We start from the raw sequence: 54,594 nt of genomic DNA, 5'->3' as shown, positions 1-54,594 counted from the left end.
GGAGTCGTTCAGGCCGACGACGGGCGCGCCGACCTCCATCGCCGTGTCCATCAGCTTGCAGATCTTCTCGGCGAACACCTCGCCGAGCGACCCCCCGAAGACGGTGAAGTCGTGCGCGAAGACGAACGTCTTGCGGCCGTTCACGTCGCCGTAGCCGGTCACGACCCCGTCGCCGGGGATCTTCGTCTCCTCCATCCCGAAGGAGTGGTTGCGGTGGGTGCGGAACCGGTCGAACTCGTGGAAGGTCCCGTCGTCGACGAAGTAGTCGATCCGCTCGCGGGCGGTCATCTTCCCCTTCTCGTGTTGGGACGCGATGCGCTCCTCCCCGCCGCCCTTCCGCGCCCGCTCCCGGCGCTCGCGGAGGTCGTCGATCCGGTCGTCCATCGTCACGGCGGACCACCCTGACTCATTGTGTGTGACTCCGCCAGACGGGGCAAAAGGGTTCTGTTATGCGACGAGCTCCGATACGACGATCGTCGAACTCAGATGCGATCGCCCGTGCGTCGGTGTGCCGTTGGTCGTCCGGGCTGTCCGGTCGCCACCCGCTCGAGACGGCGTGCAAACCGGATGCCGACGACGATCACGCTGATGAACGATGTTCGGACGAGGGCGGCAGGCTCGTCGAAGAGGCGGATTCCAAGCGTGGCCGTCGACGCCCCGATGCCCGTCCGGACGGCGTATGCCGCGCCGGCCGGGAGGTCTTTGACGGCTTGTGCCAGCAGGACTATGCTGATGACGAGAGCGACGACGGCGCCGGCCGTCGGCACCGGTTTCGCGAATCCGTCCGAATGTTCGAGCCGTGCTCCCCGTTTTCGGCCATCGGAACGCCCCTCCCGCCGTTCGGGGAACCACAAGAGACTTTCCGCTCGGGGGATGACCCACGACGAATGACCCTTCGGCAGGCACTCATTCGGGCGGTTGCTGACGCGGAGGGCACGGACCCGTCCGAACTGGAGATCGCCCTCGAGGACCACGTTTCGATGGCCGCCATCCAGCGGTTGGACGAGCACAAAAGCGAGTCGTGGACGCTACGGTTCGAGCTCCCGAACCACACCGTGGAGATCTCCGGTGACGGTACCATCCTCGTCGACGAGGCACGGACACGTGCGTGTCCCTGATCGACGTCGGCGCTCCCATTCCCCTCCGTCTCGTCGGTAGTCATTTAAATACTATATTTGATAATATAAAATATCTTTCGGCGGTATATCATCAATGGATGAATTCGCCAGAATTTATATATTCTATATTAGAATGGTGATGGCTACATAAATCGAACTTCAGCCAGCCGATCGATACTCAAAAGTAGTAAATGATGTCTTATATCTTATCTTATAAATCCATAAAATATTAAATTTATGATATATATGTCAATCATATCTATGGGAACCGATTTAACTCGGTCACCGCAGGGAGAAGCCGGTTCCCAGCGGGTCCGCGGGGTCGACGGTGAACGTGCTCGTTCCGGTCACGTGTGCGCTCCCCTCGATCTCCGGCACCACCGCCTCGCGGCCGTGGTAGTCGACGGTCTCGCGGATCCGGCCGGTGAACGTGGATCCGATCACGCTCTCCACGACGTACGGCTCGTCGGGGGCGAGCGTGCCGCGGGCGTGCCCGAGCGCGAGGTGGCCGCTGACGCCCGTTCCCGTCGGACTCCGGTCGACCTCCCCGTCGGCGAAGATGCACGCGTTGCGCACGTCGCCCTCTCCCCGCGGCTCGTCCGTGAGCACGACCCCGTACAGGAACCCGAGGTCGTCCGCCGCCGGGTGGGTGATCGAGACGTCGGCGGCGACGGCCCGCTTCACCGCCCGGCCGACGTCGATGAGGTCCGCGACCGAATCGCCGTCCACCGAGACGTCGAACTGCGCGGCGTCACAGTAGGCGTAGTACGCGCCGCCGAACGCGAGGTCGTACTCGATCCGGCCGTAGTCGGGGACGTGGACGGACTCGGCAAGCGAGACGACGTAGGCGGGCACGTTCTCGAAGGCAACGCGCTCGACGCGGCCGTCCTCGATCGTCGGGCGGGCGGTGACGCGACCCGCCGGCGTGTCCAGCCGGAGGACGGGGTCCCCGTCCTCACGGTCGCGACCCGGGAGGCCGGTCTCGGGCAGCACCGTTCCGAGCGCGATGACGCCGTGGCCGCACATCGTGCTGTACCCGTCGGTGTGGGTGAAGAGGACGCCCGCGTCGCCGTCCGGGGTCACCGGTTCCGTGAGGACGGCGCCGTACATGTCGGCGTGGCCCCGGGGCTCCAACATCAGCGCCGTTCGGAGGTCGTCGTGGTGCTCGCGGGCGTATCGCCGCTTCTCGAGCATCGTCTCGCCCGGCAGGTCCGGCATCCCGTCGACGACGATGCGGAGGGGCTCGCCGCCGGCGTGTGATTCGATCGTCTCGATCCGCGGCCAGTCGGCCGGCGGCTCCCAGGTCATGTCGGCGTCTGCGGTCGCTCGCCTCCTAAACGTTCTGCTGACCCCAGCAACTCCGGCAGGACGTGGCGAGCGGACTCACTCGACGAGCTCGGGCGGCGGCGACTGCCAGTCCTCCGCGCGGTCCCGCGGCTCGTATCCCAGCACCTCCTTGGTGTGTTCGATGTCGAACCAGCTCCGGTCGTTCTCGCTGGTGCCGAAGAAGGCGCCCCACTCCACCTCGTCGTCCTCGAAGCAGCACTCCAGGATCTGTGCGAAGTCCCGCAGCGAGAGCCAGGTCCCCTTCAGCCGCTTCACCTGCGTGACGTACTCCTCGCTGCCGCGCTCCCAGTCGCCCCGCTCGACCCCGAGCTCGGCGTCGCCGTACGGGTTGTCGTACTTGCCGGCGCGGATGCTCGCGATGCGGATGGCGTAGAACTGCTCGGGGAACTCGCGCTGCTCGACGTAATACCGCCCGATGTCCTCGCCGTACGCCTTCGAGACCCCGTAGTAGGAGTCCGGCCGCTCCTGGTCGTCGACGGTGACGGTGACGTCGTCGTCGATGTCATAAATGTCCGGCTTGTTCTCCTCCTCCCACATCCCGGCCGCGTGTATCGAGGAGGCGAACACGAAGTCGCTGACCCCGGCGTCCGCCGCCGCCTCCAGCACGTTCCGCGTCCCGATGATGTTGCTGTTGAGCACCTGCTCCCAGGTGCCGTCGGTGGTCGGATACGCCGCCAGATGGATGACCGCGTCGACGCCGTCGAACGCGGGCCGGATCGCCTCGTAGTCGGCGACGTCGGCGACGTGGTCGACGTCGGGGCCGTCCTCCCGGTCGAGATAGACGAACTCGTAGGCCGGATCCCCCTCGAGATGGTTCTTGATCCCGTCGGCGACGCGTCCGCTCGCTCCCGTGACGAGTACACGCATACCATACCGATGGAGGAAGGGTGTTAAAAGGATTCGTGTTTCCGCGATCCGGGCCGGCGCGGCAGTCACGGGGTTCCGCACGGCTGCGACACGGTTTCCGCGCGGCGGTCCTTCTGCTCCGGAGAAACCCTTATATAGTTGCTGTCGCAGTACCGTACGAACGATGTTTTGGGAGGCGATCACATGGACGTGACCGTCGTCGGCGGCGGGATCGTCGGCCTGGCCGCGGCGTATTCCCTCGCCGACCGCGGCGCCGACGTGACGGTGCTCGAGAAGTCCGCCGTCGGCGCGGGCAGCACCGACCGCGCGAACGGCGGGATCCGGTCGCAGTTCTCCTCGCCGGTGAACGTCGAGCTCTCGAAGGCGAGCGTTCCGGTGTGGGAGTCGTTCGCGGAGCGGTTCGGCACCGACGTCGAGTACCGGCAGATGGGCTATCTCTTTCTGGCGCGGACGGAGGCGACCGCGACCCAGCTCCGGCGCAACGTACGGACGCAGAACGACCGCGGCGTGCCGAGCGAGTTTCTGGAGCCCGGAACCGTCGCCGACCGGTTCCCGGAGCTCCGGACCGCGGACGTCGTCGGCGCCTCCTTCCTTCACACCGACGGCTGGGCGGACCCTCACCTCGGCCTCCAGGGGTTCTCGCGGGCGGCGACCGAGGCCGGGGCGACGGTCGAGACCGGAGTCGAGGTGACCGACGTGCTCCGAACCGAGGAGGGCGAAGTGACCGGCGTCGAGACCACCGCGGGCCGGTTTCGGTCCGACTTCGTCGTCAACGCCGCGGGCGCGTGGGCAGGCGAGGTCGCGGCGATGGCCGGCGTCGACGTGCCGATCGTCCCGAAACGGCGACAGCTCGTGGTCCTCGACCCGGAGACGGCCGTGCCCGAGGACCACCCGTTCGCGGTCGACGTCGACCGGAGCACCCACTTCCGGCCGGAGCGCGACGGCGGCGTGGTCGCCGGGGGACGCTACGCGGACCACGACCCCGAGATGGATCCGGACGGCTTCCGCACCCGACACGACCTGGACTGGGCCGTCGAGGTGCTCGACCGCCTCACCGACGTCGCGTCGTACTTCGGACCCGAAACGGAGATGCGCCGCGGCTGGGCTGGACTCTACGCGATGACGCCGGACCACCACCCGATCATCGAGGAGACGGTCCCCGGATTCGTCAACGCCTGCGGCTTCTCCGGGCACGGCTTCATGCACTCGCCGGCCACCGGGCAGGTCGTCTCGGAGCTGGTCCTCGACGGGGCGGCCAGCACCGTTGACATCTCCGAACTGACCGCCCACCGGTTCGAGCGCGGGGAGACGCTCGCGGAGACGACAGCGATCGACTGATCGATTGCTCCGCGACCGTTTCTCCGCGACCGCTTTCCCCGCGACCGTTTCTCCGCAACCGTTTCTCCGCGACCGCTTCTCCGCGACCGCTTCTCCGCGACCGTGACCGTCCACGATCGGCGAATCGACTGCGGAATACGTCACCAGCCGTCGAATCCGCCTGGATCGACGGTCGTTCGGCGGATCTCCCGGCAACATCCGCGTCGTTCCCGTGCTTATATCCGTTCGTTTTGTCGCCATCTGACAGCCATATGGGCGTTATCCGCCGTCCACGGTCGCCGAACGCGGCGATCGAGCGCCCACCTTTAATATACCATCCGAACACACCCATCTATGCGCGTCATCGTGGTGGGCGGCGGCATCGTCGGGTTCGCCTGTGCGTATTATCTCGCCGACCGCGGCGCCGACGTGACGGTGCTCGAGAAGTCGTCGATCGGCGCCGGAGCCACCGACCGTGCCGCCGGCGGGATCCGGGCGCAGTTCTCGACTCCGGTGAGCATCCGCCTGTCCCTGGAGAGCATCGACGTCTGGGAGTCCTTCGAGGAGACGTTCGGCGTCGACATCGGCTACCGGCGTCCGGGATACCTCTACCTGGCGCGGGAGGAGGCGACCGCGGACCTGTTTCGGGAGACCATCCCCGTCCAGAACGACCACGGCGTGCCCAGCGAGTTCCTCCCGCCCGAGGACGCGCGCCGGCACGTTCCGGGCTTGCGGACCGAGACGTACGTCGGCGCGGCCTACTGTCCGACGGACGGGTTCGCCGACCCACACCTCGGCCTCCAGGGGTTCTCGCGGGCGGCGACCGCTGCCGGGGCGACGGTCGAAACCGGCGTCGAGGTGACCGACGTGCTCCGGACCGATGACGGCGCCGTAACCGGCGTCGACACGACCGACGGCCGGTACGAGGCGGACGCCGTCGTCAACGCCGCCGGCGCGTGGTCGCCGCGGATCGCCGCGATGGCCGACGTTCGGCTCCCGGTTACCCCGCGTCGCCGGCAGGCGATGGTCGTGGACCCCGAAACGCCCGTCCCGGAGGATACCCCCTTCGTCACCGACCTCGACGACGGCGTCTACTTTCGCCCCGAACGTGATGGAGCCGCCCTCGTCGGGGGCCACTTCGCGCGCGAGGACCCGGAGCGGGACCCCGACGCGTATCGAACGTCACACGACCTCGCGTGGGCGGCCGAGACGCTCGAACACGCCGCGACGGTGACGGACCGGTTCGGCCCCCGGTCGGAGATCGTTCGCGGCTGGGCCGGGCTGTACGCGATGACGCCGGACCACCACCCGATCATCGAGGAGAGCCGTCCGGGGTTCGTCACGGCGACCGGCTTCTCCGGACACGGCTTCATGCAGTCGCCGGCCGCCGGGCAGGTGGTCTCGGAGCTGGTCCTCGACGGGGCAGCCGGCACCGTCGACGTCTCCGAACTGACCGCCGACCGGTTCGAGCGCGACGCGGCGCTTCACGAGACGTATTTCAGCGCGTGAGAACGTCCCGGCGGCCGATTCCGGTCGTCGGTTCCGGCGGTCGTCACGAGTCCCGGCTGCCACAAGTCCGGTCGTTACAGCTCGCCGGCCGAAAGCGCCTCGTCGACGGTCGCGTCATCGTGGACGATGCTGGCCACCGCCCGGGTCATTCCCTCGGGATCCTCGTGCTGGAACACCGACCGGCCCATCGAGACCCCGGCGGCGCCGGCGTCGATGGCGCCGCGGACCTGTTCGAGCTGCGCCCGGTCGCCCTCGGGGCTGCCGCCGGCGACGATGACGGGCTTGGCCGTCGACTCGACGACGTGTTCGAAGCTCTCCGCGTCGCCGCTCCAGGCGGTCTTGACGACGTCGGCGCCGGCCTCCTCGCCCAGCCGGACCGCGTGACCCAGCGCCTCCGGGTCGTGTTCGTCGACGCCGGGGCCGCGCGCGTACGTCATCGCCAGCACGGGCATCCCGTACTCGGCCGCGGTCTCGGTCACCTCGGCGAGGTTGTTGATCTGGTCGCCCTCCTGGAGGCTGCCGACGTTCAGGTGGATCGACACCGCGTCGGCGCCGCGCCGCACGGCCTCCTTGACGGTTCCCGTCATTCGTTTGTCGTTCGGGTCCGCCTCGCCGAGGACGGTGGAGGCGTTGAGGTGGATGATGTAGCCCGCCCCGTTCTTGTTCGGATGGACGCGCGGCGACAGCCCCTTCTGTGTCAGCACGCTGTCAGCTCCGCCGCGTGTCACCGCGTCGATCGTCGATTCGATCTCCTTCAGCCCGTCCGTCGCGCCGATCGTTATCCCGTGGTCCATCGGAATGTTCACGATGCGACCGTCCGTGCCGATGCGTTCGAGCCGAGCCTCGATCCCGTTCATACGCGCACCTATTCGCGGACGACATAAGGTATTCCGTTTTCGGAACGATCGGCCGTCAACTCCCCCTCGGGCGTTCCTCCCGGCGGCCACTTCACTGCGGCTCCGTCCGTCGAACACCGCGGCTCCGTCCGTCGAACACCGCGGCTCCGTCCGCTGAACACCGTGACTGCAGTCGCCGAATACGGGCGGATCCGGCGAGCGACGGGTCGGACCCGCACAACGCTTAAGAGGATGTTCGTCCACCGTCGGATGATGGCTCGCGATCCCGGTCGCCCCGTCAAATCGATACACACCTGCTTCGACGTCGTCGAGTTCCTCCTGGCGGCGGACGGCGGATCGCTGCGCGAGGTCGCCGACGGCGTGGGCATCGCCCGCAGCACCGCCCACAACCACCTGACGACGCTGGTCGACCGCGGCTACGTCCGGAAGGAGGGCGAGACGTACCGCGTCGGGCTGGGGTTTCTGAAGCTGGGGGAACACGCCCGCACCGCGGGCCTCCCGTACGAGGCGATCCGCGAGGCGGTTCGCGACCTCGCGACGGAGACGGGGGAGGAGGCCGACTTCACGGTTCTCGAGAACGGCCGCCTGGTGTCGATCCACCACGAGGTCGACGGCGAGAACGCCGCCGGCCACCTGGCGGGCAGCACCTTCCATCTGCACGCCACCGCGGCCGGGAAGGCGATCCTCGCCGAACTCCCCGACGACCGAGTCGAGTCCATTCTGGACGATCGGGGAATGCCGGCGATCACCGAGCACACGATCACCGACCGGGACGAGCTGTTCGCCGACCTCGAACTGACGCGCGACCGCGGGTTCGCGGTCAACGACCGCGAGTATATGGAGGGCTACCGGTCGGTCGCCGCCGCGGTCCGTACCTCGCACGGGGGCCTTCCGGGTGCCCTCTGCGTCGGCGGGCCGATGTATCGAAACGACCCGGCGGTGCTCACCGGCCCCGTCGCCGACGCCCTCCTCGAGCGCGTCGCGGCGTTCGAGTCGACGGGGCGACCCACCGCGTTCCCGAACCGGGACTGGGAGCACCACTTCACCACGGTCGAATAGTGATGTATTTAATATATTTATTCTTTCGTACCATTTATTTTATATTATTTAACCCGTTTCGATCGATCCCGTTGATAATCGGACGACATTCCGGTTATAAACCCGTTATAAGTCCTTGAAACGGCACTTCCGTCGCGGCGTTCGCTCTCGATCGCTCGTGATCGAATCACCGACGTCTCAGACCAACGTAGACCGATCGTGGAGCGATATCAACTGATTTTAAGGCGGCTTACTGACCTCGTCCGTCGACTTTCACTCGTCCAAGAAAGCGCATATTTATATCTCATAAGGAATACATCGTATATTTATATATCGCGCCGACTTCGGACGGTCCGACGACCGTCGACCGCGAGCGCTTCCGGCCGTCCGTCGAGCTCCGCAGCCGGCCTTATAAGGTGACGGAGGACCAACCGTCAGGGAATGACCCGCAAGCACCGACCGGAGGGCGAATCCGACGCAGGGGCTGCGGACCCTGCCTCCGAGGACGCCGCTTCCGAGGATGCCGCCCGGGGGGACGCCGCTTCCGGAGGAACCGAGTCCGCGGCCATCGTCCCGGAGGTCGAGGAGACCGCGTCGGCGATCGCGTCGATGGAGATCCGGGGGGCCGCGACCATCGCGGGGGCGGCCGCCGAGGCGCTCGCGACGCAGGCCCGGGAAACGGCGGTCGAGGACCCCGCGACGTTCCGGGCGACGATGCGCGCGGCGGCGCGCCGGCTTCACGAGACCCGCCCGACCGCGGTCTCGCTCCCGAACGCGCTCCGGTACGTCCTCCAGCGGATGGAGGGTGACGACGTCGAGACGCTTCGGCGGCGGGTGGTCCGCTCGAGCGCCCGCTTCACGCGCCGGCTCGAGGAGGCCCGCGACCGGCTCGGCGAGGTCGGCGCGAACCGGCTGCAGGACGGCGACGTCGTGATGACCCACTGCCACTCGACGGACGCGCTGGCCTGCATCGAGGCCGCCCTCGACCAGGGGAAGTCGCTGTCGGCGATCGTCAAGGAGACGCGGCCGCGCAACCAGGGGCACATCACCGCCGAGGCGCTCCGGGAGCTGGACGTCCCGGTCACCCTCATCGTCGACTCCGCCGCCCGCCGCTACCTCGACGAGGCCGACCACGTCCTCGTGGGCGCCGACTCGATCGCCGCCGACGGCTCGGTGATAAACAAGATCGGCACCTCGGGGCTGGCGGTCAACGCCCGCGAGCGCGGCGTCCCGATCATGACCGCCGCACAGACGATCAAGCTCCACCCGGAGACGTTGACGGGTCACACCGTCGAGATCGAGACCCGCGACGAGGACGAGGTGATCGACCCCGCAACCCGGTCGGGGATCGGCGACCTCACGGTCGAGAACCCCGCCTTCGACGTCACCCCGCCGCGATACATGGACGCGATCGTCACCGAGAGCGGCCAGTTTCCGCCCGAGAGCATCGTGACGCTGATGCGCGAGCTGTTCGGCGACGGCGCCGAGACGCCGTGGGCCGAGCCGTGACCCGGGAGTCCGACGGACCGGGCTGCGAGTCGCTCGAATCGTCCGAATCGCCCGAATCATCCGACTCACCCGAATCGCTCGAATCGTCCGAATCGCTCGAATCGTCCGACTCACCGCGGGTGTTGTGCGCCGGCCACGTCAACTGGGACGTCACGATGCAGGTCGACCGGCTCCCCGAGCCCGACGGCGAGCGACCGATCGAGCACCTCCGCCAGTCCGGCGGCGGGAGCGCGGCGAACGTGGCGGCGGGACTGTCGGGACTCGCGGTCGAGTCCGTCCTGTTCGGCAGCGTCGGGGACGACGATCCGGGCACGCTGACGCGCCGCGAGCTCGACCGCGCCGGGGTCGACTGCGACCCCGTGTTGGTCGCGTCCGCCCGCTCGACGTCGGTGAAGTACCTCATCGTCGACGCCGCCGGCGAGGTGATGGTGCTCTCGGCGGCGGGCGCCAACGAGGCCTACGCGGCCGCCGACTTCCCCGTCGCCCGGCTCGACGCCCTCGACCACCTCCACCTGACCGGACAGGACCCGACGGTCGCGACCGATCTCGCGCGGACGGCGGCCGACCACGACGTCGCGGTGAGCTTCGATCCCGGACGCCGGATCGGCGACCGGGGATACGCGAGCGCGTTCGATCACGTCGACGTCCTGCTGGTGAACCGACGCGAGGCCGCGACGCTCGAGGAGTCGGGCTTCGACGCGGCGGCGCCGGACGCGCCAGCCCTCGTCGTCAAGCTCGGCAGCGAGGGCGCGGCGGTCCGCCGCCCGAACGCCGACCGCGTCGTCGCGCCCGCGTTTCCGGTTGACCCGGTCGATACGACCGGCGCAGGCGACGCGTTCGCCGCGGGCTTCATCGCCGCGTGTTTCGAGTCGGCGCGGGGGCACGAACCCGAGATCGGGACCGAGATCGCGGCGGACGCGGTCTCCGGCGACGCGTCTTCCCACGACGGGGTTCCGGGAACCACGGCGCCCCATCTCCGGAACGCCGATCTCGCGTACGCGCTCCGGATCGGCAACGCGGCCGGGGCGCTCGCGACCCTGGAGTACGGGGCTCGAACGACGCTCACGTGGGACCGGATCGACGCCTTCATCGACGAGCACGGGACCGCGACCGAAGCCGGGACCGGGACGGATCGAGAGCCGACGGCGTGACTGCGGCGATCCCTTCCTCACCGGCGTCGCTCGGCTTTCCGCTCGATACGCCGGAGCCCCTCCGAAAGCACCTCCTCGGCCGTCACGAACAGGTTATACCAGACGGGGACGGCGATCCCGACGAGGAAGAGAGTGAGCGTCTCGCCGAGATCCATCCGGACGAGGAGGTGCGCCGTCACGATCGGGACCAGCGCGGCGACGTAGTGGATCCCCGCGAGCACGTGGTAGCTCGGGTCGCCGTCGACGTCGATCGACTCGAGTACCCCCTCGAAGGTCCCGACGAGCAGGAGGCCGAAGCCGGTGATCGCTCCGGTCGCGTACGCGAGCACCCCTCCGATCCCGAACACGCCGAAGGCGTCGATGAGGAGCACGCCCGATCCCCAGAAGGCGATCGTGAACCCGTAGGCGAACGCCTCCTCGACGAGGAGCCGCCGGAGGAACTCCCGATTCATCGATCGGGGACCCGTCCGCCGACGGCAAAACCGTTCCCGTTCGAGGCGTGCGTCGCGACCGGTCTCGAATCCCGTTCTCCGGATCGGCCTCGAATCCCGTACTCCGGACCGGTCTCGAACCCCCTTCTCGGACCGACCGTCGAGTCGAATGAGCGGGATTTAAGCGCCCGACGACCTCCCTTTCGGATGCCAATGAAGCTTCACGAGTATCAGGCGAAGGAGATCTTCGCCGACGCCGGGATTCCGGTTCCGGACTCCCGGCTGGCCGAGAGCGTCGAGGAGGTCCTCGACGCGGTCGACGAGATCGGGTACCCGGCAGCCGTCAAGGCGCAGGTGCACGTCGGCGGCCGCGGCAAGGCCGGCGGCATCAAGATCGCCGGCGACCGCGAGGAGGCCGAACAGTACGCCGAGGAGATCCTGGGAATGGACCTGAAGGGCTACACCGTCGACCGGGTCCTCGTCGAGGCCGGCGTGGACTTCGTCGACGAGCTGTACGTCGGCGTGACGATGGACCGCGGCGAGGGTCAGCCCGTGCTGATGGTCTCGACCGAGGGCGGCGTCGACATCGAGGAGGTCGCCGCCGAGTCCCCCGACGCGATCGCCCGCGAGCACGTCGACCCTGCCTTCGGCCTGCACCCCTACCAGGCCCGCAAGGTCGTCTACGAGGCCGGCGTCGACGACGACGTCGCGCTCGACGTCGCCTCGATCCTCTCGACGCTGTACGACCTGTACGAGGACAGCGACGCCTCCGAGATCGAGGTGAACCCGGTGATGATCACGAGCGACCGCGACGTGGTCGCCGCGGACGCCGTGATGAACATCGACGAGGATGCGCTGTTCCGCCAGCCCGAGCTCTCGGAGCTGGCCGAGGAGTCCTACGAGGACGACCTCGAGCGCAAGGCCGGCGAGTACGGCTTCGATTACGTCCGCCTGTCGGGCAACGTCGGCATCATCGGCAACGGCGCCGGGCTCGTGATGACGACGCTCGACCTGGTCGACCACTACGGCGGGTCGCCCGCGAACTTCCTCGACATCGGCGGCGGCGCGAAGGCCGAGCGCGTCGCGAACGCGCTGGACATGGTCTTCTCCGACGAGAACGTCGACGCCGTCGTCTTCAACATCTTTGGCGGGATCACCCGCGGCGACGAGGTCGCCAAGGGGATCAACGAGGCCTTGGAGCAGTTCGACGAGATCCCCAAGAAGGTGGTCGTCCGGCTCGCCGGCACGAACGCCGAGGAAGGTATGGAGATCCTGAACGCCGACCTCGTCGAGGTCGAGGAGACGTTGGAGGACGCCGTCCAGCGTGCGGTCGCCAACGCCCAGGAGGTGGCCCAATGAGTATCTTCGTCGACGACGACACGCGCGTCATCGTCCAGGGCATCACCGGCGGGGAAGGGAAGTTCCACGCCGAACAGATGATCGAGTACGGGACGAACGTCGTCGGTGGCGCGGTCCCCGGCAAGGGCGGCCAGGAGGTCGCCGGCGTTCCCGTCTACGACACCGTCGACGAGGCCGTCGATGCCGAGGACGCCGACGCGTCCGTCATCTTCGTGCCGCCGGCGTTCGCCGCGGACGCGATCTTCGAGGCGCTCGACACCGACCTCGACCTCGCGGTCGCGATCACCGAGGGCGTCCCGACGCAGGACATGGCCAAGGTGAACAAGCGCCTCTCCGAGACCGACACGCGGCTGCTGGGCCCGAACTGTCCGGGGATCATCACGCCCGGCGAATCGAAGCTCGGCATCCTGCCCGGAAACATCTTCACCGACGGCAACGTCGGGCTCGTCTCCCGGTCGGGCACCCTCACCTACCAGGTCGTCGACAGCCTCACCAACCGCGGGATCGGCCAGACGACCGCGGTCGGCATCGGCGGCGACCCGATCATCGGCACCTCCTTCATCGATGCGCTCTCCGCGTTCGAGGACGACGAGGAGACCGACGCCGTCGTGATGTGCGGCGAGATCGGCGGCGAGGACGAGGAGCAGGCCGCGAAGTTCATCGGCGAGCACATGGACACGCCCGTGGCCGGCTTCATCGCCGGCCGGACCGCGCCGCCGGGCAAGCGGATGGGCCACGCCGGCGCCATCGTCTCCGGCTCCGGCACCGGCACCGCCGAGTCAAAGATCAACGCGCTCAACGACGCGGGCGTCCCCGTCGGCGACACCCCCGAGGAGATCGCCGACCACGTCGAGGACTTCCTGTAGCGCCGCCCGCGTCGAGGACGTCCCGCATCGCCGTCCGCGTCCGACCGATCCGCACGGTTTTACGCCGGCGCCGCCTTCGTTCCGGTATGTCAGATCCGACGCCGACGATAACTCGCGATTCGGAGGTCGAGTACGAGGTCGTCGAGGCTGCCGACGGGATGGGCCGCGGCGTGTTGATCGACGAGACGGACGGCGCGCCGAACTTCGCGATGCGCCGGTTCATTCTGGAGCCCGACGCGACCGTCCCGCTGCACACGAACGCGGTCGAACACGTCCAGTACGTTCTCGCCGGCGAGTACACCGTCACCCTCGACGGTGAGGAGCGGACGGTCTCACACGGCGACTCGCTTTTCATTCCGGCCGGCGCCGAACACGCCTACCACAACGACGGCCCCGAGCGCGGGGCGTTCATCTGCGTGGTTCCCCACGGCGACGACGAGATCGAGCTGGTGGAGTAAGTCGAGCTGGTGGAGTAAGTCGCGCTGGTCAAGTGAGGCCATGGCCGACGCCGCCCGGTCTTCGTCGTCGAACGCGGAAAAAACGTGACATTCGGTGGCTCGGGTTCCCCGAGCGCTTACGGCACCGCGATCAGTCGTCCGCGGGCGCCGCGCCGCTGCCGGACTGGTGCTGCTGTTTCGTCCAGGAGAGCTTGCCGCCGGCCGCGAGGATCTCGAGCTCGCGGTCGGAGGCGTCGAGCGTCGCGGTGAACTCCCAGTCGTCGTTCACGCGAACGTCGAACTCCTCCCGGCCCTGGCGGACCGCAGCGTCGACGTCGTCGAGGATCTCGACGTCGTCGCCCTGGTCGATCCGCTCGTAGGTGTCGGCGTCGATCTCCAGCGGGACGATCCCGAAGTTGAAGAGGTTCGCCTTGTGGATGCGGGCGAAGCTCTGCGCGAAGACCGCCTCGATGCCGAGGTACATCGGACACAGGGCCGCGTGCTCGCGCGAGGAGCCCTGGCCGTAGTTCTCGCCGGCCACGAGCACGCCGCCGTCGGCCTCGCGGGCGCGGTCGGCGAACGTGTCGTCGATGCGCGAGAGCGTGAAGTCGGAGAGCTTGTCGATGTTCGAGCGGAACTTGAGGATGTCCGCCGTCGCCGGGATGATGTGGTCGGTCGTGATGTTGTCCTCCATCTTGAGGAGGGCCTCGCCCGCGACGTCGGAGTCGATGCCGTCGCGGAGGGGAACGTCGCCGATGTTGGGGCCCTTGATCAGCTCGTCGTCGATGGCCTCCTCGGGCGTGATGATGTCGGCGTCGTCCTGACCCATCCCGTCGGTGTAGGAATCGCCCATCTCGAGGCCGGGGGCCTCGAGGTCGCCGAGCTCGTCGGCCAGGTCACGCGGGTCGACGATCTCGCCCTTGATGGCGGCCGCGGTGGCCACCTCGGGCGAGCAGAGGTAGACGGAGTCGTCCTCGATTCCCGAGCGACCCTCGAAGTTGCGGTTGAAGGTCCGCAGCGAGACGGAGTCGGAGGCGGGCACGTGGCCGATGCCGATGCAGGCGCCACACGTCGCCTCGGAGAAGTTGACGCCGGCGGCCATCAGCTCGGCCGTCCAGCCCTCACGGGCCAGCATCTCGGAGGCCTGCTTGGAGCCGGGCGCGATGATCATCTCGGTGTGTTTCGCGATCTCGCGACCCTCGAGCATCTTCGCGGCCGGGAGGATGTCCTCGTAGGCGCCGTTCGTACAGGAGCCGATGATCGTCTGCTCGACCTCGGTGCCGGCGACCTCGCTGACCGGAACGACCTTGTCGGGCATCGACGGGCACGCGATGAGCGGCTCGAGCTCGTCGAGGTTCACCGTGATCTCCTCGGCGTACTCGGCGTCCTCGTCGGGCTGCAGCTCGACGTACTCGTCCTCGCGGCCCTGTCGTGCGAGCCAGTTCTTCGTCTTCTCGTCGGTCGGGAAGATGGAGGAGGTGGCGCCGAGCTCGGTTCCGAGGTTGGTGATCGTCGTCCGCTCGGGGATCGTGAGCGACTCCGCGCCGGGGCCGGTGTACTCGAAGACCTTGCCGACGCCGCCCTTGACGGTCAGCTCGCCGAGCAGGTGCAGCGCGATGTCCTTGGCGGTCGCCCACTCGGGCAGCTCGCCCTCGAGGTGCACGTTGACGACCTCGGGCATCTCGACGTAGTAGGCGCCGCCGCCCATCGCGACCGCGATGTCGAGCCCGCCCGCGCCGATCGCGAACTGGCCGAGCCCGCCGGGGGTCGGCGTGTGTGAGTCGGAGCCGAGCAGCGTCTTGCCGGGCGCCGCGAAGTTCTCCTTGTGAACCTGGTGGCAGATGCCGTTGCCGGGGCGGGAGAAGTACGCGCCGTAGGTGCCCGCGGCCGACCGGAGGAAGCGGTGGTCGTCCGTGTTCTTGAAGTCGAACTGGTAGGTCTGGTGGTCACAGTACTGCGCGGCCAGCTCCGTCTGGATCTCGTCCATGTCCAGCGCCTCGAACTGGAGCCAGACCATCGTCCCCGTGGTGTCCTGCGTGAGTACCTGGTCGATCTCGATGCCGATCTCCTCGCCGGGGGTGAGTTCCCCGTCGACGAGATGGTCATCGAGGATCTTCTCGGTTACGGTTTGTCCCATATCGATCGTAAGTCGAGCCGCCTCGGATATAAATCCCGCGAGTTTTCCGCCCGAACGACCGTGTAGAACCCCGCCGTCCGGCAATTTTGGGGCGAACGATACCACGGTACCACGGCACACGACACGCCGGCAGAGAACGACTCCTCGGCGGCGATCCACCGCCGGGACGCCGTCTTCGACACGGTTTTGACGCCGCCCGCGGACCGGTCGGTATGTTCGAATCGGGTGCGGACGTCGCGCGGGCGCTCGAGGCGGCCGGAGCGGACCTCGACCCCGCACAGGTACAACCGAACGGCGTCGACCTGACGCTCGGCGCCGCCTACGAGCAGACGGAACCGGGACGCATCGGTCGTGACGGAAAGACGGTCGGCGACCGGGCGCCTCTCTCCGACGAGGGCGAGGATAGGGACGGTAACGGGGACGAACACGACACCGCCTACCGGTTCGAGCCCGGCGCCTACGTCGTCGAGTACGGCGAGCCCGTCCGGATCCCGGAGGGACACGTCGGATTCGTCTATCCGCGCTCCTCGCTGCTTCGGAACTCCTGTATGCTCAACACCGCGGTCTGGGACGCCGGCTACGAGGGCGTCGGCGAGGGGCTCCTCCAGGTCGGTCGGCCGATCACGATCGAACGCGACGCGCGGATCGCGCAGCTCGTCCTCGCCGAAGCGGCCCACGAGGACACTTACGACGGCGCATACCAGGGTGAGGGGCTCTAGCTCGCCCCGACGGAACCGGGTCGTGAGACTTCCGGAGAGCGTGCGCTCGGCGTGTAGTTCCGTGAAAAATCGAGATCGGCGTCCGTCGCCGGAAGCGACGGGTCCGTCGTCTTACTGCCGGACGACGTTCGTCGCGCGGGGTCCCTTGGGCGAGGACTCGATGTCGAACTCGACCTCAGTATCCTCCTCGAGGTCCGGGCCGCCGACGTCCTCCATGTGGAAGAACACGTCTTCGTCGTCGTCGAGGTCGCCGTCGTCAGTCGAAATGAAACCGTAGCCGCCAGTGTCGTTGAAGAAATCAACCTTACCGTTTGCCATTACAACCAAACCAAAGGCCGAGCGAGGGATAACCCTTCCGAGGGTCGAGGTACCACGACCCCTCCGCGAGGGCCGTCTCGTTGCACGGGCCGGGAGGGATTCGAACCCCACTCACACGTGCTCGCTTCCTGCACGCGTGTTCCCTGGTTCGAATCCTTCCTGCCGGTTCCCTCGCCGGGTCGCGTCGCTCACCGTCTCGTTGCACGGGCCGGGAGGGATTCGAACCCCCGACCGTCCGGTTAAAAGCCGGACGCTCTCCCTAACTGAGCTACCGGCCCGCACTCGCTCCTAGCGGCAGGGTACGCATAAGCGTTTAGGAAACGACCGTCGCCGGCCGATCGCCCGCCCTGCCGCCGGCGACCGTCCGGCTCTCGACGACGTCGATCGGGTCGCGTTGCGCGTGACGTGACGCCGACCGTTTAAGTTACGCGGCGCCTCCCGTGTCAGTATGCTCGACGAGTTGCTCGGCCGGGCCGAACTGAAGTCACGTATCGAGGAGCTGGAGGAGGCGAACCACCGCCTCGAGCAGCAGCTCGAGGCCGAGCAGGAGCGGCGGGCGGCGGCGACGACCGCCAAACAGGACGCCGAGGAGCGGGTCAACCGGCTCGAGGACCGGATCGCCGAGCTCGAGGACCGCGTCGAGCGCGCGAGCGGTGACGGCCCGGACCGGGAATTCCGGCGCGTGAGCGATGCGCGCGGCGCACGAACGCGCGACCTGCTCGGTCGGCTGTCGGCGATCGAGGCCGGCAACGAGGGCGCGCTCACGGCGACGGTCGCGAGCGAGAACGCCGTCCCCGAGGCGGTCGCCGACCACTTCGGCGACGCCACGCCGCTCGTCCGCCGCGCCGCACCCGCGGTCGTCGTCGCCGACGACGCCGGGATGGTCAGCGCGGCGCTGCGGCCCCCGATCGAACCCACCGACTCGGCCGCGAGCTGGGACGCCGGCTTCGATCTCCCCCGCGACCGGTTCCTCCCGACCGGCCGGTTCGGCTTCGCGCTCGTTCGGTCGGACCTGTTCGCCGTCGGGGTGTACGGTGGGGAAACTGATGCCGCCAGGGACGCCGTCGAACACGGTTCGACGAGCCCTCGTTCGCACGCTCACGAGGACGCCGTCGAACGCACCGATTACGAGGGGTTCGAGAGCGACGTCAAGGGCGCCCATTCGAAGGGCGGTTTCTCGCAGGGCCGCTTCGAGCGCCGCCGCGACGACCAGATCGACGAGCACCTCGAGGCGGCGCGGGACGCCCTCGAACCGATCGCGGCCGACGACGACGTCGATCGCCTGATCGTCGTCGGCGAGCGGAGCGTCCTCGGCGAGATCCGCGATCTGGCCGACGTGACCGACGTCTCCGACGCGACCGGCGACCCCGAGCCGGCGCTCGAGGCGGCGTTCGCGGACTTCTGGACCACGCGGGTGTACGCGATTTGAGGCCGCCATCGTCGGTCCGCAGTGCCACCCCGTTGCCGCCGGGCGCCTCGCTCCGATCGCCGCTTGCGAACCCTTTTACCGGGTTCCGGTCCCACGATAGCCACGATGGCCCGCCGAGTTCGCGTGGCGACGCCGGAGGACGCGCAGGCGATCCGCGACATCTACGCGCCGTTCGTCGAGGAGACGGCGATCGCGTTCAGGACCGACCCGCCGACGACGGCGGCGGTCGCCGACGACATCGAGACGACGACCGAGACGTACCCGTGGTTGGTCGTGGAGCGGATCGACGAGGGAAGCGATCCCGGGTCGGGTTCCGGGACCGCCCCCGAACCGGGTTCCGGGACCGCCCTCGAACCGGGTTCCGGGACCGCCCTCGAACCGGGTTCCGGGACCGCCCTCGAACCGGGTTCCGGAACCGTGATCGGCTACGCAGCCGCGAATCGGCTCCGGGGGACGGGAGCGTACCGGTGGACGGTCGAGCCGTCGGTGTACGTCGCCGACGGACATCGCGGATCCGGCGTCGGATCGACGCTGTACGCGGCCCTCCTTCGGGTCCTTCGCGCGCAGGGGTTCGTCAACGTCTACGCCGTCACCACGCTGCCGAACCCGGCGAGCGTCGCCCTCCACGAGCGGTTCGACTTCGACCCAGTTGGGACGTTCCCGGCCGTCGGCTACAAACACGGCGAGTGGCACGACGTCCGGTGGTGGCACCGGACGCTCGGCGACCGACCCGCGGACCCCGATCCGCCGGTGCCGTTCGCCGATCTCGTCGGGACCGCCGAGCTGCGGGCGCGTCTGGATCCCGACGGCGCTACTGGCGCGACCGGGCCGACCGGTTCGGACGACGCGATCGATTCGGACGGTTCAACCGACCAGGACGACAATCCCTAAGTCCGACTCGCCCGGCCGTTCGGTATGGACGTCGACATCGGCAGCGCGCTCGGCACGACCCCGGGCCTCACGACGGAGTACCTCGACCGGCTCGACGAGCGGGTCGCGGACGCACACGAGACCATCGCCGACGGGATGGCGGCCGAGGAGTTCGGATACGCCGCCCTCTCCCTCCCCGAGACCGCGGACCCGGACGCGATCCGCGCGGCGGTGTCGGAGTTCCAGGACCCCGAGGCGGTCGTCACGGTCGGGATCGGCGGCAGCGCGCTCGGCGCCGCGACGCTCGCGAACGCGCTCGAGTCGGACGTGGACGCCCACTTCCTCGACAACGTCGACCCGGACCACACGGCGCGGCTGCTCGCGGAGCTTCCGCTCTCGGAGACGGTCATCAACGTGGTCTCGAACTCCGGGACGACCGCCGAGACGCTCGCGAACTTCCTCGTCGTCCGCGAGGCGATGGACCAGGACGGGGTCGACTGGACCGAGCGCACGCTGGTCACGACCGGTCCGGAAGGCAACCTTCGGCGGCTCGCCGAGCGCCACGACCTTCCCGCGCTCGACGTGCCGGCGGGCGTTCCGGGCCGCTTCTCGGTGCTCTCGACGGTCGGGCTCGCGGTGGCCGCGCTCCAGGGCCACGACGTCGAGGCGATCCTTCGCGGGGGCGCGGACGGCAGGGCAAGTCTTTCCGGGTCGCTGTACGAGTCGCCCGCGTACGCGTACGGCGCGGTCTCGTACGCGCTCGCCGAGCGCGGGGCGCTGACGAACGTGCTGTTGCCCTACGCCGAGTCGCTCGAGACGTTCGCCGAGTGGTTCGCCCAGCTGTGGGCCGAGAGCCTCGGGAAGGACGGCGTGGGACAGACGCCCGCCCGCGCGCTGGGCGCGACCGACCAGCACTCCCAACTGCAGCTCTATCGGGCCGGCCCACGGGACAAGCTCGTCACGCTCGTGCGCCCGCGGGAGCGCGCCGACGTCGCCATTCCCGAGACGGATCTGGAGGGGCTGTCCTACCTCGGCGGCGGATCGCTGGGCGAGCTCCTCGACGCGGAGTTCGAGGCGACCGAGGCGAGCCTGGCGGCCGCCGACCGGCCCACCGTCCGGGTCGAGATCGACCGCGTCGACGAGCGCGCGCTCGGCGAGCTCCTCTACGGGATGGAGGCGGCCTGCGTCCTCTACGGCGAGCTCGCGACCGTCGAGACGTTCACCCAGCCGGCCGTCGAGTGGGGCAAGCGGGCCGCCCGCGGGCTCCTCGGCGGCGGCGAGTTCTCGGAGGCCGACGCCGTCGCGGACAAGCGGGAGCTCGTCGTCTCCGGCGATCGGTGAGATCGCGCTCCCTGATCGCGCTTCCCGATCACGCTCCGACGCCGGAACGCGACGCCCTCCCCGATCACGCTCCGACGCCGGAACGCGACGCCCCTTCCGGTGCGCCTATAGGACGTCCCCTCCTACCGGCGGCCGATGGCACAGCGACCGGCGATCGTCGAGTACGGCGACCACGCGTGGACGCTCGGGCGGGGGCTCGTGGTCGTGCTCGGGGCGCTGCTCGTCTCGAGCGCGATCACCCAGCCCTTCACGGACCTCGTCGTCGGGGCGGGACTGGTCGCCGCCGACGGGTGGATGGAGACCGTCGTCCGGACCGTCTTCCAGTTCGTGGGGTTCGGCGCAGCCGTCGGCGGCTACCTCGCGCTCGCCGACGACTGGGACCTGATCGGGGTCGACCGCCTCGACGTCCGCAGCGCGGCGATCGTGGCCGTCGGGACGGTCGTTCTGCTCGCGATCCAGTTCGCCGCGCTCTTCGTGTTCGCTCGGATCGGCGTCTCGACCGGCGAGAACCAGGCGATCCTGGCGGGACAGTCGGATCCGACCTACTTCCTCTACATGATCGCGGTCTCGATCCTGTTCGTCGGTCCCGGCGAGGAACTGCTGTTCCGCGGCGCCGTCCAGGGGCTGTTCCGCCGGTCGTGGGGGCCGTGGCCCTCGATCATAACCGCGAGCGTGATCTTCGGGGCGATCCACGTGCCCGCGGTCGTGGGTGCGGTCGGCGAGGCGGCGCTGTACGCGGTCGTCGCCGCCGGGCTCGGCTGCGTGCTCGGGTACCTCTATGAACGGACCGGCAACGTGATCGTGCCCTGTCTGGTCCACGGGCTCTACAACGGCGCGATCTACGCGATCCAGTACGTTTCGCAGGCGATGTGAGGACGCCCGCTTCACGGGCGAGGTGGGGATTTCCGGGCCGACGCAGTCTCCGCTCGACTCCGCTCCTGCTCGACTCAGCCCTCGACGTCGGGCCACCGAACGTCGTCGTAGGACCGCAGCTGATCCGTGTCGAACTGCTCCTCGAACTTCCGCCGGATCGAGGCCGTCTCCGCCGACCCGATCCGGGCCAGCGAGTCGGCCTTCGCGACCGCCGTCGGAGGGCCGCGCTCGGCGGCCACCTCGGCGAGGACCTGCGTCGTCAGCGCCCGCCGCGTGTCGGGGTCGCGAGTGAACGCGTACGGCGCCTCGAGCTTGTAGGTGACGTCGGTTCGGGGGTCGTAGATCACGAGGAACGTCGGCTCGTAGAGCTCCGGGTCGAGCCGCCGCTCCACGCCCAGCGCGTCGCCGTCGGCGGCGACGTGGCGGTCGGTCCCGCCGCGGCTCCGGAACCACGTGGTCGCCGTGAGCTCGTCGGTCACGCGTTCGCCGCGTCCGGCGGCACCGGGCGACGTATCGGCCGTCCCGTCCGCGTCGGCGCGCCGCTCGAGCAACCGGGTGAACAGCGCGGCGTCGTCGGGCCAGGGCGCCTCCACGCCCGCGTTCGCGAGCGTCCGCGTGATCGCACGGCTCGAGGGGTTCTTCACGAACCCCGCGATCGGCGTTCCGGACTCGACGAACGTCTCCACCAGCCGGACGTAGTTCTCGACGACCGACCGGGGCTTCGCCTCCCGGGCCAGATCGCCCAGCTCGGGGTCGCGGTCGACCCAGGTGAACAGCTCCTTGGGATAGATGGGACCGTCGAGCACGAGCAGGTCCGTGACCGTGTTGGCGTGGTCGAGCGCGTGCTTGCTCTCGGCGAGGTACAGCGCGAGCGCGTGGACGACCCCCTCGGCGTACCGGTTGATCGGCGGCGCCTGGAGCACGCGCTGTTGGGTGTATCCCTCGTCGCGGCGGCCCCAGTCCGTGTCGTGGTCGACGGTCGTATCCGCCGTGTGGACCGTCGCGACGATCGTCCGCGACCGGTGGAGGTCGAGGTCGGTCGGGTCGGCGGCCATCGCGGCGTGGGCGACGTCGACGACGAGCCCGTTCTTGAACGTCGTGGGGTTGATCGTTCCGGAGTCGAGCCCGTGAACCGTCTCGAATGGGCGGTCCGCGAGCGCGACCGCGTCGACGTCGACGCGGCGACGCGCGTGCTCGGCGACCGGTTCGAGGATCACGCGTCCGTCGCGGCGGAGCTCCGGGAGCCACTCCGTCCAGACCCGCTCGGCGAGCCCCTCCCGATCGGTCGCGTCGACCGTGCCGGCGATGGTCGACGCGAGGCGCGCGATGTTGTCCACGTGGATCGGATCGAGCGTCACGGCTGTCCAGGGGACGGGAGCGCCCAAAAGTGGGTCGGTCACGGATCCGAGCCGGGACCACGTTCCGTGCTACCTCGACACATTACCGTCATCGACCGAAACGGGCTAAACGGCCGGCGGCGTTCGGGTCGATATGCATCCGCTCGACTCCACGGTGGTGATCGGCGTATGACCCGCGACCTCACCGAGATCACGGTCATCGGCGGAGACGAGACCGGACTCATCGCCCGGGTCACCACGGTGCTGTTCGAGCGCGGGGTCAACATCGAGGACCTCGACCAGGCCGTCCGCGATGGCGTCTTCCGGATGACGATGCGGGTCGACGCGACCGGCCTCGAGACCTCCCGCGACGAGCTTCGCCGGACGCTTGCCGACCTCGGCCGCGAGCTCGACGTCGAGGTGCAGGTCCGGTTCCCGAGCGACCGCACCGCCCGCCGGATCGCGCTGCTCGTGACCAGGGAGACCCACGCGCCCGAGGCGCTGCTCGAGGCCGAGGCCAACGGCGAGCTCGTCGAGGGCGACGCCGACGTCGAGATCCCGGTCGTGATCGGGAACCGCGGCGACCTCCGCGGCCTCGCGGAGCGGTACGACAAACCGTTCTACGACGTCGGCGACAGCAACGGATCGCCCGACGAGGACCGGCTGCTCGACCTGCTCGCGGAGTACGACGTCGACCTCGTCGTCCTCGCCCGCTATATGCGCATCCTCTCGCCGGAGGTCGTCTTCCGGTACGAGGGCCGGATCATCAACGTCCATCCCTCCCTGCTACCCGCGTTCCCCGGCGCGCAGGCGTACCGGCAGGCCAAGGAGGCGGGCGTCCGGATCGCCGGCGTCACCGCCCACTACGTGACGACCGACCTCGACCAGGGACCGACGATCGCCCAGCGTGCCTTCGACGTCCCCGACGGCGCGGACGTGGAGACGATCAAGCGCCGCGGACAGCCGCTCGAGGCCGAGGTCCTCCTCGAGGCCGTCCGGCTCCATCTCGCCGATGCAGTCACGATCCACAAGGGCCGCGTTCACCTGCGGTCCGAGTTCGAGTCCGACGGGGAGGCTGACGACGCAGCCGATACGCTCGCCGACGTCCAGCTTGGCCTCCCCGAGTCAGCCCGCGAGGCGAACCCGGACGCGCCGGTTGATGGCGAGCCACTCGCCGGCGACCCCGTCGACGCGCCGACGCCGAGCGACGACGACTGAGACGTCCGCCGCGGACCCGGCGAGTGCGGCGGGGGGCGTCACGGGTCGCGTCCCGATTTCGGTTCGCGTTCGTGCCGCCCGGGTTCGTTCGGCGATCTCACAGATCGCGGACGCCGTCGACCGCCTCGCCGATCGCCGGCGCATCGAACAGGTCGCGTCCCGTGTAGGCGTTCGCGCCCGCGGCGTACATCGCGGACACCGCCTCGAGGACGCGGTCCGGAAGCTGCACCGGATCGTCCGAACAGAGCGTGCGCCAGTCGGCGACGTCCCGTTTCGCGACCGCCTCCTTGGCCTCCGAGACCGCCGCGACCCACTCGGGGTCGTTGCGCTTGTACCACTGGCGGACGACCTCCTTGGAGACCTCCTGTCCGTCGTAGGCGAATCGATTCTCGTCGAACGTGCCGACGACGTCGGCGACCCGGATCTCCCCGTCCGTATACAGACACTCGATCTTTCCGTCCTCGTGGTCGAACCCGACGTCCTCGGCACGCTCGGTCACGACGCGGTTGACCGCGAGCGCGGTCGACTCGAGGTCGTCGATCGACGCGGCGCCGGCGATCCGGTCGGCTTCCTCGCGGGTCAGGTAGCGGTCCTGTTCCTCGTACTTCGTCGAGAACTCCACGACCGGCTCGGGGAGCGCGACCGGCTCGTCGGGCCACTCCGACGCATCGAGCCCGACGTCGGCCGGCTCGCGACGGTCGCGGAGGCTCGACCCGATCGGGACCGTGTTCCGGAAGACGACCTCGAGCGGGATCAGGTAGTTTCCGTCGGCCGCCTCGTGGTAGGTCTCGTAGTCGTACCCATCCCCCCCGCCGAGATACGGCAGATCGGGGACCTGGGTCAACTCGATCGCCATCTCGGTCGGCGGCGTCGAGACCGCCTCCAGGCCGACGATCGAGTCCTCGGGGACGGTGTTCCCCGCGATCGATCCTTCGACGTCCGATCCTCCGGGGTCCGATTTTCCGGCGTCCGATTTCTCGGCGTTCGGCCCCACGACGCCGCGGTAGTGCGTCGGGATCCCCGCCGCCTCGAGGCGCTCGAAGTTGTACGCGCCCATCGTACAGAGGCTCGCTCCCTTCCGCGGGATCGGGTCGGGCATCCGCCCCCAGTCGAAGACGGAGTACGCGTCGGTGAAGACGAACCGCCCGCGCCCGAGGGCGTCGGCCGTCGCCGGCTCGGCGACGCGGAACTCCTTGACACTCGTCATACCTCACAGCGCGGGGGCGGCCCCAATGAATCTTTCAGTGTCCGGCCGTCTTCGCCGCCGAGGAGTGTTCGGCCGAGGAGCGTGCCGCTGAGGAGTGCGCGGACGAGACGAAACCCTCCTTGCTCCCGAGCGTAAGGGACTGGTATGAGCGCCACGCGGACCGTCGAACTCGAGGGCCACATCATCGACTCCGGCCGGATGCAGCAGTGTTTCACCGCCGTGATGGAGCTGGGCGGGTCCTTCGAGGTCGAGGAGTTCGACGTCGGGAAGAACGAGGACGAGGCCTCCTACTGTCGGCTGGCGGTTTCGGCCGACGACCAGGCGACGCTGCAGGGGATCCTCCACGAGCTTCACCAGAACGGCGCGGTGTTGCGGAACCCGCCGAACGTCACCCTCGAGCCCGCGCCCGCGGACCAGGTCGTCCCGCCGGGATTCTACTCGACGACGAATCACCCGACCGAGGTTCGCTACGAGGACGAGTGGATCCCCGTCGAGCACATCGAGATGGACTGCGCGCTGGTCGTCGAGCCCGAGGGCGGCCCCGACGGCGAGCCGCGGGCGTACACGAAGGTTCTCAACGCGATCGACGAGGGCGACCTCGTCGCGACCGACGAGTCCGGAATTCGCGTCAAACCGCCGGAACGCCCCCGCGGATCCGACGGTCCGTTCGGATTTATGCAGGGCGGCATCTCCGCCGAGCGACCCTCCGAATCGACGATCCGGCAGGTCGCCGAGGAGGTCGCGGAGACCAAATCCAACGGCGGCAACGTGCTCGTCGTCGCCGGTCCAGCGGTCATCCACTCCGGAGCCGGCGACGCGCTCGCGGAGCTCGTCAGGGAGGGCTACGTCGACGCGATCTCGGCCGGGAACGGCTTCGCGACCCACGACCTCGAGCGGTCGATCTACGGCACCTCGCTCGGGATGGACGTCGAGACGCTGGAGCACCCGCGGAAGGGACACAAACACCACATCTGGTCGATCTCCGAGGTGATCCGGGCCGGCGGGATCGAGGCCGCCGTCGAATCCGGCGTGATAACCGAGGGCGTGATGTACGAGTGCGTTCGAAACGACGTTCCCTACGTGCTCGCGGGGTCGATCCGTGACGACGGGCCCCTCCCGGACACGATCACCGACGCCGTTGAGGCACAGGACGCCATCCGCGAGCAGGCGCGCGAGGCCGACCTCGTGTTGATGCTCGCGACCCTGTTGCATTCCGTCGCCGTCGGCAACTGTCTGCCCTCGACGACGAAGACCGTCTGCGTCGACATCAACCCCGCGACGGTCACCCAGCTGCTCGACCGCGGCTCCGCGCAGGCCGTCGGGATGGTGACCGACATCGGCACCTTCGTGCCCACGCTGGCCGAGTTCGTGCTGGAGAACGAGGCGTAGCTCACGCAAACGAGCGTCCGCTCGCGAACGAACGTTTATCAGCCAGAGCGACGCAGCCGCCCCGTGACCTGACCGGCTTCCCACGGCGGTCGAGGCGGGCGATCGGGGCGCCGGCCGTGGGGTTCGACCACGCCCTCGACTGTTCGCCATTCTCGCTTCCCACTGGCTCACCTCGAGCCGTCCGCTCATCGGCCCGGACCGAGCCGTATCGGGTCGTTGCTGGACCGGATCGTGACCGTGATTCGATCCCCGATCGAGAGATCGTGGTCCCGTTTGACGACCTTGATCCCGAGATCCGCTCGCCGCGTCACGAACAGCGAGAGCCCGGTGGCCCGCTCGCCGTTCGCGTACACGTCGACGTCCCGCCAGGTGACGTCCGTCCAGCCGGCAGTCGTCCGGCCGTCTCCCCCTTCGACGCACCCTTCCTGGCCGTCGCCCGCCCGGTCGTCGACGGTTCCGATCGGCTGCCCGAGCAGCGACAGCGTTCGTCCGTCCGAGCCAGCGGAGTCACCGTTCCTCCAGGTCTCCGGTGTGAATCCGTCTCCAAGGAACGCCCCGCCGCCAGCGTAGTGTGTGAGCCCGCCGTCAAGCGGCACGCCTCGGTCGCTCCCGAGCGCTCGGAAGGGGCCGTTCGATCCCGAACGCGACGGTCCGTCGAGACGGACGTAGGTCGGTCCCGCCTCGACGACCGTTCCCGTTCCATCCCACGACACCGGTTCGACGGCGGCATCGGCGGCGAGCCGTCGGGAGCCGCTCGCCCGGTACGGATCCGCATCTCGATCACGAAACTCGAGATGGACGTGGTTGTCGACCCACCGTCCGAAGAAGCCGGATCGCACCATCGGTCCAAGCGCGTCTCCCGGCGCGACTCGGTCCCCGGGTTCGACGTCGGGATCCACGTGGAGGATCCGAGCGATAAGTGGCCGCTCACCGCCGATCCCGACCGCAGCAGCCCAGTTACGGTCGACGTCGATCGCGATCACGTGGTCGCGATCGGCGGCGTATTCCCGGTCCGGACAGCCGACCGTTCGAACGCCGCGAACGACGCCCGCAACCGGCGAGATGCCCGCGTTCGAGTCCGGGTACAGGTCGATGCCCGAAGCGTCGTCGTGGGCGGGATACGGCGAATTATACAGCGAGAACCGGGGGTACGGCTCGAGGATCCGTTCCGGAACGGTCACCGCCATCGTACCGGAGTTCACGGCCGGGGCGCTTAGTCGCGTCGACCCGTCGATCGATCGCTCGGAAGCGGTTCCTGACGGGTCCGCCACGAGCCGTACGGTCGCATCCGAAGCGGTTTCGACGTGTTTTTACTCGGCGGGCGGATCGATCGCCGTATGGCAGAATTCAAGGTCGTCGTCGCCGATCCGGACGCCGGCGAGACGTATCAGCGCGACGTGGACGGACAGGACGCGAACCGGTTCCTCGGTCGAAGCCTCGGCGATGAGGTCGACGGCGGCGCCGTCGGTCTCGACGGCTACACCCTCGAGATCACCGGCGGCTCCGACGAGACTGGCCGCCCGATGCGCGCCGACGTGCCCGGAACGAGCCTGAAGGAGATCCTCCTCGACGGCGGCGTCGGCTTCAAGCCGACGACGGACGGCGAGCGCAAGCGCGTCACCGTCCGCGGCGCCGAGATCGCCGACGACGTCGCGCAGGTGAACGTCTCCGTGGTCGACGGCGACGGCGACGTGGCCGCCGCGCTCGGCGAGGGCGACGACGAAGCGGAAGCGGACGACGCGGAGTAGTTTCGTTTCTTCGGGTCGATGGCTCGGATCACGTCCGACGACGAAAGCGTCGCAGCCGTCCGCACCGACGTCGTTCGCAGCGGCGGGACCCGCCGACCCTGCCTTCGGTTGCCCGACGACGACGCCCTCGCCCGTCGCCTCGAGTCCGGCGACGCCGAGGCCCTTGGCGTGAGCGACGGCGACGTGATCCGACTGTCGTTCGACCGCGAGACCCGCTACGCACGCGTCGACGCCGATTCACGGGGACGGCTTCTCCGGGGCGCCTTCGACAATCGACGACTGGCCCGATCGCCGGGTGAGGGCGAGAACCGGCTTCTCGGGTGGCTCCGCGACCACGACCGTGCGGCGGGCGACACGGTGCTTCTCGACGTCGTCGTTTCCGGCGACGCCTACGGTCTCCGGCTGCCGGGCGATCGGTCGGTCTACGACGTGGACGCCGCTCCCCGTGGGTCGCTTGCCGACATCGCCCGCGACCTCGACGGGTGAGGTTCCTTCCACGCCGGCGGCCCGGGCCGGTCGACTCGTTGCTCCGAACGGCTTAATCCGTCCCGTCCCCGAGCGTGTCGTATGGAACGGGTCGATGCGGATCTCTCGAGGTTCGACCGGGCGATCATCAACGCCTTTCAGGGCGGCTTTCCGGTCACGTCGCGACCGTTCGAGCCGGCCGCGGCGGCGCTGTCCGACCGCGGCGTCGAGGTGACTGCGCGGGAGCTGTGTGACCGCGTCCGAGAGCTGGACGCGGAGGGCGTCCTCTCGCGGTTCGGCGCGCTCGTCAATGCCGAGGCGATCGGGGGGGCCGCATCGCTGGTCGCGATGCACGCGCCGCCCGACCGGTACGACGAGGTGGCCGAGACGGTCAACGAGTTCCCCGAGGTCGCCCACAACTACGAGCGCGAGCACCCGCACCTCAACATGTGGTTCGTCGTCAGCGTCGCGGACCATCCGGACCCGGACAAGGACGGCGACGACCGGGTTCGCGAGGTGCTCGATCGAATCGAGGACGCGACGGGTCAGCCGACGTACAACCTCCCGAAACAGCAGGAGTTCCACGTCGGCGCGAAGTTTCTCCTCGACGGACCGGTCCCGGACGGTGACCTCGACCTCTCCGATCTCGGCCCGTCGGTCGACCCCGTCGACCGGGAGACGCTCACGCCGGCCGAGCGAGACCTCGTCGTCGAGATCCAGGGCGGGCTCCCGATCACGGAGACGCCGTACGCCGATGTCGCCGCGGCGATCGATGCGGACGTCGAGTGGGTGATCGAGACGATCGCCCGGTTCAACGCGGCGGGGAAGGTCCGTCGGGTCGGCGTCATTCCCAACCACTACGCGCTCGGGTACACCGAGAACGGAATGACCGTCTGGGACGTCCCCGAGGACGTCCTCTCGGAGGTCGGGCCGGCCGTGGCCGGGATGGACTTCGTCACCCACTGTTACGAGCGCCCGCGCCACGAGGGCGTCTGGGAGTACAACTTCTTCGCGATGACTCACGGCCGCAGCGAGGCCGAAAGCGAGCGCCGGATCGCCGAGGTCAAGGCGACGATGAACGAGTTCTGGGACGTCCAGCCGTCCGACTGGGACACCCTGTTCTCGACGCGCATCCTCAAGAAGACGGGGATCCGGATCGCGGAGCGTGCGGACAGCAACACGGCGAGCCCTGCCCCGTCGTCGGAATGATCCCGCTGGTGCACGACCTCTCCGGGGAGACGGTCCTGGTGGTCGGCGGCGGCGCCGTCGCGACGCGGAAGGCTCGGCGGTTCGCGGCGGAGGCGTCCGTGATCGTCGTGAGTCCGACGTTCACCGAGCGGCTGCGGTCGACGGTCGATCGAACCGTCGGGGACGAGACGGACGACGACGAGACGGGAACCGATGACGGCCGGATCGAGCTGGTTCGCCAGCGTGTCGACGCCGACGACGTCGCGACGTGGATCGATCGCGCCGAGCCGGCGCTCGTCGTCGCGGCGACCGACGACCCGACGATCAACGCCGCGGCGGAGGCGGCGGCCCGCGAGCGGGACGCCCTCGTCAACCGGACCGACGTCTCCGGCGACCGCGATCCGGGAAGCGTCGTCGTTCCGGCCACCGTGGAGGACGGGCCGGTGACGATCGCGATCACGACCGGCGCGACCAGCCCCGCGGTTTCGCGGTACCTCCGTGAACGGATCGAGACGGAGTTCGACGGCATCGGCGATCTCGCGCGGCTCAGCGGGGACGTTCGAACGGAGCTGATCGAGCGGGGCGTCGAACCCGACACGCGCCGCGAGGCGGTGCGGGCCGTCGTCCGGTCGCCGGCCGTTCAGAAGGGTTTACAAACCGGGGAATCAAATCCCCGACAACTGGCGGACGGGATCGTCGAACGCGTTCGGGACCACGAAGACGACCCTGGAGACACGTCGGAGGGACAATGAACCAGACGGGAGTACTCACCGGAATCAGCGTTTCACACGCGAGTGCGAGCATCGACGAGATCGAGTCGGCGGGAACGGAGTCGGTCCGCGGAACGGTCTCCGACCTCCTCGCCCGACCGGGCGTCGAGGAGGCGTTCGCGATACGGACCTGCAACCGGTCGGAGGCGTACGTCGTCACCGACCACGTGACCCGCGGATACGACGCCCTCGAATCGTTCGCGCCCGACGTCCGTGACGGCGCGATCCGGCGGCTCGACCACGAGGGGAGCCTGCGACACCTGATGCGGGTCGCGGCGGGCCTCGAGTCGCTCGTGCTCGGCGAGGACCAGATCATCGGCCAGGTTCGGGAGGCCTTCGAGGCGGCGCGGGCGGCCGGCGGTATCGGGCCGGTTCTCGAGGACGCGGTCACGAAGGCGATCCACGTCGGCGAGCGCGCCCGTACCGAGACGGCGATCAACGAGGGCGTCGTCTCGCTGGGGTCGGCCGCCGTCGATCTGGCCGACCGCAGGCTCGATCTGGCGGACGCGACGGCGCTGGTCGTCGGCGCCGGCGAGATGAGCACCCTCGCCGCGCGGGCGCTCGACGACACCGACGTCTCGCGGATCCACGTCGCCAACCGGACGGTGCCGCACGCGGAACACGTCGCGGCGGAGGTCGACACGGAGGCGACCGCCCTGCCGCTCGCCGATCTCGCCCGCGTGCTCCCGCGGGCAGACCTCCTCGTCACGGCCACCGGGAGCCCGGAGCCGATCGTCGACCCCACGGACCTCGCGGACGCCGGGAAGACGGTCTGTATCGACATCGCCCGGCCGCGGGACGTCGATCCCGCGGCCGAATCCGTCGACGGCGTCACGCTGTATGACATCGACGCGCTGGAGTCGGTCACCAGCCGCACCCGCGAGCAGCGGGAAGCCGAGGCGCAAGCGGTCGAGGGGATGATCGACGAGGAGCTCGACCGGCTGCTCGAGTCGTTCAAGCGCCGCCGCGCCGACGACGCGATCGCGACGATGTACGAGTCCGCGGACCGGGTCAAGGCGCGCGAGCTCGAGGAGGCGTTCGCGAAGCTCGACGCGCAGGGCGGGCTGAACGAGGACCAGCGCGAGACGGTCGAGGCGCTCGCGGACGCGCTCGTGGGCCAGCTGCTGGCAGCGCCGACGAAGTCGCTGCGGGAGGCCGCCGGCGAGGACGACCTGACGACGATCCAGACCGCGATGCGGCTGTTCGATCCGGAGTTCGACGCCCCGGTGCCCCGCGGCGCCGGCGCGGACGAGACTCGGTCGCCGAATACGGGCGGATCCCCCGAGGGACCGTCCGACGGCGTTCCCAACGAGGCTTCCGACTGATCGGTTTCAGTCGCCGTCGAATCCGCTTTCGCCGTCGTCGGTTTTCTCGCCGCCATCACTCACTTCGCGGTTTTTAACCCACGTCCCGCGGATCCCGAACGTATGGAGCTTTCAACGCTCGTCGACCGACTGGACGAGACGCTGTCGACGGCTGCGTACGCCGACGTGGATGCGAGCGCGAACGGCCTTCAGGTCGGACCCGAGACGGCCTCCGTCGAGCACGTCGCGGTTGCCGTCGACGCCGCCGCGGCGACGATCGAGGCGGCCGCCGACGCCGGCGCCGACGTCCTCGTGACTCACCACGGGATCTCCTGGGGCGGGATCGAGCACGTGACCGGGCGCACCTACGGTCGGATCGCGGCGCTGGTCGAGAACGACGTCGCGCTGTACGTCTCCCATCTCCCGCTCGACGGTCATCGGGAACTCGGGAACGCCGCCGGCGTGGCCGACGCGCTCGGCGTGACCGACCGGGAGCCGTTCGGCGAGCTCGGTCCCGTCACGATCGGCACGATCGGCGAGGTCCCCGACCCGGTCGACGTCGGAACGCTGACGGAGCGGCTCGAGGGGTTCGAGGGGCGTGACCGCGACGTCCAGGCGCTCCCGTTCGGTCCCGACGAGATCGGTCGCGTCGCGGTGGTGACGGGATCCGGCGCCGACTGGCTCGACGAGGCGGTCGAGCGCGGCGCGGACGCGCTCGTCACGGGCGAGGGCAAACAGCAGGTCTACCACGAGGCGCGCGAGGCCGGCATATCGGTCCTGCTGGCCGGCCACTACGCCACGGAGACGTTCGGCGTTCGGGCGGTCCAGGACCGGCTCGAGGAGTGGGGGCTCGAGACCACGTACGTCTCCCATCCGACCGGACTCTAGCGTCGTTGGTCGGTACCATCGCCGACCGGACTCCGGCTTGACTGACCGGACTCCGGCGTCGTTGACCGTCGACGCCGTTCCGATCTCGCGCGTTACTCCCCGTCGGCGATCCGGTCGGCGGCCTCGAAGCCGGCGACGATCCCGCCGTTGATCGACCGCTCGGGGTACTGTGCCCGGCTCGCCATCCCGGCGTAGTAGACGCCCGGGACGTCCTCGGCGGCGAGGTCGTACGGGATGACGAGATCGAGGTAGCCGCGCTCGTAGACCGGCGCGGCGCGTGGGTTTCTCGATATCCGGACCTCCCGAACGTCGGACCGAGAGAAGTCGGGAAAGAGGTCGGCGATCCCCTCGAGCCACCGGTCGGTCAGCGTCCCGTCGTCGTCGGTCCAGTTCGGTTCCTCGCGCGATTGGACGTAGCTGGCGACGTACAGGAGGTGGTCGCCGCCGTACCGCGCCGGCGGGACGAAGTTGGTGTGTTCGATCAGCGCGCCGAAGGGCGCCTCCTCGCCGATGTTGAGCCAGTAGGTGTCGGTGAGCGGCTCCTCGAGCGTGAGGAGCGCACAGACCGCGCCCTGGAAGTCGATCCCGCAGCGGTAGCCCGTGAGGTCCTCGAGAACGTTCGGCATCGCCGCGACGACGACGCCGTCGACGTCGGTGGTCGTGGTGCCGGCCGGCGTTTCGACCGTGACCGTCTCGGCGGGCCCGCGAGCTCTATCTTCGGGACGCGTCTCAGCGAGGGCGGCTTCGTCGCCGGCAGCAGATTCGTCGCCGGCAGCAGATTCGTCGCCGGCAGCAGATTCGTCGGGAGCGTGTGTCTCGTCGACCTCCATCGCCGGCGTTCCGCTCGTCTCGGCGAACCCGATCCCCGTGACGCGGGCGTTGGTGGTGACGTTCTCCCGGCCGATCGCGTCGAGCAGGGCCTCGATGAGAACTCCGAACGAGCCGTCGAAGTAGCCGAGGATCTCCCCGCGGAGGAGGTCGCGCTCGCCGCGGAACTTGATCCGACCGAGCAGCCACGCGGCCGAGACGTCCTCGACGCGGTCGCCGAACTTCGCCTCCAGCAGGGGCTCGAAGAACCCCTCGTAGACGCCCCGCGTGGTGTGCTCGAGGAGGAACTCCCGGACCGGTACGTCCTCGAAGTCGGTCAGATCCTCGTAGGTGTCGAAAGCGGGGATCCCGCCGCGGACGTCGACCTCCTGGGTGAGCATCGCGAGCCGGAACGTGTCGTACAGGCTCAGCTCCGGGTACGCGAGGATCTCCCAGGGCGCGTCCAGCGGGTGGACGGTCCCGTCGACGTAGTAGGCGTTCTTGCCCACGCGCCACTCGATCCGGTCCCCGACGCCCAGCTCGTCGGCCAGCTCGACGATCGTCTCCTCCGAGCGGGAGAGGTGGTGGTAGAACCGCTCGATCGGGTCGCCGCCGGTTTCGTAGAGCCCCGCCAGTCCACCGACCTCGTCGGCCGCCTCGTAGACCTGCACGTCGTGACCGTGACGCTGGAGCCGGTAGGCGGCCGCGAGTCCGGCGATCCCGCCGCCGACGACTGCGTACATACGGCACCGTGCGCGCGAGCGGGGTAAGTGCGTTGTGGAGTCGCGGTCTGCGTTGTGGAGTCGCGGTCGGGATGCGGAGCCACGTTCCCGCCGTGGTGACCCGTCCGCCGCCGGTCAGTCCGCGGCTACGGCGAACCGCGAGGCGTCCTCGCCGGGAACGTGGTCGGTGACGGCCGAGACGCCGACGGCGAGGACGCCCGCCAGCACCATCAGTCCGAGCGCGACGTCCCAGCCCGCGTAGGTCAGCGGGAGGTCGATGCGAACGGTCGTGAACGGGATCGGCACGGACTCGACGAGGACGTGCGCGAGGTAGATGACCTGCGGGATCGCGATCGACGTGATCATCCCGGTTCGGGTCGCTCCGTCCCAGTAGAGCGCGACGAGCACGACCGGCGTGAGCAGCGCGAACCCGGAGAAGGCGGTGTCGCCGACCTCGATCAGGGTGCCGGGCCGGGTGAGGCTCGCCAGGAACGCCAGCGTCGCGAAGGCGGCGACGCCGAGGCGGGCGACCCACGCCTCCCGGCGGTCGGTCGCGTCCGGCCGAATGAAGGGACGATACAGGTCGCGGGTGAAGTACGACGACCCCGACAGCAGCATCGAGTCGGAGGAGGACATCATCGCGGCCATCGCGCCGGCGACCACGAGCGCGGCGAACCAGACCGGCGTGTACTCGGTGAGCAACACCGGGAGGACGTTCGCGCCCTGCGGGACGTCGATCGGGAGTCCGGCCGCCCACGATCCGAGCAGGAACGCGGGGACGAAAAGCAGGAGCACGAGCACGGGCCAGAGGGCGAACGACCGCTTGAGCACGCGGTCGGACTCGGCGACGAAGAACCGCTGGTTGATCTGGGGGAACATCGTCACCCCGAAGGCGATGGTCACCGCCGACGAGATGATGAACTGCGGCGTGTAGACGCCTCCGCCCAGCGCGGCGAAGTCGGGGTTCGCCTCGACCATCGCGGTCGTTGCCGCCGGGAGTCCGCCCACCGCCGAGAGCACCCACCCGACGGCGATCCACGTGATCGAGAGCATGAACAGCCCCTGGACCGTGTCCGTCCAGGCGACGCCGCGCATCCCCGCGATGACCACGTAGCCGATCATGAACGCGGTGATGAGCGCCGCCCCGCCCCAGTACGGGACCGTGCCGCCGGTGAGCCCGACGATCGCCTCGCCGGCGCCCATCTGCTGTAACATCACGTACGGGAACAGCCACAGCAGGCTGACGCCCGCGACGAGCGCGCGCAGGCCGGGCGACCCGAACCGGTCGCCGAACATCTCGCCGAGCGTCACGTAGCCGCGTCGCCGCCCGATGAGCCACTGTTTGTAGCCGATGACGTACCAGAGGATCGCGAAGATGACCCCGTCCATAACGCCCATCACGAGGATCCACTCGGGTCCCGCGGCGTACGCGAGGTTCGGGCCGCCGAAGAAGGTGAACGCCGACAGCAGCGTCGCGAAGGTGGTGAACAACAGGACGAGCGTCCCGATCGACCGGCCCGCGAGGTAGTAGTCCTCGGCGCCGGAGCCGGCGGCCCGGTAGGCGACGAGTCCGATGGCGAACGCGACCAGCAGGTAGCCGACCACGATCCCGAGTTCCAGCGTCGCGCTCATCGGTCACCCCCGTTTCGTCGGTCGGCCGCGGTCCCGCCTCGGTCGGTGGAGAGTCCGCTTCGGTCGGTCGTGGTCCGAACCCCATCGCCGGGGTCGAGCCCCATTATCCGGTCCCAGGAACCGCGGGTGAACCGGTGAAACAGCACCGAACACAGCCCCAGCCAGCCGATGTGCCACCACAGCCAGATCGGCAGGCCGGCGACCACCGTGTCGGTTCCCCACAGGAACCAAGGAACCGCAAACGCGACGAGGAGCACGAACGTGGATATCCACAGTACCGTCCGACCCAATCGATCCATATGTGTCGGTGTTCCGTTCGGACTTCTAAAGGTGTCCCTTCCGGCGGCCGTTGCCATTCGCCGTACACCGACCGGCGGCGAGTCACGCGAATACGGCCGTCTGGCCCGCCGTGACCCGGTACGACAGCTATTTCCGCGGGACGACCATATATAAACGTACTGGCGGCAACGCGCCGCCGTTCACATCACCATCACTGATCACGTATGGAAGACACAGCGAAATACCTCATTCACGCGACCATCGCCGCGGACGGCGTCGTCGAACGGTCCGACGTCGTCGGGGCGGTCTTCGGGCAGACGGAGGGACTGCTCGGGGAGGAGCTCGACCTCCGGGACCTCCAGCAGTCCTCGAAGGTCGGTCGCATCGACGTCTCGATAGAATCGGAGAACGGACAGTCGTTCGGGGAGGTGACCGTCGCCTCCAGCCTGGACAAGGTGGAGACGGCGATCCTCGCGGCAGCCCTCGAAACCATCACGCGCGTCGGCCCCTGCCGGGCGTCCGTCGAGGTCACCCGGATCGAGGACGTGCGCGCGACCAAGCGCCGCGAGGTCGTCGACCGGGCCAAGGAGCTGCTCGCCGGCGGCTTCGAGGAGACGGCCCTCTCGAGCGACGAGGTGCTCGAGGAGGTCCGCGACGCGGCCCGCATCGAGGGCATCGCCGAGTACGAGGGGCTCCCGGCCGGCCCGCGGGTCCACGACTCGGACGCGGTCATCGTCGTCGAGGGGCGCGCGGACGTCCTGACGCTGCTCGACGCCGGGATCAAGAACGGCGTCGCCGTCGAGGGAACGAACGTCCCCGAGGCGGTCGCGGAGCTCAGCCAGGACCGCACCGTCACCGCGTTCCTGGACGGCGACCGCGGCGGCGAACTCATCCTGCGCGAGCTCGCACAGGTCGGCGACGTGGATTACGTCGCCTTCGCCCCCGCCGGCCAGTCCGTCGAGGACCTCGACCGCGGCGCCGTGCTCGACGCGCTCCGCGGCAAGGTCCCCTACGAGACGCTCGCCGACGAACCGAACGCCCGGGAGGTCGCTCGCGACCCTCCGTCGGGGTCGCCGACGACTGAGTCGTCGACCCCTGCGGACGCGACCGACGACGCGGGCGAGGAGTTCGACTCGGAGTCGACCACTCCCGACGGCGCGTCCGACGAGGCGACGCCTGCGGAGGAAACGTCGACGACACGGGAAACGTCAACGACGCGGGAGCCGTCGGCGAACGGGACGGCAGATGCGGAAGCGCCCCCGGCGAACGGAAGCGACGAGAAACCGGACGCCGAGGCCGAGGAGTCCACTACCGCTCAGGGATCCGACGACGCCGATGTCTCCAACGACGCCGATGTCTCCAACGACGCCGATGTCTCCGACGACGCCGATGCCTCCGACGACGCCGACCCGGCCGACGCGAAATCGGTCCGCGACCACGTCTCGGACGTCGTCACCGCCGACAGTGGCCTGGCCAGGCTGCTCGACTCCGCGGGCGAGGTGCTCGCGGAGGTCGACGCCGCGGGCGCCTTCGACGCCGTCGAGGAGGCCGAGCCGTCGCCCCACGCCGTGGTCATCGACGGGGAGATCACCCAGCGGCTGCTCGACGTCGCCGCCCAGCGCGGCGTCTCGCAGGTCTTCGGTCGGTCGACCGGATCGATGGTGAAACAGCCGATCGGGACGCGCGTCACGACGGTCGAGGACGCGGCGGTCGAGGCCTGAACCGCCTTCCCTACTGCGGATCGTCGGCTTCAGCGCTGCGGTCGACGGCGGCGCGATAGCGGACCGCGTCGCGGTCGCCGTACTCGTCCGGCAGCCGCTCGACCGCGCGGAAGCCGCACGACTCGTACAGCGAGCGCGCCGCTTCGTTTTCGACGGCCACGAGCAGCGTCACGGGCGCGTCGGTTCCGACGCGGACCGCGGACAGCAGCTCCCGTCCGCGTCCCTCCCGGCGAAACGCCGGGCCGACGACGAGTTCCGCGACGTGGCGGGCGGTCGGCCCGTCGACGAAGAGGACGTAGCCGACGACGGACTCGGTCCCGTCCGCGGCGGTCGCGGTCGAGACGAGCACGGTCCCGCCGGCGGAGCCGCTCGCCGTGAGCCCGAGCTCGAGCAGCGACGGGGACGGGTCCGGAAGGTGGCGCTGGAGGCGATGCAGCGGCAGCGAGTCGCCGGGCCGAGCCGGCCTGACGCGGCCGGGTGCCGTCCGGACCGGGGGAGTTCGGCCGCCGGATTCGTGGTCCGGCGCCATCAGACCACCAGCACGCTTCCCGCGGCGGCGGCGAGGGCGCCCGCGAGCGTCGCGAGCAGGTTGACCGTCTGGTTGCCGATCCGTCCCCCCTCGAGGAGAGCCCCGAGGAGGCTGTCCACGGTCATCCCGACGACGCCGGCCGCCACCACGACCGCGCCGCCGGTGACGGGATCGCCGACCGGCATCCCGACCGCGGCGAGGACGCCGACGAGGGCGGCGCCCGCGATCCCCGCGAGCTCGCCCTGGAGGGTGACCGCGCCGTCGGTCCCGGGCTCGACCGGCTCCAGCGTGGTGACGAGCCGCGGGTCGTCGTAGAGCCCGCCGATCTCCGAGGCGAGCGTGTCGGCCATCGCGGTCGACACCGCGCCGGCGAACGCGACGGCGAAGACGACGCCGGGCAGCTGGAGGTACCCCGTGGCGGCGTAGCCGACGACCGCCGCGAGCGCGACCGCCGAGTTCGCGAGCACGTTCCCGCTCCCCCGGGCGCCGTCGTTCTCCTGGGCGACTCCGCGGGTGGCCTTCTCGTCGAACCGGAACTTGGAGGCGAGCCCGCCGATCGCGTAGAAGGCGATGAGGACGACGAACCAGCCGACGCCGCCGAGCACGATCGTCAACAGCCCCAGCAGGACGCCGGTCACCATCCCCGGCACCGAGGCGGTCCCGAGCGCGTAGGAGACGTAGCCCAACGCGATCGTGACCCCCAGCGCGAGGACGAGCCCCTGGACGGTCATCGCGGGCGTGATCTCGACGAACAGCCACGCCAGCAGCGCGACCGCGACCATCACGATCGGGTCGTCACGCTCGAACAGCGCCGTTCGGATCAGCGCCGCGGCCAGCGCGCCCACGGCCGCGATGAACACGAAGCCCGGCGGATCGATCGTGCCGCCGGTTGCGGCCACCACGACGACCTGCGCGACGACGCCGGCGGCGGACCCGACGACCACGAAGGCGGTCGCGTGGGCGAACTCGTCGTCGGTGACCGTTCGGACCGTCTGCGTGCCGAGGTTCCCGAACGCCAGGAGGAGGACCGCGGCCGCGTAGACCCGAATCGGCATCGTCACGCGCGGGAGGGTCGCGAAGAGCCCGAGTCCCGCGGCCGCGAGCGCGAACCCGGCCAGCCCGTTCAACCGGCGGTCCCGACGGTCGCCGGGACGTGCGAACAGCTCGAAGACGGGGCCCTCCCGGACGACGAACGCGGCAAGCGCCGCGACGATCGCGAACGGGGCTGCGGCGGCCGCGCCGAGCCACGGCGCGGCCAGCGCAAGCAGCGACACCGCGGCGAATCCGCCCGCCCGTCGGATCCTCGACTGCACGTCCGCGCATACCCCCGACGGTCACTTAACCCTCCCGACATCGGGGGGCGACGCCGCCATCGAGACGTGATGCGTTCGGATCGCGCCGTTCGCCGGCCCCGTTCGCCGACCCCGTTCGCTGACCCCGTCCGCCTCCCGGTCGGTTTTTGCCGATCGACCGCGTTTTCCGGACCGTGGGACTGTACGACACCTACCTCGCGGTTCGCCATCGCCTCCACGAGGCCGACCCGCCCGCCCACGTCGCGGTCGTGATCACCGAACGCGACCTGCTCGAGCAGGGCGCCTACGACACCCTCGAGCGGTTCTTCGGGTGGGCCTTCGGCCGTGGCGCCGAACGCGTGACCGTCCTCGTGTCCGTCCTCGACGCGGCGGTCGTCGAGACCCTCGAGCGCGAGCTCCGCAACGTCGACGCCCCCCGACCGATCGCGGTTCGTGGCCCCGGCGACACCGAGCGGGCCGACGCCCCGATCCAGGTGAGCATCGGACTCGGCGGCAAACGCGAGTTCGCCGATGCGGTCCGGGAGATCGCCGCGGACGTCGCGGCCGGCGACCTCGAACCGGACGCGATCGACGAGGACACGATCTCCGAGCGGCTCGTCTTTCCCGAGGAGCCCGATCTGCTCATCAAGACCGGGGCCGAACGGCTCTCCGACTTCGCCATCTGGCAGTCGGTCTACTCCGAGCTGTACTTCACCGACGTCAACTGGCGCGACTTCCGCGAGCGCGATTACCTCCGGGCGATACTCGACTTCCAGAACCGGAAGCGCCGATTCGGAACCTGAGGTTGCGGCCGGTTCGGTCCGTGGTGGTCGGACGGCTTCGGTCCGTGGTCGCTGAACGGTCCCGGTTTGCGGTCGCCGAACGGTCCCGGTCGTCGCGCTTATCGGCCGCGGCGTCTAACCGTACGGCGTGGCCCGAACCGCCGACCCGACGATCAGGGACGCCTCGCGAGCGGACCTGCTGTCGGTGGTTCGGATCGAGCGAACCGTCTTCTCGGACCCGTGGCCCTACGACGCGTTCGAGCGACTGCTCGACGCTCCGGCGTTCCTCGTCGCCGAGCTGAACGCCGAGGCAACGCCGACCACGGAACGTGGCTCGGGTTCCGGGTCGGAACGCGGATCGACGTCCCGACCGGCGACGGATGCGGAACCGGACGCACCCCTCGACGAGCCCCCCTCGATCGACGCCGGGCCGCCGATCGCCGGCTACGTCGTCGCCGACGTGACGCCCAACTTCGGGCGTGACATCGGCCATATCAAGGACATCGCCGTCCACCCGGACGTTCAGGGACGGGGGATCGGCCGACAGCTGCTCCGAGCCGCGCTCGCTCGGCTTCGGTTTCGCGGCGCTTCCGTCGTCAAGCTCGAGGTCCGGGAAGGGAACGACCGAGCGCGGTCGCTGTACGGCGATCAGGGATTCGCGCCGCTGCGTCGCGTCTCCCGGTACTACGCCGACGGCGAGGACGCGATCGTGATGGTGCTCGATCTCGAGGACTGGACGCCGCCGTGAGTCGAGGGCTGAGCGCCGCCGTCAGTCAAACCGGGCGCGGTCGCGTGATCGCTGCGGCGTGGCGGCGGCCGTGGGGATGTGGGAACTTTTAGGGTCGATCGCACCCTCCCGTTCGCCATGAGTACGGTCCCCGACCGGAGCGAGATCGACGCGCAGTACCGATGGGATCTGGAGGACATCTACCCCGACGACGAGGCGTGGGAGGCGGCCTACGAGTCGGCCTCCGAGCGGGTGGACGAGCTGCGCGAGTACGAGGGGCGGGTCACCGAGAGCCCCGAGACCCTTCTGGAGCTGCTCGAGCTCCGCGAGTCGGTGCTGCGTGAGGTCGCGAAGGTAACGACCTACGCCCGGCTCCGCAGCGCCGAGGACACGACGAACCAGACCTACCAGGCGATGGCCGCCCGGGGGTCCTCGCTCGGATCGACGGCCTCGAGCGCGATCTCCTACCTCGAGCCCGAGCTGCAGGAGGTGACGACCGCGGAGATCGAATCGTTCATCGACGCCGAGCCCGCCCTGGAGACCTACGAGCACTACTTCGAGGACGTCCGCCGGATGAAGCCGCACACCCGGTCGGCGGAGGTCGAGGAGGTGCTCGCGGACCTGTCGGAGGTCACTGACGCGCCCTCGGAGATCTACTCGATGCTCACGAACGCGGATATGGAGTACGGAACCGTCGAGGGCCCCGACGGCGAGCCGGTCGAGATCACCCAGGCCAACTTCACGAAGCTCCAGACCAAACCGGATCGGGAGTTCAGACGCGACGTCCACGAGACCTTCTACGACCACTGGGCGGACGTCCGCAACACCGTCGGCACGTCCCTCGAGAAGGCGGTTCGCGAACACGTGACGGCCGCGGAGATACGGGGCTACGACACCGCGCGCGAGGCCTCGCTCGACGGGTCGAACGTCCCGCCCGGCGTCTACGACACCCTCGTCGACACGGTGCGTGACAACCTCGACGCGCTCCACCGGCACGCCGAACTGAAGCGTTCGGCGCTGGGCGTGGCGGAGCTCCGCAGCCACGACCTGTACATGTCGCTGACCGGCGAGGAGGGTCCCGACGTCGAGTACGAGCAGGCGGTCGAGTGGGTGACCGAGGCGGTCGCCCCGCTCGGGGACGCCTATCAGGACCGGATGGCCGAGGGCCTCGAGAGCCGGTGGGTCGACGTCTACGAGAACGAGGGGAAGCGGTCCGGCGCCTTCTCCTCGGGGACCTACGACACCCAACCGTTCATCCTGATGAACTACCAGGACGACATCGCCTCGCTGTTCACGCTCGCCCACGAGCTGGGCCACTCGATGCATTCGGAGCTGGCGGCCGACGCCCAGCCGTGGCACGACGCGAGCTACGACATCTTCGTCGCGGAGATCGCCTCGACGGTCAACGAGACGCTGTTGACCCAGCACCTCCTCGAGACCCTCGATGACGACGAGCTGCGGACGCACGTCCTCGACGAGTACCTCGAGCGCTTCCGGAGCACGCTGTTCCGCCAGACGATGTTCGCGGACTTCGAACACCGGATCCACGCCCGGATCGAGGACGGCGACGCGCTCACGCCGGACGTCCTCGACGAGACCTACGGCGGCCTCAAGCGGGAGTTCTACGCGCCGGCGACCCTCGAGGGCGGGATCGAACGCGAGTGGGAGCGCATCCCGCACTTCTACTACGACTTCTACGTCTACCAGTACGCCACCGGGATCGCGGCCGCCGCCGCCATCGTCGACCGGATCCTCGAGACGGGCGAGCCCGCCGCGGCCGACTACCGCGATATGCTCGCCGCCGGCGGCTCGGACTACCCGCTCGAGGTCGTCCGGCTCGCCGGGATCGACATGGCCGACTCCGGCCCGGTCGAATCCGCGATCGGCGTCTACCGGAGCTATCTCGACGAGATCGAGACGCTGTTGACGCTGTAGGCCCCGCCGCCTCGGTCGACGGGCGGCCGGCTTTCGCACCGTTTTTCTTCCGTCCCGCGGAGGGTTCGATATGGGTAAACAGCCGCACCTGCTCGTCGAGGAGGGCGACGTCGAATCGATCGCGATCGTTCCCGGCGACCCCGGCCGCGTCGACCGCATCGCCGCCCAGTGTGAGGACCCCGAGACGATATCCGAGAACCGCGAGTACAAGCTCGTCAACGCCAGCTACGAGGGCGTTCCGCTCACGATCTGCTCGACCGGCATCGGCGGCCCCTCGGCCGCGATCGCGCTCGAGGAGCTGGCGAACGTGGGCGTCGAGACGGTCCTGCGCTGTGGCACCTGCGGCGCGCTCCAGTCGGACATCGAGATCGGCGACATGGTCGTCGCCAACGGCGCCGCCAAGGAGGAGGGCACCTCCAAGCGCTACGAGTCCGCCGTCTATCCGGCGGTGCCGAACTACGAGGTCCTCTCCGCGCTGGTCGACGCCGCCGAGGCGAACGACGAGGACGTCCACGTCGGGCCGATCGTCTCCGACGACGCCTTTTATAACGAGAGCGAGGACTACGTCGTCGACTGGGAGGCCGCGAACCTGCTGGCGATCGAGATGGAGGCGGCGACGCTGTTCGCGCTCGCCCGCCGGAAGGGGCTCCGCGCCGGCGCGATCTGTACGGTCGACGGCAACCTCGTCGCGGGGACCCAGAAGGGCGCCGACTCCGACGACGAGCTCCCCGAGAAGGCGAAGAACAACGTCGAACGCGCGATCACGCTGACGCTCGAGGCCGTCGCTGATTTATAAGTAACCGGCATATGGTCGGCGGTCATTTATCAGTAAACTCGGAGTTCACGCCGTCGCCGCCCTGCGACCCTCTCAGTTCGTGTTCCCGTCCGGACCGCTTCCGTCGGAAGTCCCGTCGCGCTCGCTCCCGCCGGACTCCGCGATGCCGAGCCCTTCCTCGTCCATGATCTCCTCGGCGACGGCCTTCGAGTCGGCGCCGAACGCGGAGTCGACGAGGAGGTGGCCGCCCAGCGTCGCCGGCGAGATGACGTCGTCTGCTCCGGCCCGCCGGAGCTTGTCGACGTTCTCGCGCTGGGTCGCGCCGGCGACGATCCGCACGTCGGGGTTGAGCTGGCGCGCGGTGAGGATCGCCAGCGCGTCCTCGGCGTCGTCGTTCGTGGCGACCACGACCGCCCGGGCGTCCGCGATCCGGGCCGTCTCGAGGGGACCCACGTCGCTGGGGTCGGCCGCCAGCACCGCGACGTCGCGGTCGGCGAGCCGGCTCGCGTGGCGCTCGTCGTCGGTGACGACGACGTATTCGACGTCGCGCTCGATGAGCTCTTCGAGGATCGGTTCCGTCAGGTCCCCGTAGCCGAGCACGAGGACGTGGTCGTCGAGGAGGTCGAACTGTCGTTGTGTCATCTTTCCGAGTGCCTTCGAGAGCTGCGCCTCGATCGCGGGCGTCAACAGAACCCCCAGCGCGATCGCGAACGCGGCCACGTTTATCACGAGCACCGAGAGGCCGAACATCCGGCCGATCGCGGTCGTCGGGGTCACGTCGCCGTAGCCGACCGTCGAGGCGGTCACGACGGTGTAGTAGAACGCGTCGACGATCGACTCGATCCCGGTGAACTCCTCGCGCAGCGCGAACGACCCGAACGTGCCGTAGCCGAGCGCGGTCGTCAGCGCCGTCGCCGCGGCCAGCTGCGTCGGCGAGGGGCGGTAGGTCCGGCGAAAGCGGTCCCGGTTGAAAAACAGCGCCGGGATCGAGACGATCGAGAGGGCGACGAGCGGGAGCGAGACGACCGAGACCTGCAGCAGGCCCTGAAGTCCGGTGAGCGGGAGCAGGATCGCGGTCGAGTAGAGGCCGACCCGGTAGCCGCGCTTCAGCGCGTAGCCGCTCGCCAGCATCGCGAAGCCGGTGAGCGTCCCGGTGAACCCGACCGTCTGCCGGACGATGTCGGGGATGTACGGGGAGAGCGGTCCGGCGACGCTCACCCCCGAGATGTGGAGCAGCCCGACGACGATCGACAGCACGGCGACCGCGAACGTCAGGACGATCGACGCCCGGACGGTCACCCACTCGCGGCTCAGCTCCATATCCCTCGGTCGCGCAGGACCGACTTAAAAGGAACGTGCGACGATCGTCGTCCCGATCCGGAGTCGGCCGCGGGCGACGCCCGGCGTCACCGGTCCACCGCGGCGATCGCCTCGGCGGCCTCGCGGGCCGCCTGCAGCTGCTCGCGGGCGCGTCGGGGGTCCTCCGTCCGCTCGGCGGCCTCGGCGAACCGTCGTGCCGTGCGGGCCAGCGACTCGCGGGCCGCCCGGAGATCCTCGGAGGGCGTGTCCCCCTCCGGGGTTCGAGCCGGCTGCGCGTCGGCATCGCCATCAGGCGTGTCGGCGCCCGGAGACGGAGTCGTGGCGTCGGTGGCATTCGGCGCGGCGTTCGCCTCGGCGGCATTCTGTGCGGCGGAGTTCTCCTCGGCGGCATTCGGTGCGGCGGCGTTCGGCGTGGCGGCATTCGGCGCAGCGGCGTTCGATGCGGCGGCGTTCGGCGTGGCGGCATTCGGCGCAGCGGCGTTCGATGCGGCGGCGTTCGATGCGGCACCGGTCTCACGCCCTGCGCCGGTCGTGGTCGAACCGGTTCCGCCAGTCCCCGCCTCGGCGGTCGGTTCGGCGGCCGGTTCCGCGGTTCCGGTCGGCCCGTCGTCGTCGATCTCGATCTCGGTTGGCTCGGTGTCGGTCGGAGTGGCGTCCGCCGTGTCCGCATCGGCGGCGGTGCCGTCAGCCGCGTTGGCGCCCGCCGCGCCCTCGGTTCCCTCGCGGGAGCACGTCGGACAGAACTCCTGGCCGTTGTGTCTGAAGATCGGGTCGCCGCAGGCGTCACAGTGGCTGTTGGTCATCGTCGCGCCCTTCAACAGCAGCTCCGACATGTGCTGGGTGTGCTCGCGCTTCTTTTGGTCCCGCTCGAACTTCTCGCGGAGCTTCTCGCGTTCGGCCTCCTTGTCGAACTCGTCGGTCATAACTGGTGAGAGGGCGTCGATCCGCAAAAGTTCGGCGGGCTCGGTCGGTCATCGGTCGCCGGCCGCGGCGGCGAACTCGGTCCGCGCTCGCAGTCCGCGGCGGCGAACTCGGTCCGTGATCGTCGCTCGCGTCGACGAACTCAATCCTCGGTCTTCGTCCGGTCGACGTCGATCTCGCCGCGCTCGATCTTCACGCCGTCCTGGGCGACCTGTCGGCCCAACACGGCGCATTTCACGCGCATCGGCGAGATGTCGACGCCGAGCATCTCGGTGACGTCGTCGGTGTCGAGCTCCTGGAGCTCCTCGATCGTCATCCCGGCGAGCCGCTCGGAGAGCATGCTCGCGGCGGCCATCGAGATGGCGCAGCCGTCGCCGGTGAACGCGACGGCCTCGATCGTCTCGCCGTCGTCGGCGAGCCGGATGTCCATCCGGATCGTGTCCCCGCAGGAGGGGTTCTCGCCGACGTGCGTGATGTCCGGATCCTCCATCTCCCCGTAGTTGCGGGGGTTCTTGTAGTGATCGAGGATCTGCTGTCTGTACATGTCCGAGCCCAGTCCCATACTGCTTCAGGGTAGCCGGCTCGTCGGGAAAAGCGTTCCGCAGCGGGGTTGGCGGGCCGTTCGGTCGGGCCGTTCGGCGGGGTCTTTGGCGGGGGGCGTTCGACCGGGTCGCGGCCGGGCACAGCCGGCCTCTGACCGCCGCTTTCCGGCGTCCTAGGCGAACAGCTGCCGCGCCTCGTCGATCGCCTCGACCAGCGCGTCGACCTCCTCGACGGTGTTGTAAATGTAGAACGACGCGCGGGCGGTGGCGGGAACGCCGAGCTTGTCGTGGAGCGGCTGGGTGCAGTGGTCGCCCGCCCGGACCGCGACGCCGTGGTCGTTGAGGATGCTCGAGAGGTCGTGGGCGTGGACGCCGTCGACGTTGAACGAGACGAGCCCGCCCCGCCGGTCGCCCGGCGGGCCGTAGACCGTCACGTCGTCGAACTCGCTGAGGCGGTCGTGCGCGTAGGCCGCCAGCAGGTCCTCGTGGGTGCGGATATGCTCCATCCCGACGTCGTCGACGTAGTCGACGGCGGCGGCGAAGGCGATCCCCTGCGCGATGCTCGGAGTGCCCGCCTCGAACTTCCAGGGGAGGTCCTCCCAGGTCGTCTCCTCGTAGGTCACCCGGCGGATCATGTCGCCGCCGTACAGGAAGGGCTCCATCGCGTCCAGCAGCTCCTCGCGCCCGTAGAGCGCGCCGATCCCGGTCGGACCGCACATCTTGTGGGCGGAGAACGCGAGGAAGTCGGCGCCGAGCTCCGCGACGTCGACCGGTCGCGTGGGCACGGACTGGGCGCCGTCGACGAAGAGGTATGCGTCGTGGTCGTGGGCGAGATCGGCCAGCTCGCGCACGGGGTTGATCGTGCCGAGCGCGTTCGAGACGTGGACCGCCGAGACCATCGCGGTCGAGTCGTCGATGCACTCGGCGGCGTGGTCCATGTCGAGCGTGCCGTCCTCCTGAACCGTGATGTAGCGCACGTCGGCGCCGGTCCGCTTGCCGACCTGCTGCCAGGTGACCAGCGAGGAGTGGTGTTCCATCTCGGTGAGCACCACGCTGTCCTCGGGGCCGAGCTCGCGGAGTCCCCAGGCCTGCGCGACGAGGTTCTCCGCCTCGGTCGTGTTCTTCGTGAACACGATCTCCTCGCGACCCTCGGCGCCGATGAACTCGGCGACCCGGTCGTGCGCCTCCTCGTAGGCCACCGAGGCCTCCTGGCTCAGCTGATGGATCCCGCGGTGGACGTTCGCGTTGTACCCGCGGTAGTAGTCGGCGATCGCGTCGACCACCGGATCCGGCGTGTGCGTCGTCGCCGCGTTATCGAGGTAGACCAGCGGCGTGTCGTCCTCCGGCCCCTCCCCCGGCGTGGTGACGTCGCCGCCGACCCGCCGGTTCAGGATCGGGAAGTCGGCCCGAACCGACTCGACGTCGAACGCGTACCCTTCCTGGAGTTCCATTACGGATACCTTGGGTCTCGAGCACCAACACGCCTTCGGTCCGACGCGAGCGGCGCGACAGGGTGTCGGGGTCGCGGTCGGTTTCGGTATCGCAGCCAGGTTTCGAGGCCGACGCAACGATTATGCGGCGTGGGAGCGTAGATCTTGATAGGTGTTTACAAATGGCTAACAAACGGATCCTCGAGATCGCCGGCGACTTCGTCGAGGACTACGAGGTAATGGTGCCGTATCAGGCGCTGCGGATGGTCGGCCACGAGGTCGACGCGGTCGCGCCCGAGACGGAGGACGGTGAGACGGTGAAGACGGCCGTCCACGACTTCCGCGGCGATCAGACCTACTTGGAGACCCGCGGGCACGACTTCGCGATCGACGCCGCGATCGAGGACGTCGACCCGGCCGACTACGACGCGCTCGTCGTGCCCGGCGGCCGCGCGCCCGAGTACCTCCGCACCTACGATTCGGTCCTCGAGACGGTCCGGCACTTCTTCGAGGCGGACAAGCCGGTCGCGGCCGTCTGTCACGGCCCGCAGATCCTCGCCGCCGCGGGCGTCCTCGAGGGACGGACCGCGACCGCCTATCCCGCCGTCCGCGCCGAGGTCGAGGGCGCCGGCTGCTCGTGGGTCGACGGCGTCGTCACCGACGGCAACCTGGTGACCGGGCAGGCCTGGCCCGACCACCCCGAGTGGCTCGCGGCGTTCCTCGAGGTGCTCGGCACGTCGATCGACCACGAGGCCGCCCCGGTCGCGGGCGACGACTAGGTGGCGGCAGCGACGGCCAGCTGGCGTCGCCATCGTTCGGTAACGGCGGCAGCCGCCGCTCCGGAGCGGAGCAACGAACGCTGAAAAACGAACTGCCGAGTCGCGAGGTTCGGCCGAGGAACGGCCGGGTGTGGGATTCGGCTTCCGTTCTCAGAAGGGGGCCTGCGGGCCCTCGTCCTCCTCGCCGTCGTCGCTCGTCTCGCCGGGGAAGGAGGGGGACATCCCGTCGCTGCTCGTGCCGCCGAGGTCGCCGTCCGCGCCGGCGCCCATCCCGGTGTCGGCGTGGACCGTCTCGATCTCCGGGATCTCCTTGACCATCCGGGACTTGATCGCCTGGATCGTCATCGGGGAGATGCCGCAGCCCGAACACGCGCCGCCGAGCTGGATGTGCACCTCGCCGTTCTCGCGGTCGAGGTGGCTGATCGCGGCGTCGCCGCCGTGCATCTGGATCTGCGGGAAGTTGCGCCGCAGGAAGTTCGTGATCCGGTCGCGAAGATCGTCGGTGTCCGCCGCTTCCGTGCTCATACCGCTTGGTTGGCGGTGAACCGGCTTATGCCTTTGGTTCGGAACGGGATTTCGAGAAACTCGTCCGGGGTCGAATCCCACGACTGCGGTCGGGTGTGGGGTCCTCGAGGCTACTCGTCGGGCCGGTCGACGCCGAAGACGCGGTGGAGCTCGTCCTCGATGCGCTCGACGTAGATGTCCAGCGTCTCCTCGAACTTCTCGTCGTCGACGAGCACGCCCTGGAGCCGCTCTCGAGGGTTCTCGGGGAGCTCGACGACGAACTCGCCGTCCTCGTAGAACGGCTCGGACTCGTTCAAGACGGTCTGGTCGATCCCGTGGATCAGCTCCGAGTCGTACCGCTCGTTCATGTGGTTGAACGCGTTCTTGTACGCGCGTTGGAGCTCGGTGAAGTAGTTGGCGTACTTGTCCTCGAACTTCTCGGGGTCGAAGTCGGCGCTCATACCCGGTCGTGGGCGGCGATCGGGGAAAAGTCGGCCGGTCGACGGTCGCGGTCCGCCGTCTCGGACGGCTCGGCGTCGATCCGCCCGTCTCGACGGGAGCATCGACGTCGATCCGACTGCCCCGGCGATGACCTGATCGACTTAAATATCAGGGTCGGATATCGTCGGCCGTGTCGGAACAGGTGCTCCTCCTCGTCGGCATCGTCGTCGCCGCCTTCGTCGGGGTCAACATCGGCGGCTCCGGAACCGGGGTCGCGTTCGGGCCGGCCGTCGGCAGCGGCCTGATCTCGAAGGTCGGTGCGGGCGCGTTGATGTCGGCGTTCGTCCTCGGCGGCGGCTGGACGATCGGCCGCCGGGTCGTGGACACCCTCGGCGCGGGGCTGCTCCGGGGGAACCCGTTCACCCTGGAGACGTCGATCGTCGTCCTCCTGTTCGTCGGCGGGGCGCTGTTCGTCTCGAACCTCTTCGGCGTGCCCGCCTCGACGTCGATGACCGCCGTCGGCGCGATCGCCGGGCTCGGGATCGCTCGGGGGACGCTCAACGGGGGCGTCGCCCTCGAGATCGTCGCCTGGTGGCTGGTGGCGCCCGTCGTCGGCTTCTGGGTCAGCGCCGTCGTCGGCCGGTACTGGTACGACCGGCTCGCGGCGACGCTCGCGATCGACCGCACGGGCGGGTTCCCGGCCCGGATCGACCGATCGGGTCGGATCTCCACGATTCGGTCCGCTCCGTCGGCCACTCCGCGCGAACTGCTGGGCGCGGTCGTCGTCATCGCGATCGCGTGTCTCAACGCGTTCTCGGCGGGCGCCTCGAACGTGGCGAACGCGGTCGCCCCGCTGGTCGGCAGCGGCGACCTCTCGATGAACGGCGGCGTCCTGCTGGCCGCGCTCGCGATGGGCGTCGGCGCGTTCACGCTGGGCCGGCGCACCCTCGAGACGATGGGCAACGACCTCACCGAGCTGCCGTTGACCGCCGCGCTCGTGGTCTCACTGGTCACTTCCGCGCTCGTCGTCGGGCTCTCGGCGCTCGGGATCCCCGCCTCGTTCGTCGTCATCGCCACGATGAGCATCGTCGGGCTCGGCTGGGGCCGCGCCACGCGGCTCCAGGAGCTGCCCGACACGCCGACCGAACACCCGGCCGCGCTCGGCGCGCCCGTCGGGAGCGCCGACGCGCCGGGTGCAGTCGAGGCCGACCGGGCGACCGCGACCGAACCAGCCGATACGGGTGACCGGTCGACCGCGAATGAGGGTTCGGCCGTGGACGGGAGTTCGACCAGGGAGCAGAGCTCGACCGGAGACGAGAGCTCGACCGGGGACGCGCTCAGCGTCGCCGACTTATATAAACCGAGCACGACCGCCCGCGTCGTCCTCCTCCAGAACGCCGTCCCGGTGGCGGCGACGATCGGGTCCTACGTCGTCTTCCGGGCCGTGCCGGCGCTTTGAACTCCGGGATCCCTTTTAAAAGCTCGCCGTCATCCCTCGACCGTAACCGTCGTCTCGAACGCCACGCCGTCCAGGTGTGCGTCCGGATCGTCGGGGATGTAGGTCCCCTCGGTGCCGCACTCCCGGACGAGCGGACAGACGGATCGCTTCGGCGGCCAGATCACCTCGACCGCGTCCTCGCCGCTCGCCGCGTCACCGTCGGCCGTCCCACCCTCGGCCGTCGCCGCCGCGGCCGGCCGAACCGTCGCCTCCTGGCGATACGTGAGCGTTCCGCCGTCCGGCTGCACCAGCGTGACCGTGAGCACGACCGTCTCGGCGTCCTCGCCGATCGGGATCGGGTCGGGGTCGGACGCGTTCGGCCCGGCGCCGGACAGCACGACTCCCTCGGGCGTCAGCCGCCAGTCGACCGTCAGCGACCCCTCGGGATCGCTCACCGCGTAACCGACGTACTCCGACCCCGCGGTTTCGCTCGAGAGGCGGACCCGGGCTCGCGAGACGCGGTCCGGGACGCCGACGGTCGTGGTGGCCGCGAGCGAACCCCCGCGTCGGACGTCCAGCGACTCGAGTTTCGGGATCACGTGCCGGTCCGGATCCGGCGTCCACTCGCCCTGGTAGGTGAACCGGCGATACTCCCGATCGGGATACGCGTCGATCACCGCGAAATCCGCCACCGGGTCCCGGTCCAGCGCGTAGACGACGGGACCGTCGAACCCGGGATCGTTCCGGAGGTACTGGAAGGGATGGTTCTGCCACTCCCCGTACGGCGTCGGGACGAACACGAGGTCGTTCTCGAACTCGGCCGCCTCGATCGGCTCGTAGGCCGCCTCGTACTTGTCGGCGTGGGCCGCGTTGCGCTCGAGCGGTGCGGACGCGATCGAGGCCGTGACCGTCCCCGCGAGCACCACGCCGAGAACGAGGAGGCCGACGGCGAGCACGCGGGCGGCCTGTCCGGCCCGGTCCGACCCCCGCCGATCCGACCACCGGGCTGCGGCCAGGTTCGCGAGCCGCCCCGACAGCCGCCGCCAGCCGACGACGGCGCCGAGGGCGGCGAAGACCGACAGCGGGACGAGCGCGTCGAAGTAGTAGATCGGGCCGAACTGGGAGATCAGCCCGTCGGTCGGATCGCTCATCGTCGCGAGCACGTTGTAGTTCCCCCAGAACGCGAGGTTCGCCAACGGGATCGTCACGAGGGTTCCGGCCAGCAGGCCGCTCGCGGTCCGGCGGAACCTGGCATCCGATGCCCGGTCGATCCACCGACGCGCCGCGATCGCCAAGCCGCCGAGCGCGGCCGCGCTCCCGATCCCGCCCGCGGTCATCCACCGCGTGAGGAAGTACTCGATCACGTAGCCGTTGGCGCGGACGGCCAACTCCGGGGTGTACTCGATCGAGTGTCCGAGGATCCGCCGCCGCCCGAAGCCCGGTCCGTCGAGGGGGGCGAACGCCTCGTAGGGGAACACGAGCGGCGATCCGGTCATCCGCGCGTTGTACGCGAGCGTGACCCCGACGAACAGGATCCCGAACGTGCCGGTGAGGAGGTTCCGGCGAACCACGTTCGGCAGCGTTTCCGACCGCGAGCGGAGCGCCGCGAGCGTGTCGCGGTCGATGGCCCGAAGGGTCGTCACCAGCGCGTGGAGGACGAACGGAGCGGCGACCGACACCGCCGTGTAGGGGCGCGCGAAGAACGCGAACCCGATCGCGATCCCGGCGACGCCGGCCCACCGAAGCGAGCCGTCACGCACCCCGTAGAGGTACGAGACCACGAACAGGAGATTCAACGCCGCGGTTGGCGCGTACGGGAGGAAGACCGCCGTGGTCACCAGCGATAGCGGCGCGGCGGCGAAGACGACTGCCGCGACGAGCCCGACGCGGCGGTCCGCGGCCATCGACCCAAGCCGGTAGACGAGGAAGGCGTTGACTGCGGCGACGACCGCGAGGGTCACCCGCGGCTCGCCCACGACGGCCATCGCGACGGCGTACATCGCGGCCGGCACCGGGGAGTACTTGGGATACAGCCGGTCGCCGTCCTCGATGAAGAACCAGGGATGGAACGCGTCGGCCAGGTCGCCGGGATACAGCGCCAGCTGGCCATCCAACAACATCGCGGCCTGCTGGATGTAGACCGCCTCGTCGTGGTTGCTGGAGTGATACGCGAAGACCGTCATCGCGACCGTGAACACCGCAGTCCCGGCGATCGCCGCGATGCCCAGCGCCGCGAGGGTTTCGGGGGCCGCTTGCCGGAGCCGTGAGCGGAGCCGCCGCTGCAGCGCATCGCGAACGCGACGGACCGCGGCTCGAACCGGGACTGACACGGACGAAACGCCGGGTTAGAGCGCGCCGACGTCGCGCATCAGGTCGACGGTCGCCTCGAGGTCCGACAGCTGCGCGAGGTCGATGTCCGGCACGTCGAGCTCGTCGATCGTCGGCAGGTCGCCGACCGGTTCGACGCCCGGAATCAGCGGGTACTCGAAGGTCGACCGCGCGAAGTAGTCCTGTGCCTCCGCCGACAGCAGGTGGCGGATGAAGTTCTCGGCCAGCGTCCCCTGGTCGGTCGCATTGACCACGGCCGCGCCGGCGACGTTGAAGACGGCGCCCGCGTCGCCCTCGGTGAAGGAGGTGGCGATCGGTGCCCCGGGGTTCCCGTCGAGGACGCGCTGGATGTAGTAGTGGTTAGTGAACGCGGCGTCGATCTCGCCGTCGGCGATCGCCTGACAGGCCGCGAACTCGTCGGGGTACTCCTGGATCCCGGCGTCGAGGACGCCCTGGAGCCACTCGCGGGTCGCCTCCTCGCCCTCGATGATCCGCATCGCGGTGATGAACGCCTGACAGGAGCCGTACCGCGGGGCCCAGCCGAGGTCCCCCTCGAACTCGTCGGGGTACGCCATGATGTCGTCCGGAAGGTCCCCCTCCGAGAGGGCGTTCGTGTTGTACGGCACCGTTCGGGCCCGTCCCGACGTTCCGATCCAGCTCTCCGTGTGGAACTCGTCGCGAAC

At 69.4% G+C, this 54,594-nt stretch carries 52 protein-coding genes, 1 tRNA gene and 1 pseudogene (2 of these 54 only partly in view); 29 read left to right on the top strand and 25 right to left on the bottom strand.

Going from position 1 to position 54,594, the window contains the following annotated elements:
• Nucleotides 1-384: the 5' portion of an acyl-CoA carboxylase subunit beta gene (locus BLV25_RS02125; RefSeq protein ID WP_092730551.1), read on the bottom strand. The gene continues 1,161 nt to the left of window position 1, outside the view; only the first 384 of its 1,545 coding nucleotides appear in the window; the start codon lies at nt 382-384; its stop codon lies beyond the left edge, outside the window.
• Nucleotides 385-538: 154 nt separating this feature from the next.
• Nucleotides 539-854: pseudogene (locus BLV25_RS17770) on the bottom strand (DMT family transporter); the annotation flags it as partial.
• Between the two features lie 33 nt (nt 855-887).
• Between BLV25_RS17770 and BLV25_RS02115 the strand changes: the two are divergent.
• Nucleotides 888-1,118 (top strand): HalOD1 output domain-containing protein, encoded by a 231-nt coding sequence (locus BLV25_RS02115; RefSeq protein WP_021072844.1) that lies wholly within the window; start codon nt 888-890, stop codon nt 1,116-1,118.
• 282 nt (nt 1,119-1,400) lie between these two features.
• Here the strand turns inward: BLV25_RS02115 and BLV25_RS02110 are convergent, their stop codons facing one another.
• Together BLV25_RS02110 and BLV25_RS02105 are read right to left on the bottom strand one after the other, a co-directional pair.
• A complete protein-coding gene (locus BLV25_RS02110; RefSeq protein WP_092730549.1) occupies nt 1,401-2,426 on the bottom strand; it encodes a proline racemase family protein in 1,026 nt (341 codons plus the stop codon).
• Nucleotides 2,427-2,501: 75 nt separating this feature from the next.
• Complete coding sequence (locus BLV25_RS02105) at nt 2,502-3,332, bottom strand: NAD-dependent epimerase/dehydratase family protein (RefSeq protein ID WP_092730547.1); 831 nt, start codon at nt 3,330-3,332, stop codon at nt 2,502-2,504.
• 183 nt (nt 3,333-3,515) lie between these two features.
• Between BLV25_RS02105 and BLV25_RS02100 the strand changes: the two genes are divergently transcribed.
• The gene (locus BLV25_RS02100) at nt 3,516-4,670 is read left to right on the top strand and encodes an NAD(P)/FAD-dependent oxidoreductase (RefSeq protein ID WP_092730545.1); all 1,155 of its coding nucleotides are present in this window, start codon (nt 3,516-3,518) and stop codon (nt 4,668-4,670) included.
• A 333-nt stretch (nt 4,671-5,003) separates the two neighbouring features.
• Complete coding sequence (locus BLV25_RS02095) at nt 5,004-6,158, top strand: NAD(P)/FAD-dependent oxidoreductase (RefSeq protein ID WP_021072848.1); 1,155 nt, start codon at nt 5,004-5,006, stop codon at nt 6,156-6,158.
• A gap of 74 nt (nt 6,159-6,232) precedes the next feature.
• Here the strand turns inward: BLV25_RS02095 and BLV25_RS02090 are convergent, their stop codons facing one another.
• Nucleotides 6,233-7,015: a 2-amino-3,7-dideoxy-D-threo-hept-6-ulosonate synthase gene (locus BLV25_RS02090; RefSeq protein WP_092730543.1), complete on the bottom strand. Its 783-nt coding sequence runs from the start codon at nt 7,013-7,015 to the stop codon at nt 6,233-6,235.
• A gap of 252 nt (nt 7,016-7,267) precedes the next feature.
• On the opposite strand from BLV25_RS02090, the gene BLV25_RS02085 reads away from it, so the two are divergent.
• The 3 genes from BLV25_RS02085 (at nt 7,268) to BLV25_RS02075 (ending at nt 10,713) form a co-directional block, all read left to right on the top strand.
• Nucleotides 7,268-8,074, top strand: coding sequence for an IclR family transcriptional regulator (locus BLV25_RS02085; protein WP_162047707.1), 807 nt, complete (start codon nt 7,268-7,270; stop codon nt 8,072-8,074).
• 420 nt (nt 8,075-8,494) lie between these two features.
• Nucleotides 8,495-9,562 (top strand): ribose 1,5-bisphosphate isomerase, encoded by a 1,068-nt coding sequence (locus tag BLV25_RS02080; RefSeq protein ID WP_092730541.1) that lies wholly within the window; start codon nt 8,495-8,497, stop codon nt 9,560-9,562.
• Nucleotides 9,559-10,713 carry a carbohydrate kinase family protein gene (locus BLV25_RS02075; RefSeq protein ID WP_176819417.1) on the top strand — a complete coding sequence of 385 codons (1,155 nt, stop codon included), beginning with the start codon at nt 9,559-9,561 and terminating at the stop codon, nt 10,711-10,713. The genes BLV25_RS02080 and BLV25_RS02075 overlap by 4 nt, the downstream gene beginning before the upstream one ends.
• A 17-nt stretch (nt 10,714-10,730) precedes the next feature.
• Here the strand turns inward: BLV25_RS02075 and BLV25_RS02070 are convergent, their stop codons facing one another.
• Nucleotides 10,731-11,165 (bottom strand): hypothetical protein, encoded by a 435-nt coding sequence (locus BLV25_RS02070; protein ID WP_021072853.1) that lies wholly within the window; start codon nt 11,163-11,165, stop codon nt 10,731-10,733.
• A gap of 192 nt (nt 11,166-11,357) precedes the next feature.
• Here BLV25_RS02070 and sucC point away from each other — a divergent pair, with 192 nt between their 5' ends.
• From sucC to BLV25_RS02055, 3 genes are all read left to right on the top strand, one after another.
• The gene (sucC, locus tag BLV25_RS02065; RefSeq protein WP_021072854.1) at nt 11,358-12,503 is read left to right on the top strand and encodes an ADP-forming succinate--CoA ligase subunit beta; all 1,146 of its coding nucleotides are present in this window, start codon (nt 11,358-11,360) and stop codon (nt 12,501-12,503) included.
• Nucleotides 12,500-13,369: a succinate--CoA ligase subunit alpha gene (gene sucD / locus BLV25_RS02060; RefSeq protein ID WP_092730537.1), complete on the top strand. Its 870-nt coding sequence runs from the start codon at nt 12,500-12,502 to the stop codon at nt 13,367-13,369. Before sucC ends, sucD begins: the two co-directional genes overlap by 4 nt.
• Nucleotides 13,370-13,455: 86 nt before the next feature.
• Complete coding sequence (locus BLV25_RS02055) at nt 13,456-13,827, top strand: cupin domain-containing protein (RefSeq protein ID WP_021072856.1); 372 nt, start codon at nt 13,456-13,458, stop codon at nt 13,825-13,827.
• Between the two features lie 130 nt (nt 13,828-13,957).
• Here BLV25_RS02055 and BLV25_RS02050 read toward each other — a convergent pair whose 3' ends face one another.
• Nucleotides 13,958-15,943 (bottom strand): aconitate hydratase, encoded by a 1,986-nt coding sequence (locus BLV25_RS02050; RefSeq protein WP_092730535.1) that lies wholly within the window; start codon nt 15,941-15,943, stop codon nt 13,958-13,960.
• A gap of 212 nt (nt 15,944-16,155) precedes the next feature.
• Here BLV25_RS02050 and BLV25_RS02045 point away from each other — a divergent pair, with 212 nt between their 5' ends.
• A complete protein-coding gene (locus BLV25_RS02045; RefSeq protein ID WP_021072858.1) occupies nt 16,156-16,662 on the top strand; it encodes a deoxyuridine 5'-triphosphate nucleotidohydrolase in 507 nt (168 codons plus the stop codon).
• A 111-nt stretch (nt 16,663-16,773) separates the two neighbouring features.
• On the opposite strand, the gene BLV25_RS02040 is transcribed toward BLV25_RS02045, so the two are convergent.
• Nucleotides 16,774-16,980 (bottom strand): cold-shock protein, encoded by a 207-nt coding sequence (locus BLV25_RS02040; RefSeq protein ID WP_021072859.1) that lies wholly within the window; start codon nt 16,978-16,980, stop codon nt 16,774-16,776.
• Between the two features lie 204 nt (nt 16,981-17,184).
• Nucleotides 17,185-17,258: transfer RNA gene (locus tag BLV25_RS02035), tRNA-Lys, on the bottom strand.
• 170 nt (nt 17,259-17,428) lie between these two features.
• Between BLV25_RS02035 and BLV25_RS02030 the strand changes: the two genes are divergently transcribed.
• The 4 genes from BLV25_RS02030 (at nt 17,429) to BLV25_RS02015 (ending at nt 21,493) form a co-directional block, all read left to right on the top strand.
• Nucleotides 17,429-18,409 carry a Vms1/Ankzf1 family peptidyl-tRNA hydrolase gene (locus tag BLV25_RS02030; RefSeq protein ID WP_092730533.1) on the top strand — a complete coding sequence of 327 codons (981 nt, stop codon included), beginning with the start codon at nt 17,429-17,431 and terminating at the stop codon, nt 18,407-18,409.
• A 105-nt stretch (nt 18,410-18,514) separates the two neighbouring features.
• On the top strand, nt 18,515-19,300 hold the full coding sequence (locus BLV25_RS02025; RefSeq protein ID WP_218128592.1) for a GNAT family N-acetyltransferase: 786 nt from the start codon (nt 18,515-18,517) through the stop codon (nt 19,298-19,300).
• 24 nt (nt 19,301-19,324) lie between these two features.
• Nucleotides 19,325-20,620 (top strand): glucose-6-phosphate isomerase, encoded by a 1,296-nt coding sequence (locus BLV25_RS02020; protein WP_092730531.1) that lies wholly within the window; start codon nt 19,325-19,327, stop codon nt 20,618-20,620.
• Between the two features lie 135 nt (nt 20,621-20,755).
• Entirely contained in the window at nt 20,756-21,493 is a 738-nt protein-coding gene (locus tag BLV25_RS02015; protein WP_021072863.1) for a CPBP family intramembrane glutamic endopeptidase, read from the top strand.
• 74 nt (nt 21,494-21,567) lie between these two features.
• Here BLV25_RS02015 and BLV25_RS02010 read toward each other — a convergent pair whose 3' ends face one another.
• Entirely contained in the window at nt 21,568-22,851 is a 1,284-nt protein-coding gene (locus BLV25_RS02010) for a DNA double-strand break repair nuclease NurA (protein WP_021072864.1), read from the bottom strand.
• A gap of 168 nt (nt 22,852-23,019) precedes the next feature.
• On the opposite strand from BLV25_RS02010, the gene BLV25_RS02005 reads away from it, so the two are divergent.
• On the top strand, nt 23,020-24,048 hold the full coding sequence (locus BLV25_RS02005; protein WP_092730529.1) for a formyltetrahydrofolate deformylase: 1,029 nt from the start codon (nt 23,020-23,022) through the stop codon (nt 24,046-24,048).
• A 97-nt stretch (nt 24,049-24,145) separates the two neighbouring features.
• Here BLV25_RS02005 and BLV25_RS02000 read toward each other — a convergent pair whose 3' ends face one another.
• A complete protein-coding gene (locus BLV25_RS02000; RefSeq protein WP_092730527.1) occupies nt 24,146-25,255 on the bottom strand; it encodes a phosphoribosylaminoimidazolesuccinocarboxamide synthase in 1,110 nt (369 codons plus the stop codon).
• A 144-nt stretch (nt 25,256-25,399) separates the two neighbouring features.
• Between BLV25_RS02000 and BLV25_RS01995 the strand changes: the two genes are divergently transcribed.
• Complete coding sequence (locus BLV25_RS01995; protein WP_021072867.1) at nt 25,400-26,644, top strand: ornithine cyclodeaminase, nickel-pincer nucleotide-dependent; 1,245 nt, start codon at nt 25,400-25,402, stop codon at nt 26,642-26,644.
• A 185-nt stretch (nt 26,645-26,829) separates the two neighbouring features.
• Here BLV25_RS01995 and BLV25_RS01990 read toward each other — a convergent pair whose 3' ends face one another.
• A complete protein-coding gene (locus tag BLV25_RS01990) occupies nt 26,830-27,831 on the bottom strand; it encodes a hypothetical protein (RefSeq protein ID WP_092730525.1) in 1,002 nt (333 codons plus the stop codon).
• A gap of 150 nt (nt 27,832-27,981) precedes the next feature.
• Here BLV25_RS01990 and BLV25_RS01985 point away from each other — a divergent pair, with 150 nt between their 5' ends.
• The 6 genes from BLV25_RS01985 (at nt 27,982) to BLV25_RS01960 (ending at nt 33,007) form a co-directional block, all read left to right on the top strand.
• Nucleotides 27,982-28,392, top strand: coding sequence for a 30S ribosomal protein S6e (locus BLV25_RS01985; RefSeq protein ID WP_092730523.1), 411 nt, complete (start codon nt 27,982-27,984; stop codon nt 28,390-28,392).
• An 18-nt stretch (nt 28,393-28,410) separates the two neighbouring features.
• Entirely contained in the window at nt 28,411-28,878 is a 468-nt protein-coding gene (locus BLV25_RS01980) for a DUF7112 family protein (RefSeq protein WP_021072870.1), read from the top strand.
• An 81-nt stretch (nt 28,879-28,959) separates the two neighbouring features.
• Nucleotides 28,960-30,066, top strand: a complete 1,107-nt coding sequence (gene ahbB, locus BLV25_RS01975; RefSeq protein ID WP_092730521.1) for a siroheme decarboxylase subunit beta — start codon at nt 28,960-28,962, stop codon at nt 30,064-30,066.
• Nucleotides 30,063-30,797, top strand: coding sequence for a precorrin-2 dehydrogenase/sirohydrochlorin ferrochelatase family protein (locus tag BLV25_RS01970; RefSeq protein ID WP_092730519.1), 735 nt, complete (start codon nt 30,063-30,065; stop codon nt 30,795-30,797). Before ahbB ends, BLV25_RS01970 begins: the two co-directional genes overlap by 4 nt.
• On the top strand, nt 30,794-32,140 hold the full coding sequence (hemA, locus tag BLV25_RS01965; protein WP_021072873.1) for a glutamyl-tRNA reductase: 1,347 nt from the start codon (nt 30,794-30,796) through the stop codon (nt 32,138-32,140). The genes BLV25_RS01970 and hemA overlap by 4 nt, the downstream gene beginning before the upstream one ends.
• A 102-nt stretch (nt 32,141-32,242) precedes the next feature.
• Complete coding sequence (locus tag BLV25_RS01960) at nt 32,243-33,007, top strand: Nif3-like dinuclear metal center hexameric protein (protein ID WP_092730517.1); 765 nt, start codon at nt 32,243-32,245, stop codon at nt 33,005-33,007.
• A gap of 92 nt (nt 33,008-33,099) precedes the next feature.
• On the opposite strand, the gene BLV25_RS17765 is transcribed toward BLV25_RS01960, so the two are convergent.
• The 3 genes from BLV25_RS17765 to BLV25_RS01940 form a co-directional block, all read right to left on the bottom strand.
• A complete protein-coding gene (locus BLV25_RS17765; protein WP_256335627.1) occupies nt 33,100-34,557 on the bottom strand; it encodes an NAD(P)/FAD-dependent oxidoreductase in 1,458 nt (485 codons plus the stop codon).
• Nucleotides 34,558-34,671: 114 nt separating this feature from the next.
• Nucleotides 34,672-36,168: a sodium:solute symporter family protein gene (locus BLV25_RS01945; protein ID WP_092730515.1), complete on the bottom strand. Its 1,497-nt coding sequence runs from the start codon at nt 36,166-36,168 to the stop codon at nt 34,672-34,674.
• On the bottom strand, nt 36,165-36,467 hold the full coding sequence (locus BLV25_RS01940) for a DUF3311 domain-containing protein (protein WP_021072877.1): 303 nt from the start codon (nt 36,465-36,467) through the stop codon (nt 36,165-36,167). Before BLV25_RS01940 ends, BLV25_RS01945 begins: the two co-directional genes overlap by 4 nt.
• A 204-nt stretch (nt 36,468-36,671) precedes the next feature.
• Here BLV25_RS01940 and dnaG point away from each other — a divergent pair, with 204 nt between their 5' ends.
• On the top strand, nt 36,672-38,168 hold the full coding sequence (gene dnaG, locus BLV25_RS01935) for a DNA primase DnaG (protein WP_092730513.1): 1,497 nt from the start codon (nt 36,672-36,674) through the stop codon (nt 38,166-38,168).
• 10 nt (nt 38,169-38,178) lie between these two features.
• On the opposite strand, the gene BLV25_RS01930 is transcribed toward dnaG, so the two are convergent.
• Together BLV25_RS01930 and BLV25_RS01925 are read right to left on the bottom strand one after the other, a co-directional pair.
• Nucleotides 38,179-38,697 carry a GNAT family N-acetyltransferase gene (locus tag BLV25_RS01930; protein WP_021072879.1) on the bottom strand — a complete coding sequence of 173 codons (519 nt, stop codon included), beginning with the start codon at nt 38,695-38,697 and terminating at the stop codon, nt 38,179-38,181.
• Nucleotides 38,697-40,010: a DUF92 domain-containing protein gene (locus BLV25_RS01925; protein WP_092730511.1), complete on the bottom strand. Its 1,314-nt coding sequence runs from the start codon at nt 40,008-40,010 to the stop codon at nt 38,697-38,699. The genes BLV25_RS01930 and BLV25_RS01925 overlap by 1 nt, the downstream gene beginning before the upstream one ends.
• Before the next feature lie 173 nt (nt 40,011-40,183).
• Here BLV25_RS01925 and BLV25_RS01920 point away from each other — a divergent pair, with 173 nt between their 5' ends.
• The 4 genes from BLV25_RS01920 to BLV25_RS01900 all read left to right on the top strand — a co-directional run bounded on the left by BLV25_RS01920 (nt 40,184) and on the right by BLV25_RS01900 (nt 44,229).
• Nucleotides 40,184-40,792, top strand: a complete 609-nt coding sequence (locus tag BLV25_RS01920; protein ID WP_092730509.1) for an undecaprenyl diphosphate synthase family protein — start codon at nt 40,184-40,186, stop codon at nt 40,790-40,792.
• Between the two features lie 127 nt (nt 40,793-40,919).
• Nucleotides 40,920-41,519 (top strand): GNAT family N-acetyltransferase, encoded by a 600-nt coding sequence (locus BLV25_RS01910; RefSeq protein WP_256335626.1) that lies wholly within the window; start codon nt 40,920-40,922, stop codon nt 41,517-41,519.
• Nucleotides 41,520-41,636: 117 nt separating this feature from the next.
• A complete protein-coding gene (gene pepF / locus BLV25_RS01905; protein WP_021072883.1) occupies nt 41,637-43,433 on the top strand; it encodes an oligoendopeptidase F in 1,797 nt (598 codons plus the stop codon).
• A gap of 70 nt (nt 43,434-43,503) precedes the next feature.
• Nucleotides 43,504-44,229 (top strand): nucleoside phosphorylase, encoded by a 726-nt coding sequence (locus BLV25_RS01900; RefSeq protein WP_092730507.1) that lies wholly within the window; start codon nt 43,504-43,506, stop codon nt 44,227-44,229.
• A gap of 72 nt (nt 44,230-44,301) precedes the next feature.
• Here BLV25_RS01900 and BLV25_RS01895 read toward each other — a convergent pair whose 3' ends face one another.
• The 4 genes from BLV25_RS01895 to BLV25_RS01880 all read right to left on the bottom strand — a co-directional run bounded on the left by BLV25_RS01895 (nt 44,302) and on the right by BLV25_RS01880 (nt 48,442).
• Nucleotides 44,302-45,528 carry an NAD-binding protein gene (locus BLV25_RS01895; RefSeq protein WP_092730505.1) on the bottom strand — a complete coding sequence of 409 codons (1,227 nt, stop codon included), beginning with the start codon at nt 45,526-45,528 and terminating at the stop codon, nt 44,302-44,304.
• An 86-nt stretch (nt 45,529-45,614) separates the two neighbouring features.
• Nucleotides 45,615-46,451 carry an Sjogren's syndrome/scleroderma autoantigen 1 family protein gene (locus BLV25_RS01890; protein ID WP_092730503.1) on the bottom strand — a complete coding sequence of 279 codons (837 nt, stop codon included), beginning with the start codon at nt 46,449-46,451 and terminating at the stop codon, nt 45,615-45,617.
• 140 nt (nt 46,452-46,591) lie between these two features.
• Nucleotides 46,592-47,011: a Fe-S cluster assembly sulfur transfer protein SufU gene (sufU, locus tag BLV25_RS01885; RefSeq protein ID WP_021072887.1), complete on the bottom strand. Its 420-nt coding sequence runs from the start codon at nt 47,009-47,011 to the stop codon at nt 46,592-46,594.
• Between the two features lie 153 nt (nt 47,012-47,164).
• On the bottom strand, nt 47,165-48,442 hold the full coding sequence (locus tag BLV25_RS01880) for an aminotransferase class V-fold PLP-dependent enzyme (RefSeq protein ID WP_021072888.1): 1,278 nt from the start codon (nt 48,440-48,442) through the stop codon (nt 47,165-47,167).
• A 161-nt stretch (nt 48,443-48,603) separates the two neighbouring features.
• Here BLV25_RS01880 and BLV25_RS01875 point away from each other — a divergent pair, with 161 nt between their 5' ends.
• Nucleotides 48,604-49,200, top strand: coding sequence for a DJ-1/PfpI family protein (locus BLV25_RS01875; RefSeq protein WP_092730501.1), 597 nt, complete (start codon nt 48,604-48,606; stop codon nt 49,198-49,200).
• A gap of 150 nt (nt 49,201-49,350) precedes the next feature.
• Here the strand turns inward: BLV25_RS01875 and BLV25_RS01870 are convergent, their stop codons facing one another.
• Together BLV25_RS01870 and BLV25_RS01865 are read right to left on the bottom strand one after the other, a co-directional pair.
• Nucleotides 49,351-49,725, bottom strand: coding sequence for an iron-sulfur cluster biogenesis protein NfuA (locus tag BLV25_RS01870; RefSeq protein WP_021072890.1), 375 nt, complete (start codon nt 49,723-49,725; stop codon nt 49,351-49,353).
• A gap of 110 nt (nt 49,726-49,835) precedes the next feature.
• Nucleotides 49,836-50,165, bottom strand: coding sequence for a DUF5783 family protein (locus BLV25_RS01865; RefSeq protein WP_092730499.1), 330 nt, complete (start codon nt 50,163-50,165; stop codon nt 49,836-49,838).
• A gap of 170 nt (nt 50,166-50,335) precedes the next feature.
• Between BLV25_RS01865 and BLV25_RS01860 the strand changes: the two genes are divergently transcribed.
• Complete coding sequence (locus tag BLV25_RS01860; RefSeq protein ID WP_092730497.1) at nt 50,336-51,604, top strand: inorganic phosphate transporter; 1,269 nt, start codon at nt 50,336-50,338, stop codon at nt 51,602-51,604.
• 29 nt (nt 51,605-51,633) lie between these two features.
• Here the strand turns inward: BLV25_RS01860 and BLV25_RS01855 are convergent, their stop codons facing one another.
• Nucleotides 51,634-53,766 (bottom strand): DUF7846 domain-containing protein, encoded by a 2,133-nt coding sequence (locus tag BLV25_RS01855; protein WP_092730744.1) that lies wholly within the window; start codon nt 53,764-53,766, stop codon nt 51,634-51,636.
• A 162-nt stretch (nt 53,767-53,928) separates the two neighbouring features.
• Nucleotides 53,929-54,594 carry the 3' portion of an extracellular solute-binding protein gene (locus tag BLV25_RS01850; protein WP_092730495.1) on the bottom strand. Its footprint extends 531 nt past the window's final position, so the window shows 666 of its 1,197 coding nt (coding positions 532-1,197); its start codon lies beyond the right edge, outside the window — the gene reads right to left on this strand; the stop codon is at nt 53,929-53,931.

The sequence above is a fragment of the Halopenitus persicus genome, assembly GCF_900107205.1.
In the GTDB taxonomy this organism is placed as follows: domain Archaea; phylum Halobacteriota; class Halobacteria; order Halobacteriales; family Haloferacaceae; genus Halopenitus; species Halopenitus persicus.
This window is presented reverse-complemented; position numbering and strand designations above follow the sequence as displayed.

What these genes read in the sequence shown, in the direction of transcription:
- BLV25_RS02115 (WP_021072844.1), top strand. Translation starts at nt 888, where the DNA reads ATGACCCTTCGGCAGGCACTCATTCGGGCGGTTGCTGACGCGGAGGGC.
- BLV25_RS02110 (WP_092730549.1), bottom strand. Translation starts at nt 2,426, where the DNA reads ATGACCTGGGAGCCGCCGGCCGACTGGCCGCGGATCGAGACGATCGAA.
- BLV25_RS02105 (WP_092730547.1), bottom strand. Translation starts at nt 3,332, where the DNA reads ATGCGTGTACTCGTCACGGGAGCGAGCGGACGCGTCGCCGACGGGATC.
- BLV25_RS02100 (WP_092730545.1), top strand. Translation starts at nt 3,516, where the DNA reads ATGGACGTGACCGTCGTCGGCGGCGGGATCGTCGGCCTGGCCGCGGCG.
- BLV25_RS02095 (WP_021072848.1), top strand. Translation starts at nt 5,004, where the DNA reads ATGCGCGTCATCGTGGTGGGCGGCGGCATCGTCGGGTTCGCCTGTGCG.
- BLV25_RS02090 (WP_092730543.1), bottom strand. Translation starts at nt 7,015, where the DNA reads ATGAACGGGATCGAGGCTCGGCTCGAACGCATCGGCACGGACGGTCGC.
- BLV25_RS02085 (WP_162047707.1), top strand. Translation starts at nt 7,268, where the DNA reads ATGGCTCGCGATCCCGGTCGCCCCGTCAAATCGATACACACCTGCTTC.
- BLV25_RS02080 (WP_092730541.1), top strand. Translation starts at nt 8,495, where the DNA reads ATGACCCGCAAGCACCGACCGGAGGGCGAATCCGACGCAGGGGCTGCG.
- BLV25_RS02070 (WP_021072853.1), bottom strand. Translation starts at nt 11,165, where the DNA reads ATGAATCGGGAGTTCCTCCGGCGGCTCCTCGTCGAGGAGGCGTTCGCC.
- sucC (WP_021072854.1), top strand. Translation starts at nt 11,358, where the DNA reads ATGAAGCTTCACGAGTATCAGGCGAAGGAGATCTTCGCCGACGCCGGG.
- sucD (WP_092730537.1), top strand. Translation starts at nt 12,500, where the DNA reads ATGAGTATCTTCGTCGACGACGACACGCGCGTCATCGTCCAGGGCATC.
- BLV25_RS02055 (WP_021072856.1), top strand. Translation starts at nt 13,456, where the DNA reads ATGTCAGATCCGACGCCGACGATAACTCGCGATTCGGAGGTCGAGTAC.
- BLV25_RS02050 (WP_092730535.1), bottom strand. Translation starts at nt 15,943, where the DNA reads ATGGGACAAACCGTAACCGAGAAGATCCTCGATGACCATCTCGTCGAC.
- BLV25_RS02045 (WP_021072858.1), top strand. Translation starts at nt 16,156, where the DNA reads ATGTTCGAATCGGGTGCGGACGTCGCGCGGGCGCTCGAGGCGGCCGGA.
- BLV25_RS02040 (WP_021072859.1), bottom strand. Translation starts at nt 16,980, where the DNA reads ATGGCAAACGGTAAGGTTGATTTCTTCAACGACACTGGCGGCTACGGT.
- BLV25_RS02030 (WP_092730533.1), top strand. Translation starts at nt 17,429, where the DNA reads ATGCTCGACGAGTTGCTCGGCCGGGCCGAACTGAAGTCACGTATCGAG.
- BLV25_RS02025 (WP_218128592.1), top strand. Translation starts at nt 18,515, where the DNA reads ATGGCCCGCCGAGTTCGCGTGGCGACGCCGGAGGACGCGCAGGCGATC.
- BLV25_RS02020 (WP_092730531.1), top strand. Translation starts at nt 19,325, where the DNA reads ATGGACGTCGACATCGGCAGCGCGCTCGGCACGACCCCGGGCCTCACG.
- BLV25_RS02015 (WP_021072863.1), top strand. Translation starts at nt 20,756, where the DNA reads ATGGCACAGCGACCGGCGATCGTCGAGTACGGCGACCACGCGTGGACG.
- BLV25_RS02005 (WP_092730529.1), top strand. Translation starts at nt 23,020, where the DNA reads ATGACCCGCGACCTCACCGAGATCACGGTCATCGGCGGAGACGAGACC.
- BLV25_RS02000 (WP_092730527.1), bottom strand. Translation starts at nt 25,255, where the DNA reads ATGACGAGTGTCAAGGAGTTCCGCGTCGCCGAGCCGGCGACGGCCGAC.
- BLV25_RS01995 (WP_021072867.1), top strand. Translation starts at nt 25,400, where the DNA reads ATGAGCGCCACGCGGACCGTCGAACTCGAGGGCCACATCATCGACTCC.
- BLV25_RS01990 (WP_092730525.1), bottom strand. Translation starts at nt 27,831, where the DNA reads ATGGCGGTGACCGTTCCGGAACGGATCCTCGAGCCGTACCCCCGGTTC.
- BLV25_RS01985 (WP_092730523.1), top strand. Translation starts at nt 27,982, where the DNA reads ATGGCAGAATTCAAGGTCGTCGTCGCCGATCCGGACGCCGGCGAGACG.
- BLV25_RS01980 (WP_021072870.1), top strand. Translation starts at nt 28,411, where the DNA reads ATGGCTCGGATCACGTCCGACGACGAAAGCGTCGCAGCCGTCCGCACC.
- ahbB (WP_092730521.1), top strand. Translation starts at nt 28,960, where the DNA reads ATGGAACGGGTCGATGCGGATCTCTCGAGGTTCGACCGGGCGATCATC.
- BLV25_RS01970 (WP_092730519.1), top strand. Translation starts at nt 30,063, where the DNA reads ATGATCCCGCTGGTGCACGACCTCTCCGGGGAGACGGTCCTGGTGGTC.
- hemA (WP_021072873.1), top strand. Translation starts at nt 30,794, where the DNA reads ATGAACCAGACGGGAGTACTCACCGGAATCAGCGTTTCACACGCGAGT.
- BLV25_RS01960 (WP_092730517.1), top strand. Translation starts at nt 32,243, where the DNA reads ATGGAGCTTTCAACGCTCGTCGACCGACTGGACGAGACGCTGTCGACG.
- BLV25_RS17765 (WP_256335627.1), bottom strand. Translation starts at nt 34,557, where the DNA reads ATGTACGCAGTCGTCGGCGGCGGGATCGCCGGACTCGCGGCCGCCTAC.
- BLV25_RS01945 (WP_092730515.1), bottom strand. Translation starts at nt 36,168, where the DNA reads ATGAGCGCGACGCTGGAACTCGGGATCGTGGTCGGCTACCTGCTGGTC.
- BLV25_RS01940 (WP_021072877.1), bottom strand. Translation starts at nt 36,467, where the DNA reads ATGGATCGATTGGGTCGGACGGTACTGTGGATATCCACGTTCGTGCTC.
- dnaG (WP_092730513.1), top strand. Translation starts at nt 36,672, where the DNA reads ATGGAAGACACAGCGAAATACCTCATTCACGCGACCATCGCCGCGGAC.
- BLV25_RS01930 (WP_021072879.1), bottom strand. Translation starts at nt 38,697, where the DNA reads ATGGCGCCGGACCACGAATCCGGCGGCCGAACTCCCCCGGTCCGGACG.
- pepF (WP_021072883.1), top strand. Translation starts at nt 41,637, where the DNA reads ATGAGTACGGTCCCCGACCGGAGCGAGATCGACGCGCAGTACCGATGG.
- BLV25_RS01900 (WP_092730507.1), top strand. Translation starts at nt 43,504, where the DNA reads ATGGGTAAACAGCCGCACCTGCTCGTCGAGGAGGGCGACGTCGAATCG.
- BLV25_RS01895 (WP_092730505.1), bottom strand. Translation starts at nt 45,528, where the DNA reads ATGGAGCTGAGCCGCGAGTGGGTGACCGTCCGGGCGTCGATCGTCCTG.
- BLV25_RS01890 (WP_092730503.1), bottom strand. Translation starts at nt 46,451, where the DNA reads ATGACCGACGAGTTCGACAAGGAGGCCGAACGCGAGAAGCTCCGCGAG.
- sufU (WP_021072887.1), bottom strand. Translation starts at nt 47,011, where the DNA reads ATGGGACTGGGCTCGGACATGTACAGACAGCAGATCCTCGATCACTAC.
- BLV25_RS01880 (WP_021072888.1), bottom strand. Translation starts at nt 48,442, where the DNA reads ATGGAACTCCAGGAAGGGTACGCGTTCGACGTCGAGTCGGTTCGGGCC.
- BLV25_RS01875 (WP_092730501.1), top strand. Translation starts at nt 48,604, where the DNA reads ATGGCTAACAAACGGATCCTCGAGATCGCCGGCGACTTCGTCGAGGAC.
- BLV25_RS01870 (WP_021072890.1), bottom strand. Translation starts at nt 49,725, where the DNA reads ATGAGCACGGAAGCGGCGGACACCGACGATCTTCGCGACCGGATCACG.
- BLV25_RS01865 (WP_092730499.1), bottom strand. Translation starts at nt 50,165, where the DNA reads ATGAGCGCCGACTTCGACCCCGAGAAGTTCGAGGACAAGTACGCCAAC.
- BLV25_RS01855 (WP_092730744.1), bottom strand. Translation starts at nt 53,766, where the DNA reads ATGACGGTCTTCGCGTATCACTCCAGCAACCACGACGAGGCGGTCTAC.